General features: G+C 66.4%; 39 protein-coding genes (1 of these 39 only partly in view). 23 read left to right on the forward strand and 16 right to left on the reverse strand.

Annotated features, from left to right (window positions below; all coding sequences use genetic code 11):
- On the forward strand, positions 1-1,017 hold the end of the coding sequence (locus CCS01_RS26835) for a methyl-accepting chemotaxis protein (RefSeq protein ID WP_104521834.1). Its footprint begins 1,047 nt before the window's first position; the window shows 1,017 of its 2,064 coding nt (coding positions 1,048-2,064); its start codon lies beyond the left edge, outside the window; the stop codon is at positions 1,015-1,017.
- 537 nt (positions 1,018-1,554) lie between these two features.
- Complete coding sequence (locus CCS01_RS26840) at positions 1,555-2,142, forward strand: J domain-containing protein (protein ID WP_104521835.1); 588 nt, start codon at positions 1,555-1,557, stop codon at positions 2,140-2,142.
- Positions 2,143-2,240: 98 nt separating this feature from the next.
- On the opposite strand, the gene CCS01_RS26845 is transcribed toward CCS01_RS26840, so the two are convergent.
- The 5 genes from CCS01_RS26845 to CCS01_RS26865 are packed head-to-tail and all read right to left on the reverse strand — an operon-like array spanning position 2,241 to position 7,259.
- A complete protein-coding gene (locus CCS01_RS26845) occupies positions 2,241-3,050 on the reverse strand; it encodes a CheR family methyltransferase (RefSeq protein ID WP_104521836.1) in 810 nt (269 codons plus the stop codon).
- Positions 3,047-4,099 carry a chemotaxis protein CheB gene (locus CCS01_RS26850; protein ID WP_104521837.1) on the reverse strand — a complete coding sequence of 351 codons (1,053 nt, stop codon included), beginning with the start codon at positions 4,097-4,099 and terminating at the stop codon, positions 3,047-3,049. Before CCS01_RS26850 ends, CCS01_RS26845 begins: the two co-directional genes overlap by 4 nt.
- Before the next feature lie 3 nt (positions 4,100-4,102).
- On the reverse strand, positions 4,103-4,468 hold the full coding sequence (locus CCS01_RS26855; RefSeq protein ID WP_104521838.1) for a response regulator: 366 nt from the start codon (positions 4,466-4,468) through the stop codon (positions 4,103-4,105).
- Complete coding sequence (locus CCS01_RS26860; protein WP_158258623.1) at positions 4,465-4,890, reverse strand: chemotaxis protein CheW; 426 nt, start codon at positions 4,888-4,890, stop codon at positions 4,465-4,467. Before CCS01_RS26860 ends, CCS01_RS26855 begins: the two co-directional genes overlap by 4 nt.
- Positions 4,891-4,940: 50 nt before the next feature.
- On the reverse strand, positions 4,941-7,259 hold the full coding sequence (locus CCS01_RS26865; protein ID WP_158258624.1) for a chemotaxis protein CheA: 2,319 nt from the start codon (positions 7,257-7,259) through the stop codon (positions 4,941-4,943).
- A gap of 175 nt (positions 7,260-7,434) precedes the next feature.
- On the opposite strand from CCS01_RS26865, the gene CCS01_RS26870 reads away from it, so the two are divergent.
- The 4 genes from CCS01_RS26870 to CCS01_RS26885 all read left to right on the forward strand — a co-directional run bounded on the left by CCS01_RS26870 (position 7,435) and on the right by CCS01_RS26885 (position 11,700).
- Complete coding sequence (locus CCS01_RS26870; protein WP_170114672.1) at positions 7,435-7,797, forward strand: response regulator; 363 nt, start codon at positions 7,435-7,437, stop codon at positions 7,795-7,797.
- A gap of 6 nt (positions 7,798-7,803) precedes the next feature.
- Positions 7,804-8,532, forward strand: coding sequence for a protein phosphatase CheZ (locus tag CCS01_RS26875; RefSeq protein ID WP_104521841.1), 729 nt, complete (start codon positions 7,804-7,806; stop codon positions 8,530-8,532).
- Between the two features lie 1,621 nt (positions 8,533-10,153).
- Positions 10,154-10,990 carry a flagellar hook-length control protein FliK gene (locus tag CCS01_RS33990; protein WP_158258625.1) on the forward strand — a complete coding sequence of 279 codons (837 nt, stop codon included), beginning with the start codon at positions 10,154-10,156 and terminating at the stop codon, positions 10,988-10,990.
- Between the two features lie 20 nt (positions 10,991-11,010).
- Positions 11,011-11,700 carry a flagellar hook assembly protein FlgD gene (locus CCS01_RS26885; protein ID WP_104521843.1) on the forward strand — a complete coding sequence of 230 codons (690 nt, stop codon included), beginning with the start codon at positions 11,011-11,013 and terminating at the stop codon, positions 11,698-11,700.
- Between the two features lie 90 nt (positions 11,701-11,790).
- Here the strand turns inward: CCS01_RS26885 and CCS01_RS26890 are convergent, their stop codons facing one another.
- The 3 genes from CCS01_RS26890 to CCS01_RS26900 all read right to left on the reverse strand — a co-directional run bounded on the left by CCS01_RS26890 (position 11,791) and on the right by CCS01_RS26900 (position 15,735).
- Entirely contained in the window at positions 11,791-12,615 is an 825-nt protein-coding gene (locus tag CCS01_RS26890) for a response regulator transcription factor (protein WP_158258626.1), read from the reverse strand.
- A gap of 143 nt (positions 12,616-12,758) precedes the next feature.
- Positions 12,759-13,526 carry a response regulator transcription factor gene (locus CCS01_RS26895; RefSeq protein WP_158258627.1) on the reverse strand — a complete coding sequence of 256 codons (768 nt, stop codon included), beginning with the start codon at positions 13,524-13,526 and terminating at the stop codon, positions 12,759-12,761.
- Complete coding sequence (locus CCS01_RS26900; protein WP_104521846.1) at positions 13,501-15,735, reverse strand: ATP-binding protein; 2,235 nt, start codon at positions 15,733-15,735, stop codon at positions 13,501-13,503. Before CCS01_RS26900 ends, CCS01_RS26895 begins: the two co-directional genes overlap by 26 nt.
- Here CCS01_RS26900 and CCS01_RS26905 point away from each other — a divergent pair.
- Positions 15,698-16,213: a response regulator gene (locus CCS01_RS26905; RefSeq protein ID WP_104521847.1), complete on the forward strand. Its 516-nt coding sequence runs from the start codon at positions 15,698-15,700 to the stop codon at positions 16,211-16,213. The two genes, CCS01_RS26900 and CCS01_RS26905, sit on opposite strands and share 38 nt — an antisense overlap.
- A gap of 188 nt (positions 16,214-16,401) precedes the next feature.
- The gene (locus CCS01_RS26910; RefSeq protein WP_158258628.1) at positions 16,402-17,907 is read left to right on the forward strand and encodes a methyl-accepting chemotaxis protein; all 1,506 of its coding nucleotides are present in this window, start codon (positions 16,402-16,404) and stop codon (positions 17,905-17,907) included.
- A gap of 17 nt (positions 17,908-17,924) precedes the next feature.
- Here CCS01_RS26910 and CCS01_RS26915 read toward each other — a convergent pair whose 3' ends face one another.
- Entirely contained in the window at positions 17,925-18,809 is an 885-nt protein-coding gene (locus tag CCS01_RS26915; protein WP_104521849.1) for a S1 family peptidase, read from the reverse strand.
- A gap of 165 nt (positions 18,810-18,974) precedes the next feature.
- On the opposite strand from CCS01_RS26915, the gene CCS01_RS26920 reads away from it, so the two are divergent.
- Positions 18,975-19,391: a hypothetical protein gene (locus tag CCS01_RS26920; RefSeq protein WP_104521850.1), complete on the forward strand. Its 417-nt coding sequence runs from the start codon at positions 18,975-18,977 to the stop codon at positions 19,389-19,391.
- A gap of 97 nt (positions 19,392-19,488) precedes the next feature.
- On the opposite strand, the gene CCS01_RS26925 is transcribed toward CCS01_RS26920, so the two are convergent.
- Both CCS01_RS26925 and CCS01_RS33245 read right to left on the reverse strand, forming a co-directional pair.
- Positions 19,489-21,207, reverse strand: a complete 1,719-nt coding sequence (locus tag CCS01_RS26925) for a hypothetical protein (RefSeq protein ID WP_104521851.1) — start codon at positions 21,205-21,207, stop codon at positions 19,489-19,491.
- 102 nt (positions 21,208-21,309) lie between these two features.
- A complete protein-coding gene (locus CCS01_RS33245; RefSeq protein WP_146101985.1) occupies positions 21,310-21,603 on the reverse strand; it encodes a hypothetical protein in 294 nt (97 codons plus the stop codon).
- Between CCS01_RS33245 and CCS01_RS33250 the strand changes: the two genes are divergently transcribed.
- From CCS01_RS33250 to CCS01_RS26955, 6 genes are all read left to right on the forward strand, one after another.
- Positions 21,602-21,808, forward strand: coding sequence for a hypothetical protein (locus tag CCS01_RS33250; RefSeq protein ID WP_146101986.1), 207 nt, complete (start codon positions 21,602-21,604; stop codon positions 21,806-21,808). The two genes, CCS01_RS33245 and CCS01_RS33250, sit on opposite strands and share 2 nt — an antisense overlap.
- Entirely contained in the window at positions 21,805-22,179 is a 375-nt protein-coding gene (locus CCS01_RS26935; RefSeq protein WP_104521853.1) for a hypothetical protein, read from the forward strand. Before CCS01_RS33250 ends, CCS01_RS26935 begins: the two co-directional genes overlap by 4 nt.
- A gap of 147 nt (positions 22,180-22,326) precedes the next feature.
- Positions 22,327-23,205 (forward strand): flagellin N-terminal helical domain-containing protein, encoded by an 879-nt coding sequence (locus tag CCS01_RS26940; protein ID WP_158258629.1) that lies wholly within the window; start codon positions 22,327-22,329, stop codon positions 23,203-23,205.
- A gap of 99 nt (positions 23,206-23,304) precedes the next feature.
- Positions 23,305-23,709: a flagellar biosynthesis regulator FlaF gene (gene flaF / locus CCS01_RS26945; RefSeq protein ID WP_104521855.1), complete on the forward strand. Its 405-nt coding sequence runs from the start codon at positions 23,305-23,307 to the stop codon at positions 23,707-23,709.
- Positions 23,709-24,179, forward strand: a complete 471-nt coding sequence (locus CCS01_RS26950) for a flagellar biosynthesis repressor FlbT (RefSeq protein ID WP_104521856.1) — start codon at positions 23,709-23,711, stop codon at positions 24,177-24,179. The genes flaF and CCS01_RS26950 overlap by 1 nt, the downstream gene beginning before the upstream one ends.
- A 10-nt stretch (positions 24,180-24,189) precedes the next feature.
- Positions 24,190-25,578 carry a DUF1217 domain-containing protein gene (locus tag CCS01_RS26955; RefSeq protein ID WP_158258630.1) on the forward strand — a complete coding sequence of 463 codons (1,389 nt, stop codon included), beginning with the start codon at positions 24,190-24,192 and terminating at the stop codon, positions 25,576-25,578.
- Between the two features lie 74 nt (positions 25,579-25,652).
- Here the strand turns inward: CCS01_RS26955 and CCS01_RS26960 are convergent, their stop codons facing one another.
- The 5 genes from CCS01_RS26960 to CCS01_RS26980 are packed head-to-tail and all read right to left on the reverse strand — an operon-like array spanning position 25,653 to position 33,274.
- A complete protein-coding gene (locus CCS01_RS26960) occupies positions 25,653-26,210 on the reverse strand; it encodes a class I SAM-dependent methyltransferase (protein WP_146101987.1) in 558 nt (185 codons plus the stop codon).
- Positions 26,211-28,205, reverse strand: coding sequence for a tetratricopeptide repeat protein (locus tag CCS01_RS26965; protein ID WP_104521858.1), 1,995 nt, complete (start codon positions 28,203-28,205; stop codon positions 26,211-26,213).
- Complete coding sequence (locus CCS01_RS26970; RefSeq protein WP_104521859.1) at positions 28,202-30,130, reverse strand: tetratricopeptide repeat protein; 1,929 nt, start codon at positions 30,128-30,130, stop codon at positions 28,202-28,204. Before CCS01_RS26970 ends, CCS01_RS26965 begins: the two co-directional genes overlap by 4 nt.
- Complete coding sequence (locus tag CCS01_RS26975; protein ID WP_158258631.1) at positions 30,127-31,800, reverse strand: tetratricopeptide repeat protein; 1,674 nt, start codon at positions 31,798-31,800, stop codon at positions 30,127-30,129. Before CCS01_RS26975 ends, CCS01_RS26970 begins: the two co-directional genes overlap by 4 nt.
- A 58-nt stretch (positions 31,801-31,858) precedes the next feature.
- Positions 31,859-33,274, reverse strand: coding sequence for a FliI/YscN family ATPase (locus CCS01_RS26980; RefSeq protein WP_104521861.1), 1,416 nt, complete (start codon positions 33,272-33,274; stop codon positions 31,859-31,861).
- Positions 33,275-33,421: 147 nt separating this feature from the next.
- On the opposite strand from CCS01_RS26980, the gene flgB reads away from it, so the two are divergent.
- The 8 genes from flgB to CCS01_RS27020 all read left to right on the forward strand — a co-directional run bounded on the left by flgB (position 33,422) and on the right by CCS01_RS27020 (position 41,417).
- Entirely contained in the window at positions 33,422-33,850 is a 429-nt protein-coding gene (gene flgB / locus CCS01_RS26985) for a flagellar basal body rod protein FlgB (RefSeq protein WP_104521862.1), read from the forward strand.
- 2 nt (positions 33,851-33,852) lie between these two features.
- A complete protein-coding gene (gene flgC, locus CCS01_RS26990; RefSeq protein ID WP_239992414.1) occupies positions 33,853-34,287 on the forward strand; it encodes a flagellar basal body rod protein FlgC in 435 nt (144 codons plus the stop codon).
- 4 nt (positions 34,288-34,291) lie between these two features.
- A complete protein-coding gene (locus CCS01_RS26995; protein ID WP_104521864.1) occupies positions 34,292-34,588 on the forward strand; it encodes a flagellar hook-basal body complex protein FliE in 297 nt (98 codons plus the stop codon).
- A gap of 24 nt (positions 34,589-34,612) precedes the next feature.
- On the forward strand, positions 34,613-34,876 hold the full coding sequence (locus CCS01_RS27000; protein WP_104521865.1) for a flagellar biosynthetic protein FliQ: 264 nt from the start codon (positions 34,613-34,615) through the stop codon (positions 34,874-34,876).
- Between the two features lie 3 nt (positions 34,877-34,879).
- Positions 34,880-36,976, forward strand: a complete 2,097-nt coding sequence (flhA, locus tag CCS01_RS27005) for a flagellar biosynthesis protein FlhA (protein WP_104521866.1) — start codon at positions 34,880-34,882, stop codon at positions 36,974-36,976.
- A 7-nt stretch (positions 36,977-36,983) separates the two neighbouring features.
- Positions 36,984-37,769 (forward strand): flagellar biosynthetic protein FliR, encoded by a 786-nt coding sequence (locus tag CCS01_RS27010; RefSeq protein ID WP_104521867.1) that lies wholly within the window; start codon positions 36,984-36,986, stop codon positions 37,767-37,769.
- Positions 37,762-38,847, forward strand: a complete 1,086-nt coding sequence (locus CCS01_RS27015) for an EscU/YscU/HrcU family type III secretion system export apparatus switch protein (RefSeq protein WP_158258632.1) — start codon at positions 37,762-37,764, stop codon at positions 38,845-38,847. The genes CCS01_RS27010 and CCS01_RS27015 overlap by 8 nt, the downstream gene beginning before the upstream one ends.
- 92 nt (positions 38,848-38,939) lie before the next feature.
- The gene (locus CCS01_RS27020) at positions 38,940-41,417 is read left to right on the forward strand and encodes an EAL domain-containing protein (protein ID WP_104521869.1); all 2,478 of its coding nucleotides are present in this window, start codon (positions 38,940-38,942) and stop codon (positions 41,415-41,417) included.
- Positions 41,418-41,590: the final 173 nt, after the last annotated feature.

Raw genomic sequence — 41,590 nt, forward strand, 5'->3', positions numbered from 1 at the left:
AACGCGCAGACGGTCGGCGCGGCGGCGGAACAACTCGCCGCGTCGGTGCATGAGATCTCGGCGCAGATGATACGGGTCAGTGCCAACGCGCGCACCGCGGTGGAACAGAGCGCCAATGTGCGCGAAAGGATCCGGTCCCTTTCGGGTCTTTCCGAGAACATCGGCACCGTGGTCTCGCTGATCCGGGAAATCGCCGGAAAGACCAACCTGCTGGCGCTGAACGCGACCATCGAGGCGGCGCGGGCCGGCGACGCCGGGCGGGGCTTTGCCGTGGTCGCCGCGGAGGTGAAGAGCCTGGCGACCCAGACCGCCCGTTCGACCAACGAAATCAACAGCCAGATCACCGCCATTCAGGCGGCCAGCAAGGCGGCGGTCGATGCGGTCGAGGAGATCGCCGGAAGCGTCGACAGCACGGCGCAGGTTGCCGAGGCGGTGGCGGCCGCTGTCGAGCAACAGGCGATGGCGACAGCGGAAATTGCCCACAGCGCCAGCGAAACGGCCGAAGCCGCCCAGCATGTTTCAGACAGCATCCAGGACGTTTCCCGCGACTCCACGGATGCCGCGCGGCTCGTCGAGGCGATGCGCAGCGGCGCCGTTGCAACGTCGCGGCATATCGAGGCGCTTGAAACCGCGGTTGTCCGCGTGGTCAGGACGGCGACAACCTACGCCGATCGGCGCGGCGAGGAACGTATTGAAACCAATGAGGCGTGCGTCCTGGAAACCTCCAGCGGCAGGCGGCATGAATGCCGTTTGGCCGATATTTCCAGATCGGGCGCCAAAGTCCTGGACGCCGGCGTGCTGGGTGCCCAGGGACTTTCCCCCGCTGACCGGGGCGTGCTTTTCCTGCCGGGCGGAGGCCGCGAGGCCCGGGCCGGATTCGAGGTCCGGGGCGTTGGCGACAACGGGACGCTGCGCCTGCAGTTCATTTCGGGCCAGGTCTCGCAGTCCATCCAGGACCACGTCGCGCGGCTGGCCGGTCAGGATGGGAAGTCGCCGCGGGACGAACAAGCGGCCTGATGACGACATAGGCGAGGGGCGGGACTGCCGGCAGCAAGGGAATGTGCAGTTCCGGTCCCAAGGAATGGCGGGGCCGGGGGTGGTCCGGATGACCGCGCTCCGCCCTTGCTGCGGCGCCATCTCGCGCCGGATCTCACAACCGCGGCGGTTATGCTGATCGCCGAAGGCGTTCGACGCGGAACATCGAGCGACTGACAGCGGCCAGCCGGGTTGGCGATGGCGCTGAGCGACGGTGAATTCGTAATTCCAGGCACCATCTGATCGGAAGTGTCCGCGCCGCGCGCGGATGGAACCGCCTGAAACTTCTCGGTTGTCTCGTCTCGTTATCCGTGTAACTTCCCGTATTTCGCGACGAGGTTGGCGGATTCCCAAGAGTTTGATACGAGTCTACCAAATTGATCGTTGCCGGACGACAAAATTCCACATAGGATGCAGAAACCTTATGGCCAGGATCAATGGCTCCTGCGAGATGGCTACCAGGCGGTTCGTCAAGGAGTGGTCAGGCCAACGAGGTGTTGAGCACGGACGATTGCGACGATGGCCCCGTTTATATCGAGCAAAGACTTCGCACCTGGTATCGGCAATGCCGTATCCGCCCGCGGCCAGATACACGCCGAAGGGGACGGGCTTGATCTGGCGCCGTTCGCGGGCGCGAACCTGGACGCGCCGGCAAGTCCCGATGTCGTTGTCAATCCGGCCGCGCTTCTGGCCGCGTATGGAACGCAGGGCAAAGAGCAAACGGGTTTGCGGGAAGGTTGGCCCGCCATGGCGGCTTCGAGCCCCGCTTCGGCGCTGACCGCCCTGTCGTCGCTCGCCCGGCAGGTGACCGACTGTCAGGACCAGATCGAGCGCCTGAAGGCTTCAAGCCGATCGATCATCGAGCAACGTGATCAGTGGCGGCTGAGAGCCCAGCAGGCCGAGGCGCGGATGGCCGGCGCCGCACGGCCTGACACGGCTTCCGAGGAAGAAAGCCACTACATCGCCCTGAAACATCGCCTAGCGAAAATGCTCCATCCGGACAGCCCCTCCCGCTCGCTGGCGGACAAATCCGAATGTGAGGCGTTGTTCATCCGGATCTGGGAAGCGATCGACCAGATTGAGCAAGGCGGCACAGAACGGAAATAGAACGTCTGGTCATCATGTCGCCTTGACGTCACGCTGTCGTACATCCGGAACGGTGGTGCTCCATCAAGACGTTTCCCGCCGGCAAAGTTCCAGGCGGGTCAAGCCGTTTTCCGATAGACGCCAGCCCAGCCGGGCAGGGGGGTGAAAGCGGCCGTCAAACCCAGGGTGGTCTCGGCCCCGCCAAGCGCAAGGTAGCCGCCCGGCCTGGTACGAGCCGCCAGCGACGCCAGCACGGCTTTTTTTATCGGCGGCTCGAAGTAGATCAACACGTTGCGGCAGAAAATGATATCAAACGGACCCATGTTCTGCGGCAGGTCGAGCAGGTTCAGCGCCCGGAATTCGATATTTGCCCGCAGTTCGGTACGGACCCGCCATTCGCCGCCAAGGTCCTCGAAATATTTCACCAGACGCTGCACCGGCAATCCGCGCTGAACCTCGAACTGCGAGTAGATCCCGCTTCGCGCGCGTGCCAGAACCGGTTCGCAGATGTCGGAGCCGAGGATGCCGAACCGCCTGCCGCGCAGTTGCTGCTCCTCCTCGCGCATCGTCATAGCGATCGAATAGACTTCCTGGCCGCTCGAGCACGCAGCGGACCAGATCGCGATCGGCCGATCGGCGGGCACGCGGGAAACGAGATCCGGGATTATGACGCTCTTCAGCGCCTCGAACGGCTTTTGATCACGAAACCACAACGTCTCGTTGATCGTAAGAGCCGCGATCACCTGGCTCGCAAGGCTGCCCTTCGGCTGCGCGCGCAGGCGGTCGACCAAGCCGTCCAGGGTAGCAACGTTCCAGGATGTTAACTGCGGCTTCAAACGCGAGACAACGAGGTAATCCTTATCGGCGCCGAGATTGATGCCCGCGTTGTCACGCACGAAGCCGCGCAGGGCTTCCATCGCACCGCTCATGAGGATGCTCCTGCCAACGCGACGATTCTTTCTGCGAGAGAATTCAGTGGAAGTACCGACTCGCACAGCCCGGCCTGCGCGACCGCCCCGGGCATGCCCCAGACAACCGAGGTGGCTTCGTCCTGCGCCAGAACCGTACCCCCGGCTGCAACCAACGACCGGCATCCGGCAAGCCCGTCGTGTCCCATGCCGGTCAGGATCACGGCAATGGCCCGGCTGCCGAACAGTGCGGTTACGGAACGCAGCATGGGATCGACCGCGGGTTTGCAGAAATTCTCGGGCGGCCCGTCGTCGAGGACGCAGACCACGTCGTTGTCCATGCGCGAAAAAAGAAGATGGCGGCCTCCCGGAGCGATATGGATGCGGCCGGGCACCAGAGGCATCCCGTCGGCTGCCTGGACGGTGGGGAACGACGTGCTGCGTTCCAGATGTTCCGCGAGCAACTTGGTGAAGGCCGCCGGCATGTGCTGTGTGATGACGATCGGCTGGCGAATCCGTTTCCGAAGCGGGCCAAGCACGAGCGGCAATGCCTGCGGGCCTCCGGTCGAACTGCCGATCGCAATCAGTTCCGGAAGGCCGGTCCGCAATGTACGTGGCCGCATTGCGGCACCCGCCGGCGGACGCCGCGCGACCCTGGCCTTGCTCAGGACGGCTGCAAGCAAGGACTGGCAGAACGGCGATTGCGGCAGAACGGTCGTGATGTCGGGCGGCGGACGCAGGACATGAACCCGAGGCGTCAGGCTCTGGGAAGAAAGCCGGCTGTCATCGGTCAGAACAGCCACCTCGACCCCTGCATTGCGGGCCGAGTCCAGCACGTCCCTTACGAATCCGGTATCTTCGGCCGCTTCAACGATGATGAAATCGACATCCCCGCGCTGCAGCAGGCCGTTCGCCTGTGATGCCGAGGCGGCGTGGCCGATCACGTCGATACCCGAAGCGCTTGCCAGCAGGCGGCGTATGTGCATGCGGGTCCGAGGAGCCGTAATGGCGAGAAGCACGCGCACGACCCCGCTCGTCGTCGGCGCCCCTGCGGCGATTGTGTCGGACATCGTTCAGTTTACAAGTCCGATGGAGCGGAGCTTGTCTTCCAGAATAGCGCTGTCAAATGGTTTCATAACGTACTCGTCTGACCCGGCTTCCAAAGCCTGCTGAATATGGAGCAGGTCATTGTGAGTGCTGCAGAACAAAATCTTCGGCCCAGGCTCCGGATCGGCCCGCAAGGCCATTGCAACGCCGATCCCGTCCATTTCAGGCATTTCCCAGTCCAGCAGCAGAAGCGTGGGCATGCTCTGCCGGCAGATATCCAGCGCTTCCTGCCCGTCGCGCGCCTCGCGGCAGGCAAAGCCGAATGTCTCCAGTATGGAGCGGGCGATGCGGCGTATGATCGCACTGTCGTCGGCAATGACCGCGGTTTTCATGCTTGCTTGCCCGACTGAGCCTTGATGACGGCCAGGATGCGGTCAGGCTCCAGGGTCAGGAGCAGATGGTCCGGCAGCTTGAAGATTCCGTTGCTGATCGCCCTCCATCCGGCAGGGAAGGTAGGCGGCAACGGTTCCAGCGTGCTGCAAGGAAGAGTCATGACTTCACCGACATTGTCGACCATCAGGGCATAAAGCTCCTTGTCGTCGGCGATGACGACATTCAGCGCCCGGTCGGCCTCGGTGACCCGCTTCAGCCCGAGCACGACGGCAAGATCAAGAACCGTAACGATACGACCTCGCAGGTTGATCGAGCCCAGCACCGCTTCAGAGGTCAGCGGCACGGCCGCAACCTGTTGCGGTCCAAGAATATCATGGACATGCTTGACAGCCACGCCGAAGGCATGTTCGCCAAGCGACATGGTCACGAGCTCCAGCGTCGGCTCGACCGCCGCCAGGTCATGGGTCTGATTCATGATGCGATGGACTCAACCAGATTGAAATCATTGCCCGATGCAGCCGTGTGCTGCGCACCGCCGGCGAACAGGCTTGCGCCATACATGCCCTGATCCAGTCCCCCTTCATCGTTCTGCCCGAGGTAATAGGATACGTTGATGATGTCGGTCGGCTGTCCGTCCACGATGGCGGAGCCCAGGATGTCCGGGCGCCCGTAGTCGATCTCGATAGTTACGTTGCTCTCGGTGATATCCAGGATCTGATCGACGACCAGGCCGATGCGCCGCTGGCGGCGATCCAGGTGCGCGCCACGACGGCTGTCTGTCGGCTGCTCGTTGAACACCAGTACTGGTTGCGAGCCGTTGCTGCGCAGCATCAGGTCCGGGCTGGCAAGCACCAGCGACATCAGCCTGTCGCGGTAGTGCACCAGCATCTGTCCGCCACTGTGGCAGATCTGCTGGACCTCGACCTCCTCCAGCCTGGCGATCTCATCAAGCGGGATCGCCTTGCGGATACCCTCGCCCGCGCGAACAAGCAGAAGCTGCCGCCGATCGGAACCGCTGTCCCGCAACTCGTTGTTCCGTTTCAAAGGATCCGCTGTGTTCACCGCGAGATCGGCCTGGCCGAGATGATGCGCGACGCCGTTGGGATCGATGATCATGCAGACCGAGCCGTCGCCAAGGATCGTGTTGCCCGAGTAGACATTTATGCCTTTCAGCACGGGGGCGACCGGCTTGACGACGATTTCCTCGGTATCATAGACATGATCGACAATCAGGCCGAACCGCAGCGCGCCCGCCTGTATCACGATCACCACTTGGCCGGATGTATCGCCGGCGGTTTGGTCGAACCGCAGCAGGTGGCGCAGGTTGATCAACGGTAGCAGCCGATCGCGCAAGCGCAGCACCGCCGTTTCGCCGATGCGCTGTATCCGCGACACGCCGGAATCCGAGGTATTCACCAGTTCGACCACGGAAATCTGCGGCAGCGCGAATCGCGTGCCACTGCAGCCGACGATCAGCGCCGAAACGATCGCCAGCGTTAGCGGGATCTTCAGCATGAAGCGCGCGCCGCGGCCCGGTGTCGAACTTACGTCGATGGTGCCGCCGATCTTTTCGACATTGACGCGCACGACGTCCATGCCCACGCCCCGGCCCGATACGGCGGTCACGGTCGCCGCGGTGGAGAATCCCGGGCGCAGAATGAAATGGAAGACCTGCGCGTCCGACATCATTGCCAGCTCGGCTTCCGACGTCAGTCCTTCCTGGATCGCCTTGCGGCGTATCCGGTCGGCATCCAGCCCGCGCCCGTCATCGGTGATCTCGATGATGATGTGGCCGCCTTCGTGGAAGGCGTTCAGCCGGATTGTCCCCATCTCCGGCTTGCCGGCGGCGATGCGGTCGGCGGGCGATTCGATGCCGTGGTCCGCGCCATTGCGGATGATGTGGGTCAGGGGGTCCTTGATCAGCTCCAGCACCTGGCGATCCAGCTCGGTGTCCGAACCTTCCATTTCCAACTGGATCTTCTTCCCGAGTTCCCGGGACAGGTCGCGTATCATGCGCGGCAGCGTCGACCACACATTGCCGATCGGCTGCATCCGCGTCTTCATGACGCTCTCCTGCAGCTCGGAGGTGATCAGCGACAGGTGCTGCAGCGGCGTGGCAAACGCGCTGTCCTTTTCGCTGCGCAGGATCTGCAGCAGCTGGTTCCGCGTCAGGACAAGTTCCGATACGGACGTTATCAACGTCTCCAGCAGATTGACGCCGACACGGATTGTCTGGATGCCGGCGACAGGCTCGCGCGCCGGTCGTTCCGGTTCGGCGGTTGCCTGGACCGCCGCGGGCTCCTCCGGCGCGGCCGGGCCAGCCGATACGGGCTGGGGCGGCGGCGGACTGGTGCCGGAAACCTTCGGCGCCGGTGGGTCGTTGGCCGGCGCCGCCGTATCCGGGGTTTGCGGCGGCATGCGGTGCCGGGCATCCAACTCTTCCAGAAGCGCCGCATAGTCCTCCGGGCCTTCGCCCCCGCCGGTTTCGATAGCAACGATGATGCTCTTGATGGCGTCGACGCACCGCAGGATCGTGCTGATCACCTCCGGGGTTGCCGTCATCGTGCCATCGCGCAGCCTGCCCAGGACGTTTTCCCCGGCATGGGCAACGCGCCCCAGTTTGGTCAGGCCGAGAAAGCCTGATGTCCCCTTGATCGTGTGAAGGGTACGAAAAATACTGCTGATGAGGCCCTTATCGTTGGGAGCCGCTTCCAGCCGGACGAGATCGTTGTCCAGGGCAGCCAGCGCCTCGGCGGTTTCCACCAGGAAGTCCTTCAAGAGTTCGTCCATGTCTTCGATCCGCCGCTGTCCCGCTTTGCGAAAATCTGTGTTGGAGGCCGAATTAGCACACCAGCCAAACGCAAGGGAACGAGAACCCGAACGTTTGCGAAAATATTTTGCTGTCCCAAGCGAAACCATTTGTGCTAGACACCGCCCAACAAAGCCCATTCCAGCGGAGAATATCGTGAAAGTCCTTGTTGTTGATGATTATCCTACCATGCGGCGCATTTTGCGAAATCTGTTGGTCCAGATCGGGATCACGGACGTCGAGGAAGCCGGCTCCGGCGCTGAGGCTCTTGCGAAACTACAGATTGCCAACGTCGATCTGGTGATCTCCGACTGGAACATGGAGCCGATCACCGGGCTCGAGCTGCTGAAGAAGGTCCGCGGCAACGCGGCAACGCTCGGCCTGCCGTTCATTATGGTTACCGCTGAAAGCAAGACGGAAAACGTGATCGAAGCGAAGAAGGCCGGCGTCAGCAACTACATTGTCAAGCCCTTCACGGCGGACACGCTGAAGTCGAAGATCGCGGCTGTGATGGGATAACGGACTATGCAGACGGTTGAAGATGCCCGTCCCGGGCAAGGCAGGTCGGCAGCCGATCTGGCAGGTCGGTTGGAGAAGATCACCGACCAGCTGCAGAGAGAGATCGGCCGCCTTTCCGCCATGGAACCGATCAGCACCGCTGAAAAGCAGCTTTCGGTGCTGCACGAGGAACTGGATGGCATCGCACACCTGATCGCCGAAACGCGCACCGAGATTGCCGGTCTGCAGCCGTCAGGCATCGCCTACTCCCATCTCACTGGCGCATCGGACGAGCTCGACGCGGTGGTCGGCGCGACGGAACGGGCCGCTGTCGAAATCATGGTTTCGGCCGAGCGCGCACAGGAGGCGGCGCAACGATTGCGCAACCTCGCCGATCTGCCAACGCAGGCGTTGCGCGATCTCGACGAGATCGAGTCTGCGTCGGTGGATATCTTCATGGCTTGTTCGTTCCAGGATCTTACCGGCCAGCGCATCCGCAAGGTCGTCAACGCTCTTGCTTATATCGAGAAGCGCGTCACGACATTGACGCTGCTGTGGCAGGCTGTCCCGGGCCAGGACGTCGGCGCGCCTCGGTTGGACCATCGCGAGGACGCCCATCTGCTGAATGGCCCGAACGACTCGGGTCTGCAACAGGATGACATCGACATGCTGCTGAACGGTGCCGCGGCCTCCACGACGGCCGGCCAGGACGACATCGATGCACTTTTCGCGGATGTTGCAAAACCGGCGCATTAGCCTGGAGGAAGGCATTGCCGTTTCTGAAATATTACAAGGCGGCGTCCGGACGTTCGGGCCGGCGGCCCTAACGTGCGGGCAGGCGCGCATCGGCATGGCAACCCCAGCTATCATTTCTCCTGCTGTCGTCACGCAGAACGCTCGTCTGCCTTCTGCAGGTGGCGGGCGGAACAAGACGGCCGTCCGCTTCGATGCGATGATTCCTGGGGGCCGGTCCGGCGACGCCGCGCAGGACGGCGGCCCGGCCGGTTCCCGGGCTTCGTCGCGGCAGGCACAGTCGCAGGCCGAAGGCCTTCATCCGGACGGGAATGCTGACGGGGCGCCGGCTGAACGAGGCGCCGCCGGCCGGTTGACCGAACAGCGTCCTCCGGCCCGAACCGGACATAAGCCGTCGCCGGACAAGAATGCGTCCGCCTCCGGCCACGACCAGTCCGCCGCAAGCGGTGGCGCGGGCACGGCCGCGCCGGTCGCCGGGTCCGGTGGCTCCATGCCGCCCCTGAGCCAAATCCCAATGGCAGGGCTGGGCGTTCCGCGGGCTGACGTTGCGATTCAAGGTCAGCAGCCGCCATCGGATCAGACATCTGTTCCGGCCGCAACGAATCGTTTGTCGCCTGCGGGGCCTGTCGGCAAGGCCGCGCCGGCGCAGTCCGCGGCTGTGCCGGGGCAGGTGGTTTCCGCGTCAACCGGCCCTGCGAACCCGCAGGCCGGTGCGCAAGGCGCCTCGGCACCGCCGGCGCAGTCCGCGGCTGTGTCGGGGCAAGTGGTTTCCGCGTCAACCAGCCCTGCGAACCCGCAAGCCAGTGCGCAAGGCGCCTCGGCACCATCGGCGCGGTCCGCGGGTGTGCCGGAGCAAGTGGTTTCCTCATCAACCAGCCCTGCGCACCCGCGGGCCGGTAAACAAGGCGCCTCGGCACTGTCCGCGGCTGCCTCCGGGCAAGTGGTTTCCTCATCAACCAGCCCTGCGCACCCGCAGGCCGGTGCGCAAAGCGCCTCGGCACCGCCGGCGCAGTCCGCGGCTGTGCCGGGGCAAGTGGTTCCTGCGGCAACCAGTCCTGCGTCCCCGCAGGCCGGTGCGCAAAGCGCCTCGGCACCGCCGGCGCAGTCCGCGCCCATGCCAGGGCAAGTGGTTCCTGCGGCAACCAGTCCTGCGTCCCCGCAGGCCGGTGCGCAAAGCGCCTCGGCACCGCCGGCGCAGTCCGCGCCCATGCCAGGGCAAGTGGTTCCTGCGGCAACCAGTCCTGCGTCCCCGCAGGCCGGTGCGCAAAGCGCCTCGGCACCGCCGGCGCAGTCCGCGCCCATGCCAGGGCAAGTGGTTCCTGCGGCAACCAGTCCTGCGTCCCCGCAGGCCGGTGCGCAAAGCGCCTCGGCACCGCCGGCGCAGTCCGCGCCCATGCCAGGGCAAGTGGTTCCTGCGGCAACCAGTCCTGCGTCCCCGCAGGCCGGTGCGCAAGGCCCCTCGGCACCGTCGGCGCAGTCCGCGCCCATGCCGGGGCAAATGGTTCCTGCGGCAACCAGTCCTGCGTCCCCGCAAGCCGGTGCGCAAGGCCCCTCGGCACCGTCGGCAGCGTCATCGTTTCATGCGGCCGCTGGCCAAGTGTCCCCGGCGACCGGCAGCGCCGCCGTGGCCACGACAGTTGCGTCGGCGGCTAATGCGATTCCGACACAGGTCGGCCCGTCCAGGCCAGCGCCTGCCGTTAAGGCCGGCACGCATGGGGTTGCGCAGCAGTCCCAGGGCAGCGATGCCACGGGATCCGATGCCAACGGTTCCGCCGGCAGCACCGCATCGCCGGCAAGTTTCAATCCGCAACAGATTTCCCAGCCAACCGACCCATCGGCTGCTGCCGTTGCGCCGTCTGGCCAGGCAACGACCGGGCCCGTGCAAGCTGACGGAACCGGCCGCGCACCGACCTCCCGCGCCGGCGATGCGGCCGATCCGGGCGCGCAGGGCCTGGTGTCGATTTCCGCAAGTGTCCCGGGCCCTCAGGCCAACGCTCCAATGTCCGCGCCGGCGACGCCGAATGTGCCCGGACCCATACCGGGCGGGTCCGTGACTCCGGAACAAACCCAGGCACTGCTCGCGGCCCGGCTGGTTCGCGCCGTGCACGACGGGCAAAACGCGCTGAGCGTGGAGTTGCATCCCGCGGAACTCGGACGAATCGAGGTGAATCTGCAGTTCCATGCCGACGGCGTCGGCGTGCAGATGACGGTCGATCGGCGGGAAACGTTCGACTCCTTCACCCGAGACCGTTCCGGCCTGGAGCAGCAGTTGAGCCAGGCGGGCATCAACCTGGGAAGTGGTGGGCTCAATCTGCGCTTCGGCTCGCCATCCGGCCGGCCGATGCCGGGTGAACGCACCGCATCCGTCCGGTCCGGTTATGTGGCGGCGGCGCAACCAGTTTCTTCATCCCGGCCGGCGTCGCCGATCAGACGCGACGGCCGTGTCGATATCCTTGCCTGAAGCAAAGGAGGAGATTCATTATGTCAACGACGACTTCGGCAACCTCGGCTTCCTCGTTAAACGCGCTGACCGGAACCGCGGCGACAACCCAGGTGGGGACGAACGCCAACGATTCGCAAATGAACGAATTCCTCACGCTTCTGACGGCGCAGCTGAAAAACCAGGATCCGACCAATCCGACCGATCCGACGCAATTCGTCGCGCAGCTCGCGCAGTTCTCCACCGTGCAGCAATTGACGCAGAGCAACACGACGCTCAACGCGATGTCCCAGTCCCTGTCCGGCATGGCGCTTGGGCAATATGCGGGAATGATCGGTCAAACGGTGACATCGAACGCAACGACGGTAAGCGTGCCGGCGTCGGGCAGTCCTTCGGCATCGATCAACTTCACCGCCTCGTCCGGATCGCTGTCGAACGTGCAGATTCAGGTCACCAACTCGTCCGGCACCGTCGTCAATACGATTCCGGTCAGTGGCGCATCCGGCTCGTTCACGTTCAATTCCGTGGACAGCCAGGGCAACGCGCTCCCCGCCGGGGACTACACCCTGTCGTTGGTCGGCACCGGCGCGACCGGCAAGTCCCAGTCGGCCGGATCGCTGTCGATGAGCAGCCAGGTTACCGGCGCGGTGCAGGAAACCGGCGGGACATGGGGCCTGCAACTGCGGAATGGCCTGACCGTTGCCGCAACGACGCTGACCTCGATGCAATAGGGGAAAAGGCCGCCGCGCCGTTCGTTGCAATCGCGGCGGGACTGCTTCTCGTTCTGCTGGCAACGATCTCGCGCGGCGGGCGGGGAACGCTCAGACGGCGAGAAGGGGCGGGGCCTGATAGTGACCGCCTGCCGAAGGGCCAGGCACGTCGTCACGCAGCCACGACAGGCCGGCAAATCCGTGCTCCGTGCCCGAGGGCACGCGAAGCGCAAAGCCCAGTCCGCGAACCGTCACCACCAGCTTGTCGGCTGCGAACGGCACCAGTTTCCGGCGCAGGCCGCCGACGATGCGGGTGACCGTCTTCCGGCTGGGATCGCTGATGACCTCGTGCAGCCGCTGCTGGATCGTTTCGATGCGGACCGGCGCGCCGTTGCGGACGGCAAGCAGCTCAAGCACGGAGAATTCCGCGTCCGTTACCTGGATGCAGGCATCTCCCGCGCGAACCCGGCGGTTCGCCGGATCGAGTGTCAGCGGGCCGATGCGCAATGCGGCAGGCGCGGTCCTCGGGCCGCTCTGCATGACGGCCTCCAGGCTGGCAACGATCTCCGCCTGATCGAGCGGAAGCGCAACCATCCCATCGGCGCCAAGCGCCAGCGTCCGCTGACGGGCATCCGGTGTCGTGCGGGCCGCTATCGCCAGAATCGGCTGGTCCACCCCGGACGCGCGCAAGGCACAGGTTGCCTCCTGTCCCAGCAGGTCGGGCCGCAGGTCCACGACGATGGCATCGACAACGTGGGCATGCAGCACCGCCAGAGCCGCGGCGACGCTGCCGGCGCGGACGACCAGGTGGCCCGCCCTGCCCAGCGCGTGGGCGACCCGGGCCTGGCCTGCCAGTTCGTTGTTCAGCAGCAGAACGGTGCGCGATCCGTCCCGTCCCTGCGCCAGCCGCGAACACCCGTCCGTCAGGGAAGCCATGGTTGCACCGGTAACGACAAGCCTGGCGGGATCGGGAATGAACATCGGTCTTGGCTACCTATGACAACGGTTCTGCCGGCCCTGGCCCAGGCCGGCGCTCGCGCCGGGAACGGAGACGCCGGCAATATCGTGTGTCTGCGTCTCTATGTTGTGGAGATGTGTTCGGTTTTGTGGGGCACCGGCGGTGGCAGGATCGTGGGCTCGGGCGATGGTGCCGGCGCGAAGCCGGTGAACAGATAGCCTTGTTGCCGCGCCGACTTGATGACGATGGGTTGCTCGGGGTCCGGTTCCAGGCGCCGGCGCAGCCGCACGATCAGGCTGTCGATCGCGCGGTCGCCCGGGCGGTACGGCCGATCGAACACGGCCTCGGTCAGGATGTCGCGGCTGAGCGGCTCGCCGCGGGCTTCGACCAGGGCGCGCAGCAGGGTGAACTCGGCGAAGGTCAGGCGGCACGGCGAGCCGTCGGGCCGATAAAGCTCGTGCTCCGCCACCCGCAGATCCCAGGCGGCCTGTTCGCGGGCGGCGGGCGCGGCGGCTGTGGCGAACGTGCGCGTCCGCCGCAGGACGGCCCTGATCCGCGCGAGGATTTCCCGGGGCATGGCAGTCTTGTGGATATAGTCGTCCGCTCCAAGTTCGAGCCCCAGGATTCGATCGACCGGGTCGTTTATGCCGGTCAGGATCACGCACGGAACGTCCGAGACGCCGCGGACGGCCCGCAGCACGTCGGTTCCGCTTATCGCCCCCAGGCGCTGGTCGATCAGCAGCAGGATTGGCTGCAGTTCGGCCATCATGGCCAGGACCTTGTCGGGCCTGACAACGCATTCGCAGGTGAAGCCGTGGTCCTCGAGGAAAGCCGCCAGTTCTTCGCCGAAGGCCGGATCGTCGTCAATCAGCAGGATGGTATCGGCCATGTTCATTCCGTTCATCAGGCGCGCCCTCGGCGAGTGTTCGGGGTGCAACGATACTGTCTCCGGCAGCTGCGTTCGAAGCGCGCCGGAAGGTCAGGCGCAGAATGGCTCCACCGCCGTCCGCATTCAACGCTGCAATTGTACCGCCAAACGAACGCATGATGCCATGACAAATTGACAGGCCGAGACCGGTTCCTTTGCCGACATCTTTTGTCGTAAAGAACGGATCGAACATGCGCCCCAACACCGTTTCCGGAATTCCCAGGCCGGCATCCCGGACATCCAGCACAACGGTTCCCGCGGCCGGGTTCCCGGCGGCGGTGATGGTGATCCGGCACGGCACTTCGGACGGATTGGTGGCCATCGCGTCGCGCGCGTTCAGCATCAGGTTGAGCAGCACCTGCTCGGCCAGCACCTTGCGCGCCAGGACCTGCGGCAGGTCGTCCGGCAGATCGATGCGGACCGTGACGCCGGCGTTATGCAGCGCGTTGGCAACCAAAGTCATCGCGCCATCCACGACCGCTGCGACATCCACCAGGCCGAGCTGGTCTTCGTCCTTGCGGCCGAAGATGCGAAGGTGATCGACGATCGTGCGCGCCCGGCTGGCCTGTTCCGCGATGCGCTTCATGCGCTGGACGGCAAACGCGATTCCGCCCGCGCCTTTGGTTCCCAGCGCGCGTGAGGCGTTCTCGGCGGCCAGCGACATGATGGCAATCGGCTGGTTCAGTTCGTGCCCCAGTCCTGCGGCCATCTCGCCCAGCGTGGCCAGCTTGGCGGTGGCGATGGTCTGGGCGCGCAGGCTGCGCTCTTCGGTAATGTCTGAAATATAACCAACTATCTCCATGTCGGACATGCACCTGCCGTCCAGCACCCGGGCCTGGTCGCGCAGCCACATGGTCGTGCCATCGGGCCGGCGGAAGCCGTATTCGATCGTTGCTTCTCCGGAATTCAGCACCGCCTGGTAATGCGCTTTCCAGGCTTCGGCGTCAACGTCCTCCACCCGTTCCGTCCAATCCGATCGGTTGACAAGACGGGAGTTCGGCCAACCGGTCAGCCGCTCGACATTTTCGGAAATACTGAAGCGCACGATGCGTCCGTTCCAGGCCACGCAGGCGGAATACACCGCGGCCGGCAGGCCGGCGAGAAGCCGCGTGATCTGGGCGCGGGCGATTTCCGCGGCCTCGCCCCGGCTGCGGCTGATCCGCAGTTCCGCGCGCGACCGCCGCCGCACCGCTCGCAGCACCATCACCGCCCACAAGGCGACGGTCAACAACGGGGCGCTCAGCATCGCGACGTGAACCGACCGGGCCAGCGACGCGACGTCGGCCAGTTCGCTTCTGGCGTCGAGTGCAACGACGACCAGCAGCGGCGTCGCGCCGACGATCCGATACGCCGCCAGCATCGGCCGCCCGGTGACCGTGCTGACCATGCGCAGCGTGCCGATCGGCCTGGTCCGCGCGGCCACGATCACCGGATGGTCGGGCTGGCCCGGGCGCGCCAGTTGCCGCTCGGCGTCGAAGCTGCGCGCGACAAGGCGGCCATCCGGGAAGCGCAATACCACGGAAACGCTGTTCTCGCCGAAGCGCAGGTTTGCCAGCGTATTGGACAGCTTGATCGGATCGAACGAAACGACCGAGACGCCGTCGAACCCACCGTGGTCGTTCAGCAAGGGACGGGTCAGTTGCACGCTCCAGCGCCCGGATGCCCGGCCGATCGACGGCGTGCTGATGAAGAGTCCGGTTTCGCCGTTGCGGTGAACCAGGAAATGCTCGCGGTCGCCCAGGTACATCGGGTCCTTGCCGGACGGCGTGGTCCAGGACAGCCAGCCTGCCGCGTTGATGGTGGATACCTGCAGCACCCCGAACTGCTCGGCATGGACCAGCCCGCGCAGATGCTCGGCGATCGCCGCGGCGCCCGCTTCGTCGCCGCTGCGCAGCAGGTTTTCCCGGGTCTGCGTCAGCGCCTGGATTCCCTCGACCGCCTCGATCGAGCGAAGCAGGGTCTGCTCCAGGGCCTCGGCGGCCACGGCGGCGCGGGTCAGCGCGGCATTTTCGCGTTGGGCGCGGAACTGATCGATATACGACTCGCCCAGGCGCCAGCTTGCCGTCGCGACCACGGCCAGCGCCATCGCGCCGAACGCAAGGTGCGCCAGCCATGATCTCAGGGCGCCGCGGATGGCGGGCACGATCTGGAGGGAGGGAAAAAGTAACATGCCGCCCGAAACTACTTGCTTCCGCTCGCAGCAGAATGCTTACCTCACAGCCAAAAATTCATACCGAAGTCAACCGAAAGTTGCTGTGGCCATGGGGCTCCGGGTTCTTATTGTCGACGATGAGACATTTCTGGCCGAGGAGATCGCCGCCGCGCTGGATTTCATGTGCCTTCCGACGATAACCGCCGGATCCGCGCGGGAAGCGATCTCGATCCTGCAGGCGCACGCCGATATCGGCGTCGTGGTCAGCGACGTCCGGATGCCGCAGGCAAACGGCACCGACCTGGCCCGTCATGTGCTGGCAGGCCGGGATGATTCCAGGGCCGTGGACGTCATCCTGATGACCGGATGTTCCACCGACGTCGACGTCACCGGGATCGCCGGCTGCATCGGCAAGCCGTTCCTGGTGGAGGACCTGGCGGCCATGGTCGGCAAGTCGATCGAGTCTGTCAGCCTGCGCCGCAACGGCCGGACATGATCCGTTAGTTTACGATACAGTACGATACTCCTTGCTGAATCGTTCCATAACGCCTTATTGTAGTTCGTTCCATGCTGGGGGCAGCACCGGCCGCCGGAACCGGCAACACAACGCAATATCCACGCGGCGGCGACCAGGCGCCCGTGGCCAGACGGCTGAAATCTGAAATATCATCGAGAAAACGCATTATGAGACACACGCCGTCGATACTGGGCAAGCTGAGATCCGCGGGCGCGGATCGCAGGATCGCCACCAAGATCGGCCTTGGTTTCACCTGCACCATGGTCATCTCGGGTCTTGCGTTCGGGATGGTCTGGTTCACGTTCCGCAGCACCGAGAACGGCTTCAAACACTACACAAACCAGGTCGTGGCCGCCGACACGGTACGAGACCTCAGCCGGACCTTCGCCGAGCTGCGGCGGGCGGTCAGGGAGTATGCCCTCACCGGGGTCGAAGACAACGTCAAGAAAGCCGGAACCATTCGCCCGGCGCTCGACCAACTCGTGCACCGGGCGGCCGATCATGTCACGGGCAGCGCGGCGCAACGCCGTGTCGAGACGATCGCCAGGCATCTCCAGGCCTATGAATCCGAATTCGACAAGGTCGTCGCGCAGAAGCGGCAGCTGATCGAACTCGAGATCGGCCAGCTGGACCCGTTGGGCGCAGCCGGCGTCGAGGGCTTCCAGACCTTGATCGGCGCCGCCACCGCAGCCTCCGACCAGGATCGGCTGCGTTTTGCCTACCAGGCGCTGCAGCAGTTCATGACTGCCCAGGTCGAGGCCAATAGATTCCTTGGCAGGAACGACCCCGCCAGGGAAAAGGACACCGAGGACATGCTCAATGACCTCGTTGCATCGCTGGGCAGCAACGGGGGCCAGGGAGACGACACGAAGAAATCCGTCGCCCAGACGGTTTCCTCCCGGGCCGCCGAGATGCAGGCGGCCGCCGGGTCGCTGACGGGCACGGCGCAGAAGGCGACCAGTCGCGCCACCGCGGTTGCCGCCGCGGTCGAGCAGGCGTCCGTCAACGTGCAGGTCGTCGCCAGCTCGACCGAGGAGCTTTCGGCCTCGGTCCACGAAATTGCCCGCCAGATGGCGCAGTCGTCGAAAATCGCCCGGCAGGCGGTGCAGCGGGCGGAGCGGACGAACACGATCGTCGAAGGCATGACGAAGACCGCGCAGGGCATCGGCGACGTGGTGCGCCTGATCCAGACGATTGCCAACCAAACCAACCTGCTGGCGCTGAACGCAACGATCGAGGCGGCGCGGGCGGGCGATGCCGGCAAGGGGTTCGCCGTCGTCGCCAGCGAGGTGAAGTCGCTGGCCAGCCAGACCGCCAAGGCAACGAGTGAAATCCGCAACCAGATCGACGACATCCAGGCGGTCACCGGACAGGCGACCGAGGCGATTCGTGAGATCAGCGGCACCATCGGCGAAATGAACGAGATCGCCATGGCGACCGCCTCGGCGGTGGAGGAACAGGGCGCGGCGACTCAGGAGATCGCCAGCAGCGTGCGCCAGGCCGCCGAAGGTACCAACGAGATCGCCCGCAACATCGAGGGCGTGAGCCAGGCCGCCAATGACACCGGCGCCGCGGCCACGCAACTGCTCGGATCCGCCGATTCGCTCGCCAGGCAGGCCGACTCGCTGCAGCACGACGTCGATTCCTTCCTGGTCAAGGTGCGCAGCGCGTGACCGCGCCGGCTCGGCTGTCAGCAGCCGAGCCGCACGACTGAGGGCGCCGCGCGGCGATAGGCGCGGCGCCAGTCGATCTCGTCGGCCTGGGGCGGCGAGGCGAAGCGCGGGATGATCCCCGCCGCGCCCAGGAAGTCGACCAGATCGGCCACGGGTATGGCGGAAACCGATCCCGCGCTGGTGCCGTCCGCGACGATGACGCCGACGACGTTGCCCAGGCCGTCGACGATCGGCCCGCCACTGGCGCCATGGCCGATGGTGGCGGCGATTTCCAGCGCCCAGCGCATCCGCCCGGCACCCGCCCGGCCGAAGAAGGCGGCGCCATCCTGCCACGTCGGGTCAACCGGCTGGCCCATCCGGTCCATGATGCGGAAGCTCTCGGCCTGGCCGCTGCCGGGGCGATGGATGACGATGGCCGCGCGTTGCACACGGCCCACCACCCCATACGCCGCATCGGACGCGGCGTCGGCGGGGAACCCCAGCACCAGCGCCCGGGTGCCGCGGACGATCTGCGACGCGGCGGATACCGCGAGCGGCGCGACCGCCGGATCGTCTGGTCCGCGCAACAGCGCGAGATCGAGGTCCTGGTCCTGCCGCACCACCTGCCATGCCGCCTGGTACCCCGCCACCTGGATCGGCCGGTGCGCCAGGCTGCATGGCAGTGTGACGTGGGCGTTGGTGACGAGCACGCCAGGGGCAACGCTGAACGCGGTTCCGGCCATATCTGCGAAAGGAGACGGTAGACGCATCCGCGGCTCGGCGGGCGGCATCAATCCCGGCCAGGCCACGCCCGCGACGGGCGTCGTCCGGAAGTGGGAGCCGAGGGTCGCGCTCGCCATGAACGAACCGGCCGCCAGCGCCACGGCGCTGATCGTCCATTTGAACAGGCTGCGACGGCTCATGGCTCATCCTTGGGAGGATCCGGGATGGCGGATCGTTTAGCACGCCGATGCCATGCTTTGCGAAAATATAAGGTGAAAGGCGTAACGGATTTTGATAGGAACCGGTCCGGCGCGATCCGGCGCGTCTTTCCCGGCGCCGTGCAGCCTTCCCCCCCAAGGAATGTCATGTCTGGTCTCGATCTGCTGATCCGTCTGTCTCGTCGTACCGTCGAGGAGCGGCAGGTGACCCTTGCCCGGGCCAGCCAGGCCCATGCCGAAGCCGTCGCGGCCATCCAGGCGCATGAGGAAGGCATCGCGGCGGAATCCCTTGCCGCGGCCAACGACATCGACGCGCTCGCCGCGTTCGCCAACTGGTCCGCGAGCGCGGCCCGGCGCGGCAACGCCTTGCAACAGCGCCGGAGTGACCTAGCACGTTCGGAACACGCCGCGCAGGGGGCGTTGCATGAGGCGTTCATCGACCTGAAGCGCCTCGAACTCGCGTTGGACGCGGCGCTGGAGACCGCGGCCGCGGCGACGCAGAAGCGCGCGGATGCCGCCGCGGACGAATTGCAGATTATCCGGCGAAATGCCAAGGCGGCTTAGCGTCCGTGCTATCAGGACAGGGCTGCGGTCAGAGAAGAACCTGGTGCCCGGCCATGACGGAGGGGCAGGACGCGCCCGATCTGCCCGGCCGCCGGAATTACACCGGGATGCCGGGGTTCTTGCGAAATTTGGCCCAGGCGGCCAGGATTTCGTCGATCTGGGTGTTCTGGTCCGCCTTGCGCAGGTCGATCAGCCGATCGCGCAGCCGCAGGATGACGTGGCCGGCCGGCAGGTTGGCGGCGGTCTCCAGGCGGTCCAGGAACACCTGTCCCCGCGCCGGGTCATCCCGCAGGACGCGGTACGCCGCATAGACCATGGCGGACGACCGGCCATAGCGCACCATCTTGCGGGCGAACCCGCGCAGCCGCATCAGTTCCGGGTGGCTGCTGATCACGTCGCGCACCTCCGTCGCAGTCGGCCGGGCATTGGGCTGGCCCACCGGCTTCAGTTCCCGCCGCCACAGGATCACCGCCGTGGCCGAGACCAGCGCCTTGTCGCCGAAATCGTCGAACATCTCGTCGACGACCGGCGCCTTCTTGGCCTGCTTGTCGTAGGTTTCGAACGCTTCCTCTGGCAGGCCGCGCATCACCACGACCTCGATCGGCTGCCCGGCCTCCAGCACCGCCGAGAGCCGATGCTGCCCGTTCAGCAGCCGGCCGCAGCGGGAGAAGCAAATCGGCTGGGCGTTGAACATCCATTGCCCGTTGCCGATGTCGCGCGCCATGGCGGCCACGTGCGACTGGACGATGTTGCGGTTGCCGCGGTTGAACGCCAGGTAGTCCTCGGCCACCTCCGGCGTGATGGTCTCGATGGTCATGGCGCAGACCGTGGGGTCCTGCAGCGCTGCCTCGGCGTCGCGCACCAGGCGGGCCTCGGTTTCGTGGCGGGCGTTGGACTTCACTGTGTCGCGCAGGCCGGTGTAGCCGACCAGTTCGGGGAAGGGCTCCGGGTTGCGGGTGCTGTTCGTCGGCAGGGTCCAGGTGTAGGCGTCGCTGCGCTTGCCGGAGATGGTGTCGTTCAGCGCCTTGATGCAGATGGCGAACAGTGCCGTGGCGTGCGGCCGGACGGCGCGGTCGGACCGGCCCTCGACCAGCCGCCGGCGGACCATGACGCCGGGCTCCAGCGCGTCGAACCGCTCGGGGTGGGCGATGGCGTCGAGGAAGCGGCGGATGGCGGTGCGATCGACCTGCAGGCCCATGAAGCTAAGCGGCGTGCGGATGGATTCGGCCAGCAGGCGGGCAGGGTGGTCAAAGCTGAACTTCACCGCGGTGTCGATTTCCGTGCGGTTGGCTTCCAGGGCGCGTTCCATGCGGCTCCAGGGCGGGGTGGAGGTGCCGCGGGTCAGGGTGCCGTCCTCATACCGGATCAGCTTGGACAGCAGGCCGGCGACGGCGGCGGGGCGGGGAATGCCGCGGGTTTCCAGCACCCCGGTGAACGAGCGGCGGCGCTGCTGGTCGATGGTGTGCAGCGTGTCGTCGGGGACGTTTTCCGCCAGCACGGTGACGAACGGGGTCCGGGCGTCGATGCAGGCGTACAGCCGCTGCAGCCCGTCCAGCAGCACATCGTTGCGCGACAGGATGATCGGCATGCCGTTCAGCACCCACTCGCCGTTTCGCATGGCCTGGGCATAGGCGGCGACCGCGGCGGCGTTGCGCTTGCTGGCGGGGCGTTTCTTCGCGAGCAGGCTGGGCGCCATGTCCGGGGTGATTTGCACGATCGAGAAGCGTGCGAGCTCCGCCGGGCGTCCCTGGATCGGGAGGAGGCGGCTCAGCCCGGCGCCGTCGGCCGATGCGAGGGAAAGCGTGGTGCCGGACATGTTGATGGCTCCTGCCCGAGTTCGCTACGATTGCCAAATCGGTATGTCTGATTCGATTAACGGCGTCGCGAAATTTTGTCAATGAGTTCGGAAATGTATTTTTTAAGATTTTTCGATCACTTGCTGCACGCCCTGGTTGTTGCTGGCTGATTCGCGCGGCCTGACGGTGCCCGGGGCGTGACGGCATGTGCGAAATTGCGTTGTAAATGTGCAATAGGCCCGGTAATTTGCCGCCCGATGCCGCCAATGAGCCAGAAGGGCAATGAAGACGATGAGCCAGCCGCTTGTATCAGTCACCACGTTGCAAAGCGGCGCCCCGGTCGCCGGCCGGGTCTCGCCGGCTGCCAATGACGCGCGGCTGCGGGCCGTGGCAAAGCAGTTCGAGGCGACGTTCATGAGCGAGATGTTCCGCCTCGCCAGGCCGCCATCGCACGCCGCCGGCCCGTTCGCCCAAAGCAATGCCGAAAAGTCGTGGCAGATCTTCATGGACCAGGCCCTGGGCGAGGCGGCCACGGCGAACGACCGCTCCGGTCTGGCCGGCGAAATCGAGAAGGCCCTGCGTACCGCGCAGGGGCAAAGCAGCAGCGGAGGCAAGCGATGACCTTTCTGGAAGCGACCGCGCTGCTGACCGCGGCGATGCGGCAGGAGACCACGCTGGCGCGGACCGGAGCCCTGGGGCAGATCCAGCAGGCGGCGGCGGCGAAGCAGGCGGCGTTCGCCGTGTTCCAGGCGGAATGCGCCGCGCGGGATGTGCGAAATCCGGGCAGCGAAGCGGAGCAGGCGGCCCTGCGCGACCTGCTGGCGGCGGCGAACGAGAGCGCCCTGGTGCTGGAGGCGGTGCGCGGCGTGCTGGACGATTTCATCAACCGGCTGAAGGCGGCGGTCAGCGCGCTGGCGGATTCCGGGACGTATGACCCGAAGGGCCAGCGGTCGCGGCACGCGCCGGCGGTGCGGCTGAACGCCAACGCGTGAGATTTTGCGAAAATACGTTATTATATCCCTTTACCAACGGACCGAACTCTGCTAAATACCAGCGCGTCATCACGAACCGAGAACGGGAACGATGACCTGGCGTCAGAACGGCGCTCCCGCAATCCACCCTGAATGGGAGCTATTACGATGACATCGATCCTGACCAACACCGGCGCCATGATCGCCCTGCAGAGCCTGCAGGCCACGGACAACAACCTGAGCAACGTTCAGAACCAGATCTCGACCGGCCTGGCGATCCAGGGGCCTTCGCAGAACGCCGCGGTCTGGACCGTCGCCACCACCATGCAGGCGAACGTCGCCAGCCTGAACCAGGTCAGCAGCGACCTTGGCAACGCCGACTCGATCCTGGGCACGGCCGTTTCCGGCGCGACACAGATCACCAGCCTGGTGTCACAGATCCGGGCCCAGGTGGCGTCGTACACCGATACGGCGACCAACCAGACGGCAACGCAGGCGAGCGTCGCCCAGCTCGTCAACCAGATCCAGGCCACGGTTTCAAGCTCCAGCTTCAACGGCGTTGACCTGCTGGACGGCACCCAGAGCAACGGCCTGACCTTCATGGCCGCGACCAACAACAGCTACGCCGGCGGCGCGACGTCGCCAACGATCACCGTTGCCAACACCGCCACCGCCAACCTCGGCACGACCGGCACCGCGGCGGCAGTTTCGGCTTTCTTCACTCTGCTGACGTCCTCTGGCCTGGGCGCGATCACGAGCCAGACGGCACTGGATGGCGCCCTGAGCACCATCGATTCGTATATGAGCACGGTGCAAACCCAGGCCTCGTCGCTCGGTTCAACGCAGTCCAACGTCTCGTCGCAGCAGATCTTCGTGCAGAACCTTGCCAGTACCTTCACGACGGGTGCCGGCAACATGGTGGACGCCAACATGGAAGCCGAGTCCGCCCAGTTGACCGCCTTGCAGACCCAACAGCAGCTTGGCGCGCAGGCGCTCAGCATCGCCAACCAGGCACCGCAGATGATCCTGAAACTGTTTGGTGGCTGACTGGAACCGGGGCCGGCCCGCGCGGCCGGCCCCGCCGCGACCCGGCCGAGAACGCGCCGGCGAAGACGAGATCGAGCGACGAGGAAGAAGACCCGTCCGATGGGACAATTTCAAGGCGACGCGCCTCTGCCGATGCCGAACATGGCGAGCAAGGCCTATGGCGCGATCATCCAGCGGACGGAAAGCCCGCGGGATATCGAATACCGGGTTTTTTCACAGGTCACGGCCGCGCTGCAGGAAGCCGCCGCGCCGGACGCGCATTTCACGCTGCGGGTCGAAGCCGTGCATCGCAACCGCGAGCTCTGGCAGACACTGGCCTATGACCTGGCCGGCGACGGCAACATGCTGCCGGATGACCTGAAGTCCAAGCTGCTCAGCCTGGCGATCTGGGTCACCGGCGAGTCATCGCGCGTCACCGCCGGAACGACCTCGCCGGACGCCCTGATCAACGTGAACAAGAGCATCATGGTGGGCCTGCGCCCCGCCAACGGCGGAGCGGTCTGATGCCGCTCAAGCTCAAGCTGGGCGCGCACGAGCGTCTTGTCGTCAACGGCGCGGTGCTGGTGAACGGCGCCTATCGCACGACAATCCTGGTGCAGAACTTCTCCCACATCATGCGGGAGAAGGACGTGCTTCAGGAGGCCGATGCCGACACGCCGACGAAGCGTCTGTATTTTGTCATTCAGGCGATGCTGATGCAGGCGCCGCCGACGGCCGCCCTGGGCGAGACCTACCGCGCCCTGCACGACCAGCTGGCCGACGCATTCGTCAAGCCGGAGAATCTGGCGACCCTGCGTGCCGTCGACGCCATGGTCGAAGCCGGCGATTACTACAAGGCCCTGGCCAGGCTGCATCCGCTGATCGCCTACGAAGCCGGCCTGCTGAATGTCGAGCCGCACGAGTGGCGCCGGAAACCGCCGGTGCCGGGCGGCAAGACCGAAGGCGGCGCGATGCGGGAGGTTGCGCCGGCCTGAACCCCGGGCAATGCCGATTGACGGAAGAAACGATCGTCCGTCGGCAATCGATCCTGGCGGCGGCAGCGGGGAAGCCTCCTGCCTGCCGCCAGAGAACCGTGACGGCCGGGGGAACGAAGGGACGATCACCCGGGGCACGAACGATTCGTCCCGGCGACCCCGGGTCTTGCAGAGGAGCAGGCCATGGCGGCCTGTCGCACGAATGAATCCGTTGGTCACCAGCCTGGGCATTCCGTCCGGCCTCGCCGGGTGGGATCTGATCAAGAGCAAGACGCCGGCCAGCTTTCCTTCCCTGACCAACGATCCCGTGCTCAAAAGCCAGATCGCCTACTTCGAGGCGAACGCGCCGAAGGCGACCACGGCGAAGGCCCTGATGTCCAATCCGAAGCTGGCCGACTTCGTGCTGACCGCCTACGGCCTGACGTCCGAAAGCGGCATGACGGCGCTGATGGTCAAGGTGCTGAATTCGAACCCGAAAAGCTCGAGTTCATTTGCCGCCCGGATGGTCAAGACGCAGTTCATCCAGGTGGCGGCGGATTTCAATTATGGCGGGAGCGAAACCCCCGCCAAGCCCGCCACCGCGTCGTCGGCGGCGGTTGACACCAGTGGCCTGGCGGCAGGCAGCACTTTCAGCAACTTCAGCGGCACCTTCGGTGGCGTGACGCTCAGCAGTGTGAACCTGAGCGGCGCCACCACCTGGCAGGGGCTGGCGTCGACACTGCAGACCGCGTTCCAACGGGCCGACGGCAATCAGGCCAACATTACCGTCAAGGCCGTCGGCGCGAACCTGGTCTTCACCGACGCCAAGGGACGCGGCACCGCGCAGTCGTTCGCCTGGAGCGCGAACCCGGGCAATACGGGGCCTGCCCCCACCGCCTCCAGCCCGAACAGCCTGGTGGCGGGATCGACGGCAACGGCACGAGTGGGCGGTCCGTCCGTGACCAACCCGTCCTTCATCCAGCAGGTCGTGCAAAAGTACCAGGAAGCGCAGTTCCAGCAGGTGGTTGGCAATACGTCGAACGCGCTGCGCCAGGCGCTCTATGCGCAGCAGAACCTGCCGAGCGTCACGAACTGGAACCAGGTGATTGCCAGTCCGCCGCTGGCCAGTGTCGTGCAGACGCTGCTGGGCCTGCCGAAAAGCTTCGGCGCGCTCAACATCCAGCAACAGGCCCGGGTCTATGGCCAGCGCATGAACATTGCGAATTTCCAGAACCCGGCCAAGCTGGCATCCATGCTCAACGAGTACGTCGCCATGAGCAGCGCGTCGAGCAGCAGTTCGTCCTCGTCGTCGTCGGTGGCCGTGCAACTGCTGACCACGGCTTCCTCGTCATCGGCCAGCGACAGCTACTCCAGCGCGTCGATCGGCGCTCTGCTGATGAGCGGCGCCGTGAAAGGCTGATCGGCTGGGCTGCCTGAACCGGCGTCATGCGGCCCCAAGGGCTGCCCTGTCGCAAGGCAGCCCCGCCGAAAGCATCACTTGCAGGCGACGAGGGTGATCTTCACCTCATCGACCACATTGAAATAGGACCCGATGGCAAGGTCGATGCCCTCCCGCGTCATCTGTCCGGACTGGTACTGCCGGGCCCAGTGCGGGGTCAGTGCGAAATCGACCTCGGCGATTTCGAAATCGACATCCGTATAGACCCCGAGCGGCGTGTTCGGCCAGCCGAGTTCCTTCCACTTGTGGTTATTCTTCTTCGAGAACAGCGACAGGATGGGAGGGCTGATCGCGCGGACATGGGTTGGGTCGCCGGCAAAGCCATCGCTGCGAGGATGGGGAACCGCAATGAAGATCCTCGCGCCCGGCGCGCAGATCCGATACAGCTCCTTCATGATCGACAGGAACGTCTCGACGGCCGCCCCCAAATGTTCCAGGCAATGGCGCATGACGATCTCGTCGACCGAATCGTTTTCGAACGGCCAGGGGAAGGATTCCAGGTCCCAGACGATCTCCGGGGCGAAGGAGTCGTATTTATCGACATTAATATACCCGTCCAGTTTGTTCTGGCCGCAACCTAGATTGACTTTCAATCAAGCCTCCTGAAATGAACTGTGTGCGACAGCGCTCGCTTCCGGCGAGCCGGCAGCATCCGCTGAAGCCCGCGACCCGGCGAGGGATCGAAGATCGGCGGCACACGCGGACATGACCGCATCCCAGTCGCCGGCGCTGGGCTGGCGGTAGATCCGCAGGGTCGGGTACCACGGGCTGTCGCGCCGATCAGTCAGCCAGCGCCAGCACGGATCGGACCGGTCAAGCATCCACACCGGCTTGCCGATGGCCGCTGCGAGATGGAGAACAGCCGTATCAACCGAAATCACCAGGTCCAGGTTGGCGATCAATGCCGCGGTGTCGGCGAAATCCTTCATTTCGCCCATCACGTCGATCAGGCCACGGTCCGGCGGCGCCGCGGCACCGGTCTTCTGCAGGCTGAAGAAGTGAACGCCCGGAACCTCGAGCAGCGGCGCCATGCGCTCGAACGGCATGGATCGCCGCCGGTCGGTGGCCGCCGCGCCGGGCAGGTGCGGCCGGGGATTGCCGGCCCACACCAGGCCGACGCGCAGGCCGCCGCGGCACATCGGCTCCAGGCGCGCCTTCCAGACGGCCACGGCGCTCTCGTCGGGATGCAGATAGGGGATGGATGCGGGAATGGTTTCGAGCGTCGTCCCCAGCGCCAGCGGCAGGCTCATCATCGGACACTGAAGATCGAATGGCGGCAACGCGCTGCCGGCGGCAATCACCGAGGCCAGTCCAGCCAGGCTGCCCATCAGCCGCAGCAACGGTTGCTGCACTTCCAGGATGACCCGCAGCCCCCGGTCGGCAGCCAGTGTTGCGTAGCGGCAGAATTGCAGCGTGTCGCCGAAGCCCTGTTCGGCGTGGATCAGCAACGCCTTTCCCGCGGCGGGCTCGCCTTTCCATTGCGGCTGGGCAAATGCACGGTATGACCGCTTCAGTTGGCCCGCCTGCCAACGGTATTCGTAATCCGCCCAGCCGGCGGGGTAGTCGCCCAGGGCAAGCAGGAGCAAGGCCCTGTTGTAACGGATGGCGGGATCGTCCGACTTCAGCCTGTAGGCCGTTTCGAAGCAGGCGAGCGCTTCCTGGATCTGCCCGGCGCCTCTGAGGGCATTTCCCATGTTCCCGTAGGCCTGATGAAAATCCGGATCGATCTCGATGGCCTTCCGATAGGCCATCATCGCCTCGTCCGCGCGGCCGGCCGCATGGAGCGCAATCCCCCGGACATTGTGGAACCCGGGCATGTCCGACCGGATGGCGATGCCTTTTTCAACGCTTTCCACAGCCGCGTCGAACGACCCGAGTTCGCGGTACGCCTCGGCCAGGTTGAAGTAGGCCGAGACGAGATCCGGCTGGAACTCGATCGCGGCACGATACAGCGGGGCGGCTTCGGCGAAGCGGTCCTGCTCGTGCAACGTACGGGCCAGAAAGAACAGCGCTTCCGGGTCGTCCAGCCGGCATTTGACGGCCGTGCAAAGACAATCCAGGGCCTCATCCAGGCGATCGAGCCGGAACAGGCAGGCGCCAAGCCTGGTCAGCGCCGTCAACAGATCCGGCTTGAGGCGCAGCGCCGCCATATAGGGCGGAATGGCCTGCTCGAACTGCTCCTGTTCGAACAGGGCATCGCCGAGATTGGAATAGGCTTCGAACCGGTCCGGTTGCAGCCGGATGGCGTCGCGATAGCACGCGATGGCCTCGTCAACCCGGCCCTTGTCCCGGAGCGCGTTGCCCAGGCTGTTGTGGGCGTCGGCATTGTCCGGCTGGAGGTCGATCGCCTTGCAGAAGCATATCATGGCTTCCTCGGGCCGTCCCAGTGCCCGCAAGGCGACCCCGAGATTGAAATTGGCTTCGGCCGAGCGGGGCTCGAGGCTCAGCGCCCGCCGCCAGGTCTTGATCGCCTCGACGACCGCGCCGGCCTGCTGCTGATGCAGCGCATCCGTGAACACCGTCCGGAAGGCGGCGAATTGTTCGGCCTCGGACCGGCTTGCCGTCGTCCCATGCATCGCATCACTCATGACTTGTTACTCCAGGCCAGCAAATCACGCCGGATAGTCGCAATGACGTCGTCCCAGTCCCCGGGATGCGGCTGCCGGTAGATCCGCAGCGCCGGATACCACGGGCTGTCCCGCCGATTGGCCAGCCACCGCCAGCAGGAATCGAACCGGTCGGCCAGCCAGACAGGCTTTCCCATCGCCGCCGCCAGGTGCGCCACGGCGGTATCGACGGAAACCACCAGGTCCAGGTTCGCGACCAGCGCCGCGGTGTCGGCGAAATCCTGCACGTCGTGCATAAGGTCGATCAGGGGCGAGCCAGGCGGCATCCCGGGACCGTCCTTCTGCAGGCTGAAGAACCGGACTGCCGGAACGTCCAGCAGCGGCGCCACGCACCCGGCGGGCATCGAGCGCCGCCGATCGGCGGCGGCCGCGACCGGGCGGTTGGCGCGCGGATTGCCGGCCCATACCAAGCCGACGCGCGGCCCGTCGCCGCACAGCGTCCTGATCCGCGACCGCCACAGCGCAGCCTGTTCCGGGTCTGCGTGCAGATAGGCCGTGGGCGCCGGGATGGTTTCAAGCGTCGTCTTCATCGCCAGCGGCAGGCTCATCATCGGGCAGTGCAGGTCGAAGTCGGGCAGTTCGTCCTCTTCCGGAACGACCGCGGCCGGCCCCGCCAGGGTGCCGAGCAGCCGCACCAGCGGCCGCGGAACCTGCATGACCACGCGCAGCCCCCGCGCCGCCGCCAGGGTGGCGTAGCGGCAGAACTGCAACGTGTCGCCGAACCCCTGTTCCGCATGGATCAGCAGGGTGCGGCCCGGCGCGGCCTCGCCCCGCCATTGCGGCTGGGCAAACCGGCGATGCCCGCGCCGCAGTTGCGGCGTTCGCCAGCGCCACTCGAACTCGGCCCAGCCTTCGGCAAAATCCCCCCGCGCCAGCAGCGCCGTCGATCGGTTCCAGCGCAGGTCGGGATCATCCGGGGCGAGGCCCAGGGCAATGTCGTAGGCGGCCACGGCATCGTCCAACCGTTGCATCTGGTGCAGAACGAGCCCCAGGTTGACATGCGCCTGGTAGAATCGCGCATCGGCCCGGATTGCCTCGCGGTACGACGCGGCCGCGTCCTGCCACCGGCCAACCGCCTGAAGCGCGATGCCCCGGCCGTTGAGGAAGCCCGCATGCCCGGGGCGCAGGGCCACGGCCTTGTGCGCGCACGCCAGCGCCTCATCCACAAGGCCTTGCAACCGCAAGGCTTCGGCCTGGTTGCCATAGGCCTCGGCGAGATCCGGCTGAAGCCCGGCGGCGGCGCGGTAGCAGGCAACGGCTTCCGCCAGCCGATCTCTCGCCTGCAACGCGCAGCCCAGGAAGAACAGCGCCTCCGGTGATTCGGGCCGCTGCTCGATGGCCGCGCACAGGCAGTCGATCGCTTCGTCCGATCGCCCGAGCGTTTGCAGGCAGATGCCAAGCCGGATGCATGCCTCGACGTGACCGGGCCGGAGGCGCAGCAGGTCCTGATACGCGGCGACGGCTGCCTCCCAGCTTCCCTGCGCCTCCAGCGTATCGGCAAGACCGGCATGGGCCTCGAGGCAATCGGGCCGCAGCGCCACGGCTCTGCGGTGGCAGGCGACGGCTTCCTCGATCCGGCCGAGATCCTTCAGGGCGTTGCCCAGGTTGTTGTGGGCCTCGACATGGTCCGGGTTCAGTTCGATCGCCTTGCGCAGGCAGGTCACCGCTTCCTTCGGCCGCCGCTTCTGCCGCCAGGCCGCGCCGAGATTGCAGTAGGCCTCGGCCGAGCCCGGGTTCAGTTTCAACGCCCGGCGCCAGTTCGCGATCGCTTCGTCGATCGCGCCCGCCTGCTGTTGGTGCAGCGCATCCGCGAACACCTTCCGGAACGCCGCCAACCGCTCAGCCTCTGATCGGCCCGTCGCCGTCCGGCGCAGCGTGGGACTCATAAATCATTACTCCGCAGCAGCAGGTCGTGGCGGACGGCACCGATGACGCCGCCCCAGTCCCCGGGATGGCGCTGGCGATACAGGCGCAATGACGGATACCACGGACTGTCGCGGCGCCCGGTCAGCCATCGCCAGCAGGAATCGAAACGGTCGAGCAGCCACACCGGCTTCCCCATCGCCGCCGCCAGGTGCGCCACGGCGGTATCCACTGAAACCACCAGGTCGAGCCCCGCCACCAGCGCGGCGGTATCGGCAAAGTCCGTCACCTCGGCCATGCAGTCGGCCAGCCGCAGATCTGCCGGCGCCGCCGGGCCATCCTTCTGCAGGCTCACCAGTTGAATTCCGTCCAGCCCCGCCAGCGCGCGGAGCCGCTCCGGCGCGATCGAGCGGCGGCCATCGACCGCGGCCAGCGCCGGGTCGTTGCGGCTGCTGCCGGCCCACACCAGGCCGACGCGCAAGCCTGGCCCGGTTGCCGCCGCCAGCCGCTGTTGCCATCGCGCCGCCAGTGCGGCGTCGGCATGCAGGTAGGGGACATCGCCCGGGATCGTCGCCAGCGTGGTGCCGAACGCCAGCGGCAGGCTGAGCATCGGGCACTGGAAATCGAATGCCGGCGGCTGGTCGTCTTCCGCAACCACCTGCTCCACCCCCGGCAGCGTGCGCAGCAGGCGCACCAGCGGCTGCGGCACCGACAGGATCACCCGCAGCCCGCGCGCGGCGGCCAGCGGCGCGTAGCGGCAGAACTGCAGCGTGTCGCCGAACCCCTGTTCGGCGTGGATCAGCAGTGTCCGTCCCGCGGCGGCCTCGCCCTGCCAGCGCGGCTGGGTGAAATGGGGGCTGGCCGCGATCATCGCCGGCATCCGCCAGCGCCATTCGTATTCGCGCCAGCCGGCCGCCAGGTCGCCCTTCGCCAGCAGGGCCAGGGCGCGGTTGAAATGTGCCTCGGTCAGTTGCGGCGCCAGTGCGATGGCGCGGTCGTAGCAGGCCAGTGCCCGGTCCAGCAGTTTCTCGTCCGCCAGCAGGCCGCCGAGATTGACATAGGCGTCGATGAAGTCCGGCCGCAGCGCGATGGCCTTGACGAAGCCGATCACGGCCTCGCCCGGCTGTCCGTGCGCACGTAGGGCGTTGGCCAGGTTGTAGTGGGCCTCGGCATAGGCCGGCGTCAGGCCGACGGCCTGCCGGTAGCAGCCGATGGCCGCGTCCAGGTCGCCGCTTTCCTTGAAGGCGTTGCCGAGGTTGTTGGCCGCCTCGGCGAAATCCGGCCGCAGTGCCAGGGCTTGCCGGAAACTGGCGATCGCCGCGTCCCATTGCCGCGATGCGACCAGCGCGTTCCCCAGGTTGTTGTGCGCGTCGATGCACCCCGGATCGATCCCAAGCGCCCGCTGGTAGCAGGCGATTGCCGCATCGGTCTCGCCGCCCGCCATGCGCAGGTTGCCCAGGCGGGCCCACAGTGCCGCCGGGACGCTTTCCCGCTCGAAGCAGGCGGCGGCCTCATCCAGCCGCCCCAGGCGGAGCCAGGCCTCGCCCAGAGCGGCGTGCAGCCCGGGGTCGCCGGGGCCGAGGCCGGCGGCACGCCGGTAGCACGCCGCGGCATCGTCCAGCCGCCCCTGCGCCGCAAGCGCGTTGCCGAGGCCCAGGTGATACGATGGCGCCGCGGCAGGTGACCCGGACACGCCGGGCCCTGGCGGGAGGACGGCATGGCCGCCTGCCGCCACCGAACCGCGCCTTGCCCTAGCGCGCATGGGCAACCGCCTGCCCGGCCGGCTGCGCCGGCTGCGTCGGCGGTCCGGCGCGGTCCAGGATGCGCGCCAGCGCCGCGAACGCGTCCCCGGCCGGCATCCGTTCGTCGGTCTTCTGCCCGAGGAACGCCTCGAACGTGGGGTGCTTCTCGATTGCCACGTCGACCATCGGGTCGGACCCCGCCCGGTAGGCCCCCAGCCGGATCATCTCCGCCATACGCTCATAGGCGTCCAGCAGGCGCCGCGCCTCAGCCAGCAGGCCGTTCTCGGCGTCGCTGTGGCAGCGCGGCAGGGCGCGGCTGACCGAGCGCAGCACGTCGATCGCCGGCCAGCGGCCGCGCTCGCCGATGCGGCGGTCGAGCACGAGGTGGCCGTCCAGGATGCCGCGCACCGCGTCCGCCACCGGTTCGTCGTGGTCGTCGCCGTCGACCAGCACGGTGAAGATGGCGGTGATGTCGCCCTGCTCGCCGACGCCCGGGCCGGCGCGTTCCAGCAGCGCCGGGAGTTCTGCGAAAACGGATGGTGTGTAGGAGCGGGCAGTGGCCGGCTCCCCGGCGGCGAGGCCGATTTCCCGCTGCGCGTGCGCCAGGCGCGTGACGCTGTCCAGCAGGCACAGCACCTGCTTGCCCTGGTCGCGGAACCACTCCGCGACGCTCAACGTCGCCTGCGCGGCGCGGCGGCGGGCGAGGGCGGGCTGGTCCGAGGTGGCAACCACCACGACGGTGCGCCGCAGTCCTTCCTCGCCCAGGATGACGTCCAGGAACTCCCGCAGTTCGCGGCCGCGCTCGCCAATCAGGCCGACGACGATGACGTCAGCGGCGACGAAGCGCGCCAGCATGCCCATCAGCGTCGATTTGCCGACGCCGGAGGCGGCGAACACGCCCAGCCGCTGGCCGCGGCACAGCGGCACGAAGGTATCCAGCACCCGCAGGCCGGTTTCCAGCCGCTGCCCCATCAGGTGTCTGCGAAACGCAGCAGGAGCTGCGCGGCGGAGCGGCATTGGGTGGATGCCTTGCGGTAACGGCCCGCGGTCGTCGACCGGGTGCCCAAGGCCGTCCACGACCCGGCCGAGCCATGCGAAACAAGGATACAGAACTGGCGACTCGGCCAGGGTGACGCGCGCGCCCGGAACCAGCCCATCGCTGCGCCCCTCCGGCATGACGGTCACGTTGTCCTCGGCGAACGCCACCACCTCGCCCGGCAGGTCTTCGTCGTGCCGCTCGATCACGACGCGGTCGCCCAGGGCCACCGCGCGGCCAAGCCCGCTGACGCTGAGGGCCGCGCCGCGTACGCCATCCAGGCGGCCCCATTGCCTGATCCGGCGAAGGCGTGCGAACTGCTGCGGCAAATCAGCCAGGCTGAGGCTGCTGGCCAGCGGGCCGGCGTCAAGGACAAGGGAAGCGGTCATCTCGGCGAAACGAGATAATGGAATCAACCAACGGTTTGCAAACGGCAATTTGCGAAAGCGAATCTTTTTGCGAAAACCCTGGACTCGAACTCACGAGACCGTTATAGGTCTGCTTCCGAACGATGTCGCAAGAATTGCGAAACCAAAATGCTAGAAAACATTGATCTGTTCCGCCTGGCCGGCGAGCGGATGCGCTACCTGACGCAACGCCAGTCAGTCATCGCCCGCAATATCGCCAACGCCGACACGCCAGGCTACCAGGCCCAGGACGTCGCGCCTTTCAGCTTCGACAGCGCCCTGCTGCGGGCCGGCAATACGGCCGAGAACGCGGGACAGGCGCCGGCGCTGAACCTTGTCCGCACCAACCCCGAACACATCGCGCTGACGCTGGCCAACCAGGTCGCGCAGGTGACCAGCCGGACGTCGTCCTATGCCGAGAAGCCCGACGGCAACACTGTTTCGATCGAGCAGCAGATGATCAAGTCCGCCGACGTCAGCAACGGCTTCGCGCTCGCCAGCGCGGCCTACACCAAGACCCTCAGCCTGATGGAAACCGCGATCGATCCCGGCAAATGAGCATGATTTTTCCCATCAGCGGCACCGGCCCGCTGTCCCAGGCGATGGTGACCGCGGCATCGGCGATGCGGGCGCAGTCCACGCGCATGCGCCTCGTCGCCGAGAACCTCGCGAACGCCGACTCCACCGCCGCGGTGCCCGACGGCACGCCGTACCAGCGCAAGGTGATGAGCTTCGAGCAGTCGGTGGACAAGGCGACCAACGCCGCGGTCGTGCAGCCGGGGCCGATCACCACCGACCCGGCGCCGTTCCGCAGCGTCTACGCTCCGTCCTCCCCGGCGGCGAACGCCAAGGGCTATGTCAGCATGCCCAACGTCTCGCCGGTGCTGGAACTCGCCGACATGCGCGAGGCGGAACGCTCGTACGAAGCCAATCTCGCCACGCTCAACCAGGCGCGCTCGATGATCGCCAAGACCCTCGACATTCTGAAGGCCTAGAGACATGACCCCGATCGCATCGATTTTCCCGGTCTCCCAGGTCGCGGGCGCCTACCAGGGCACGGTGACCGCCACCAGCGGCGCCGGCGACTTTGAAAGCATGGCCAGCGACGCCGCGCGATCGGCGATCAAGAACCTGCGGCAGGCCGAGCAGACCACCGCCGCCGGGGTTGCCGGCAAGGCCGACGTGCAGTCCGTCGTCGAGGCGCTCAGCAACGCGCAAATCACGATGCAGTCGGTCATCGCCGTGCGCGACAAGGTGCTGACCGCCTACAACGACATCATGCACATGTCGATTTGACCGGGCCCGGGCGGAGCGGCGGCGATGGGTGAAGGCGACGTCGTCGAGATCCTGCGCTTCGGCTTCTACACGCTGGCGGTGATGGTCGGGCCGGCGCTGATCGCGGCGCTGGTGACCGGCCTGGTGATCAGCATCCTGCAGACGCTGACGCAGATCCAGGAAATGACCCTGGCCAACGTGCCGAAGATATTCATCACCATGATCGTCATCATGCTGTTCCTGCCGCTGTCGTTTTCCGCATTGAAGGCGTTCATGGACCAGATCGTGCAGATGATCGTCGGCATCTGACCCATGTCGGGCAGCGCCACGCCGCTTCGCAGCCAGCCTACCGTCCTGGATCGGCTGCGCCAGATCTTCGGCCACCAGGATATCCTGTTCGCCGCCGGGATGATCGCGCTGGTCGCGGTCCTGGTGCTGCCGATGCCGACGATGGTCGTCGACGTCGGCCTGGCGACGTCGATCACGCTGTCGGTGCTGATCCTGATGGTGGCGTTGTGGATCGACAAGCCGCTGGACTTCTCCAGCTTCCCGACGGTCCTGCTGGTGGTGACGCTGCTGCGCCTGTCGCTCGACCTGGCGACGACGCGGCTGATCCTGACGAACGGCCACCACGGGCTGGATGCCGCCGGCTCCGTCATCAACGGGTTTGCCAGCTTCATCGTCGGCGGCGACTTCGTCATCGGCGTCGTGGTGTTCGCCATCCTGATCGTCATCAATTTCATGGTGATCACCAAGGGCGCCGGCCGCATTGCCGAGGTCGCCGCGCGCTTCTCGCTGGACGCCATGCCTGGCAAGCAGATGGCGATCGACGCGGACCTGTCGGCAGGCCTGATCACGGACCAGGTCGCCCGCGCCCGCCGCCGGGAACTGGAGGAAGAAAGCTCGTTCTTCGGCGCCATGGACGGCGCTTCGAAATTCGTCCGCGGCGACGCGATCGCCTCGATCATCATTACGCTGGTGAATGTCGCCGGCGGCATCATCATCGGCACGCTGCGGCACGGCCTGGCGATCAGCCAGGCCGCCACGTTCTACACCACGCTGACCATCGGCGAGGGCATCGTCAGCCAGATCCCGGCGCTGATCGTCAGCCTGGGCGCCGGCATGCTGGTGTCGAAAGGGGCGGGGCGCGGCTCGGCCGACCGGGCGTTCGTGTCGCAGCTCAGCAACCAGTCGAAGCCGCTGTTCCTGGCCTCGGCGATGGCCGGCTTGTTCGCGCTGCTGCCGGGGCTGCCGTTCCTGCCGTTCGCCGCCCTGGCCGGGATAACCGCCGGCGCCGCGGTGCTGGTGCGGAAGGGGGATCAGCGCCGCACCCAGGATGCGGCGGCGAAGGCCCGCAGCGAGGCCGGCGACAAGCCGCAGGAGGAGCCGATCCAGGAGCTGATGCGCATCGACGACATCCGGATCGAACTCGGGATGGGGCTGATATCGGCGGCGCAGGGCGACAACGGGCTGACCGAGAAGATCCGCAAGCTGCGCCGCTCGATTGCCATGGATTACGGGTTCCTGCTGCCGGCGGTGCGGATCAAGGACAACCTGGAGCTCAACAACAGCGAATACTCCCTGCAGGTCTTCGGCGTGGAGGTTGCGCGCGAAACCATGGAGCTGGGCCGCCTGCTGGCGTTCTCGCCGGGCGGGCAGAAGCTGCAGATCGCCGGCAAGGACACGCTGGAGCCGTCGTTCCGGATTCCGGCACGCTGGATCGTGCCGGCGCAGCAGCAGGAGGCGGCGCAGCAGGGACTGACCGTCGTCGACGTCGAGACCGTGCTGACCACCCACCTGTCCGAAACGATCAAGGCGCACATGAGCCAGCTGCTGACCTATTCGGCGACGCAGAAGCTGCTGGACAACCTTGGCCCGGAAAACCAGAAGCTGGTGCAGGACCTGATCCCCGGCCTGGTGCCGCTGACGACGCTGCAGAAGGTCCTCGCCAACCTGCTGGCCGAGCGGATCTCGATCCGCCACCTGACGCTGATCCTGGAGGCGATGCATGAAGCGGCCAGCTTCACCCGCAACGTGCGGCTGATGACCGAGCACGTGCGCAGCCGGCTGGCCTTGCAGATCAGCCGCTCGCTGCTGGGCGAGGACGGGTTCATCTCGGTCATTCCGCTGTCGCCGCAGTGGGAGCGGGAACTGAACGAGGCGATCATCGTCGACGGCGACCAGCGGACGTTCGTGCTGTCGCCGTCGCGCACGCAGGAATTCGTGCAGGTCGTCCGCGCCAAGCTGGCGGCGGCCACGGCGCGCGGCACCTGGCCGGCGATCCTGACCAGCGGCGAGGTCCGGCCGTTCGTGCGGACGCTGGTGGAACGCATCAACCCGACGATTTCGGTGATCGCGCATGCCGAGGTGCACCAGCGCAGCAAGCTGCGCACGGTGGACCAGATCTAGCGCCGGCATGATGCATTTCTCGCTCTCGGACTGGCTGACTCTGGAGGTCTATCGCACGTTCCTGGTGTTCGTCCGCGTCGGCGCGGCATTCCTGCTGTTGCCTGGCTTCGGCGAGCCGTTCCTGCCGACGCAGATGCGCATCCTGGCGGCCTTCGCCGTCGCGGTGTGCGTGGCGCCGGTGGTCGCCGGGATGCCGGCCGCGCTGCCCAACAATTTGCAGATGCTGCTGGGCGTGGTTGCGGAGGCGGTCACCGGTACGCTGCTCGGCACGGTCAGCCGCACCGTGATCTCCGGCGTCATGTTGGCGGGCCAGGTCATCAGCCAGAACGTCGGGCTGTCGAATGTCTTCACGGCCGGGCTGGCGATTGACGAAACGACCAGCCTGGGCGCCATGCTGTATGCGGGCATCGTGGCGATCCTGTTCGCGTCGCATGGCCATTATCTCATCCTGCGGTCCCTGGCCGACAGCTACAACCTGATTCCGCCCGGGCATTTTCCCGAGGTGTCGGCGAGCGCCCGGGCGGTGATCGCGGCGGGGCTGCGCTGCTTCCGGTCCGGCGGACAGCTCGCCCTGCCGTTCCTGTTGCTGGGCCTGATCTTCAACGCCTCGCTGGCGGCGGTGAACCGCGCGATGCCGGCGCTGCCGGTCTTCATGATCGCCAATCCGGCGCTGGTGATGCTGGGATTGTATCTTCTGGCGGCGACGGTTCCCGGCCTGCTGGGCCACGGCCTGGAGGGATGGTCGGACCTGCCGTCGCTGCTGCGCGCAGCGGGATCCGTCTCCGGTGGCTGAAACCGACAGCGAAGACCGAACATTCGAAGCGTCCGCGCGCAAGCTTGCCCAGGCCCGCGAGCGTGGCGAGGTGCCGGTTTCCCGCGAGGGCGCCCAGGCCGGCGTTTACATCGCGGCGCTGGTGGCGATCGTGCTGACGGCCGGGACGACGGTCGCGCAGATCCGCGACATCCTGCTGCCGATGCTCGACCAGCCCGATGGCCTGATCAATGCCACGCCCGCCGGCCTGCAAGCGGCGGCGCTCGCGGTGTGCAAGGCGATCGGGCTTGCGATCGCGCCGGTTTTCGCGCTGCTGATCGGCGCGACGTTGCTGCCCTATGTGCTGCAGGGGTCGATCACGTTGTCGCTCGAACGGCTCGGCTTCAAGCCGTCGCACCTTTCGCCGGCGGAGGCGGTGAAGCGCACCTTCAGTCCCCGGGCGCTGTTCGAATTCGCCAAGAGCCTGCTGAAGGTCTTGGTCATTGCCGTGACGTGCTACGTCCTGGCCCGGCCGCTGTACCAGGAATCCATGAGCCTGGTCGGCGCCGATTTCTCGGTGCTGCCGCACCTGCTGCAGGCAGCCGTCACCAAGATGCTGCTGGCGGCGACATTGTCGGCGGTCATCATTGCCGGCGTCGACGTTCCGTTCCAGCACCTGTCGTTTCTTCGCCGCATGCGCATGACCCGGGAGGAAATGAAGGAGGAGATGCGGTCGGTCGAAGGCGACCCGCACGTCAAGGGGCGGCTGAAGCGGCTGCGCCGCCAGCGTGCCCGCCGGCGGATGATGCACGACGTGCCCAAGGCCACCGTCGTCATCACCAACCCGACCCATGTCGCGGTCGCCCTTCGGTACGAACGCGGCAAGGACGCCGCGCCGGTCGTCCTGGCGAAAGGCGCCGATCTGGTTGCCCTCCGCATCAAGGAAGTCGCTCGAAAAAGCGATGTGCCAATCTCGGAGAGTCCGCCTCTGGCGCGGGCGCTCTACAGCGCGGTTGAGATCGGCGAGATGATTCCACGGGAACACTTCGAGGCGGTGGCGAAGATCATCGGGATCGTGTGGGCGCGGCGCCAGAAAGGGACCTTCCGGAATCAAAATTGATGCAGCGGCAATGCCGCTTCTGCTAGAGCATCTGCCGGCGTCGAACGTGCCTGCCGTCGTTCCGACCGATCCAGTGCCGGGTATGACCACTTATGCTCACAGTTTTCGGCTGCATCGTACAGCAACATGATCTCCGGCTGGTGGCGCTGGCTGGCTGCATCTGCATCCTGGCGACGGGCACGACAACGAACCTGCTGGCCCTGCTGCAAGGTTCCAAGGCCCGCTTCCCATGGGCCGGGCTGATGACGACGTCGATCGTCTTCGGCTGCGGCGTCTGGGCCCTGCATTTCGTTGCCATGCTGGCGTACATGCCCGGCATGCCCGTCGCCTACAGTGTCGGAGCGACGCTGTTGTCCATTGTGCTGGCCGCGGCGGGCACCTTCGTCGCCCTGGTGGCCTGGACCTATTGCCCGGCCGCCGTCGGCGGGCCTGTCCTGGGCGGAATCCTGCTTGGGTTCGCGATCAGCGGCATGCACTATTGCGGCGTGCTGGCCATGCGGGTCCCGGGCACGCTCAGGCTCGATACGAAGGGCGTGCTGGAATCGATTGTTATCGGCATCGTCTTCGCCACTCTGGCCTTCGCCCGGGCCGGGCGGCTGAATTCGATCCGGCGCCGCGTGGAGACGACGATCTGGCTGGCGCTGTCCATTTGCGGGGTCCACTTCACCGGCATGGCGGCCCTGCACATCGACCTGGGCCTGGCACCGGACATGGCGGGCACCTTCTTCGGATCGGATGCGCTCGGCGTCACGGTGGGCATCGTGAGCTTCGCGATCCTGACGATGAGCCTGTTCGCCACGATACTGGAACAGAGCCTGTCGCGTCGCGGCATGGCGGAACTGCAGCGGATGCGGCGCCTCGGCAACATATCGCGTGAGGTGCTGGTCATTCACCGCGACGGGGTCATCGTGCAGGTCAACGCGGCTGGGGAACGCATGTTCGGGCGCCGGGAGGCGAGCCTGATCGGGCGGGACATCCGCGAGCTGATACCGGAAAAGCACCGGTGCGCGGTGCTTCGGGTCAACGCGCAATGCGACGCGGCGGCCGATCATGCGGACATCGAGCTGGCCAGGGCCGACGGTAGCGCGGTTTCCATGGAAGTCTCGGCCTATCGCGTCGATTATGAGGGCAAGCCCGCCGTCGCCATGGTGCTGCGCGACCTGACGGCGCAGAAGCGGGATGCCGAACGCATCCGGCATCTGGTTCTTCATGATGCGCTGACGGGCCTGCCCAACCGGTTCCTGTTGCAGGAACGGTTGACCCACATGGTGGCGGCGACGGCCAACGCGGCGCAGCCGATGGCGCTGCTGCATCTTGGGCTCAGGAAGTTCAAGCAGGTCAACGACGCGTATGGCTACGAGGCCGGGGACGCGCTGCTCGTTCGGGTGGCGGGCCGCCTGAAGGCGGCGCTGCGGCCGTCGGATCTGCTGGCGCGCCTGGCCGGGGATGAATTCCTGATGGTGGCCCTGATTGGCCAGCCGGACGAGGCGGCAAGCCTGGGGCGGCGCATCGGCGCGATCCTGGCGGAGCCTTTCCGGATTGACGGCCATCGCATCGATCTCGACAGCGCCATCGGCGTCGCGCTGTATCCGGGCGACGCCGGCAGCGCGGAAGCGCTGATGCAGGCGGCGAACCTGGCGCTTAGCCGCGCCAGGAACGGCGGGCGGAACGCGTGCTGCTTTTTCGAGCCCGCCTGGGATGAGCAATTCCGGCGCCGGCACGAGCTGGCCCAGGATCTTCGCCGGGCCATCGCCCACGAGGGACAGCTTCGGCTGCTCTACCAGCCGCTGGTATCCTGCGAAACAGGCGAGATCGAGGGGTTCGAGGCGCTGATCCGCTGGCGCCATCCCGGCCGCGGGGAAATCTGCCCGGCAACGTTCATCCCGGTTGCCAATGAAACCGGACTGATCGTCGAGCTGGGAGAATGGGTGCTGGAGACGGCGTGCCGCGCCGCGGCCTCGTGGGACAAACCGCTTCGCGTTGCCGTCAACATTTCGCCGATCCAGTTCCGGCATGTGGATCTTGTGAACCTGGTTTCACGCTGCCTCGGCCGCCATGGCCTGCCGGCGAGCCGGCTGGAGGTCGAGGTGACCGAGGACGTCATGATCCAGGATACCGGGCAGGCGCGCGACGTGTTCAGGCGCCTGCGCGAGGTTGGGGTGGGAATTGCGCTGGATGATTTCGGAACCGGGTATTCGGGGCTGAGCTACCTCCAGGCCATGACGTTCGACAAGCTGAAGATCGACCGGTCCTTCGTCGCCCGGCTGGGCGAGACGGCCGATGCCCTGATGATCGTTCGTGCGATTATCGGCCTGGGCCACAACCTGGGCCTGTCCATCATCGCCGAGGGAGTCGAAACGGTCGAGCAACTGGAGATCCTGAAGGGGCTGGGGTGCGATCAGGTCCAGGGGTATCTTCTGGGCCGGCCGATGCAGTTGGACGGTTCCCTGGAGCTGGTTTCGATGCGGGCCCGGAGCATCATTGGCGGGAAGGGCCATGAGGGTATCAGAGGGGTATCCGTGGCGGAGCGGGCGTTGCCGGTGGCGGGCACACAGTCCGGGGGCGATTGATACGGGCTGGGAGTCTTTGGGGGGGGAGCGCTGGCTTTGCGGCTTGGTGCTGGTGGGGTGGCAGGTTCGTTGTCTGATATGGTGGGTCCCCGGCGGGGACGGTGTGGTTGATGGCGTATTTCTGTTCGCACAGAGAAAAAGGGGGGGTGACGGAGGGCCACAGGGGATCAGGG

Source organism: Rhodopila globiformis, from assembly GCF_002937115.1.
Taxonomy (GTDB): Bacteria; Pseudomonadota; Alphaproteobacteria; order Acetobacterales; family Acetobacteraceae; genus Rhodopila; species Rhodopila globiformis.

Bases quoted from the DNA above. Each gene is read 5' to 3' on its own strand.
- CCS01_RS26980 (WP_104521861.1), bottom strand. From the start codon at position 33,274: ATGACCGCTTCCCTTGTCCTTGACGCCGGCCCGCTGGCCAGCAGCCTC.
- flgC (WP_239992414.1), top strand. From the start codon at position 33,853: ATGATTTTTCCCATCAGCGGCACCGGCCCGCTGTCCCAGGCGATGGTG.
- CCS01_RS26840 (WP_104521835.1), top strand. From the start codon at position 1,555: ATGGCCCCGTTTATATCGAGCAAAGACTTCGCACCTGGTATCGGCAAT.
- CCS01_RS26885 (WP_104521843.1), top strand. From the start codon at position 11,011: ATGTCAACGACGACTTCGGCAACCTCGGCTTCCTCGTTAAACGCGCTG.
- CCS01_RS26890 (WP_158258626.1), bottom strand. From the start codon at position 12,615: ATGGCTTCCCTGACGGACGGGTGTTCGCGGCTGGCGCAGGGACGGGAC.
- CCS01_RS26920 (WP_104521850.1), top strand. From the start codon at position 18,975: ATGTCTGGTCTCGATCTGCTGATCCGTCTGTCTCGTCGTACCGTCGAG.
- CCS01_RS26860 (WP_158258623.1), bottom strand. From the start codon at position 4,890: ATGTCGCTTGGCGAACATGCCTTCGGCGTGGCTGTCAAGCATGTCCAT.
- CCS01_RS26925 (WP_104521851.1), bottom strand. From the start codon at position 21,207: ATGTCCGGCACCACGCTTTCCCTCGCATCGGCCGACGGCGCCGGGCTG.
- CCS01_RS26970 (WP_104521859.1), bottom strand. From the start codon at position 30,130: ATGAGTCCCACGCTGCGCCGGACGGCGACGGGCCGATCAGAGGCTGAG.
- CCS01_RS26855 (WP_104521838.1), bottom strand. From the start codon at position 4,468: ATGAAAACCGCGGTCATTGCCGACGACAGTGCGATCATACGCCGCATC.
- CCS01_RS33250 (WP_146101986.1), top strand. From the start codon at position 21,602: ATGAGCGAGATGTTCCGCCTCGCCAGGCCGCCATCGCACGCCGCCGGC.
- CCS01_RS27020 (WP_104521869.1), top strand. From the start codon at position 38,940: ATGCTCACAGTTTTCGGCTGCATCGTACAGCAACATGATCTCCGGCTG.
- CCS01_RS26895 (WP_158258627.1), bottom strand. From the start codon at position 13,526: ATGGCCGATACCATCCTGCTGATTGACGACGATCCGGCCTTCGGCGAA.
- flhA (WP_104521866.1), top strand. From the start codon at position 34,880: ATGTCGGGCAGCGCCACGCCGCTTCGCAGCCAGCCTACCGTCCTGGAT.
- CCS01_RS26940 (WP_158258629.1), top strand. From the start codon at position 22,327: ATGACATCGATCCTGACCAACACCGGCGCCATGATCGCCCTGCAGAGC.
- CCS01_RS26950 (WP_104521856.1), top strand. From the start codon at position 23,709: ATGCCGCTCAAGCTCAAGCTGGGCGCGCACGAGCGTCTTGTCGTCAAC.
- CCS01_RS26995 (WP_104521864.1), top strand. From the start codon at position 34,292: ATGACCCCGATCGCATCGATTTTCCCGGTCTCCCAGGTCGCGGGCGCC.
- CCS01_RS26965 (WP_104521858.1), bottom strand. From the start codon at position 28,205: ATGAGTGATGCGATGCATGGGACGACGGCAAGCCGGTCCGAGGCCGAA.
- flgB (WP_104521862.1), top strand. From the start codon at position 33,422: ATGCTAGAAAACATTGATCTGTTCCGCCTGGCCGGCGAGCGGATGCGC.
- CCS01_RS27000 (WP_104521865.1), top strand. From the start codon at position 34,613: ATGGGTGAAGGCGACGTCGTCGAGATCCTGCGCTTCGGCTTCTACACG.
- CCS01_RS26935 (WP_104521853.1), top strand. From the start codon at position 21,805: ATGACCTTTCTGGAAGCGACCGCGCTGCTGACCGCGGCGATGCGGCAG.
- CCS01_RS27010 (WP_104521867.1), top strand. From the start codon at position 36,984: ATGATGCATTTCTCGCTCTCGGACTGGCTGACTCTGGAGGTCTATCGC.
- CCS01_RS26900 (WP_104521846.1), bottom strand. From the start codon at position 15,735: ATGTTACTTTTTCCCTCCCTCCAGATCGTGCCCGCCATCCGCGGCGCC.
- CCS01_RS26850 (WP_104521837.1), bottom strand. From the start codon at position 4,099: ATGTCCGACACAATCGCCGCAGGGGCGCCGACGACGAGCGGGGTCGTG.
- CCS01_RS26845 (WP_104521836.1), bottom strand. From the start codon at position 3,050: ATGAGCGGTGCGATGGAAGCCCTGCGCGGCTTCGTGCGTGACAACGCG.
- CCS01_RS26955 (WP_158258630.1), top strand. From the start codon at position 24,190: ATGCCGATTGACGGAAGAAACGATCGTCCGTCGGCAATCGATCCTGGC.
- CCS01_RS26875 (WP_104521841.1), top strand. From the start codon at position 7,804: ATGCAGACGGTTGAAGATGCCCGTCCCGGGCAAGGCAGGTCGGCAGCC.
- CCS01_RS33245 (WP_146101985.1), bottom strand. From the start codon at position 21,603: ATGAACGTCGCCTCGAACTGCTTTGCCACGGCCCGCAGCCGCGCGTCA.
- CCS01_RS26865 (WP_158258624.1), bottom strand. From the start codon at position 7,259: ATGGACGAACTCTTGAAGGACTTCCTGGTGGAAACCGCCGAGGCGCTG.
- CCS01_RS26905 (WP_104521847.1), top strand. From the start codon at position 15,698: ATGGCGGGCACGATCTGGAGGGAGGGAAAAAGTAACATGCCGCCCGAA.
- flaF (WP_104521855.1), top strand. From the start codon at position 23,305: ATGGGACAATTTCAAGGCGACGCGCCTCTGCCGATGCCGAACATGGCG.
- CCS01_RS26910 (WP_158258628.1), top strand. From the start codon at position 16,402: ATGAGACACACGCCGTCGATACTGGGCAAGCTGAGATCCGCGGGCGCG.
- CCS01_RS26915 (WP_104521849.1), bottom strand. From the start codon at position 18,809: ATGAGCCGTCGCAGCCTGTTCAAATGGACGATCAGCGCCGTGGCGCTG.